The 57,671-nt window shown below is 71.2% G+C and carries 48 protein-coding genes and 1 pseudogene; 16 read left to right on the forward strand and 33 right to left on the reverse strand.

The genetic code is table 11. From position 1 onward, the window contains the following. Positions 1–177: 177 nt before the first annotated feature. The 6 genes from AB0C01_RS11585 to AB0C01_RS11610 all read right to left on the reverse strand — a co-directional run bounded on the left by AB0C01_RS11585 (position 178) and on the right by AB0C01_RS11610 (position 6,083). The gene (locus AB0C01_RS11585; protein WP_357249736.1) at positions 178–1,464 is read right to left on the reverse strand and encodes an ABC transporter substrate-binding protein; all 1,287 of its coding nucleotides are present in this window, start codon (positions 1,462–1,464) and stop codon (positions 178–180) included. Between the two features lie 84 nt (positions 1,465–1,548). Further along, positions 1,549–2,646 carry a branched-chain amino acid ABC transporter permease gene (locus AB0C01_RS11590; protein ID WP_357249739.1) on the reverse strand — a complete coding sequence of 366 codons (1,098 nt, stop codon included), beginning with the start codon at positions 2,644–2,646 and terminating at the stop codon, positions 1,549–1,551. Then, on the reverse strand, positions 2,643–3,521 hold the full coding sequence (locus AB0C01_RS11595; RefSeq protein ID WP_357249741.1) for a branched-chain amino acid ABC transporter permease: 879 nt from the start codon (positions 3,519–3,521) through the stop codon (positions 2,643–2,645). Before AB0C01_RS11595 ends, AB0C01_RS11590 begins: the two co-directional genes overlap by 4 nt. 30 nt (positions 3,522–3,551) lie before the next feature. Beyond that, on the reverse strand, positions 3,552–4,274 hold the full coding sequence (locus AB0C01_RS11600; RefSeq protein ID WP_357570974.1) for an ABC transporter ATP-binding protein: 723 nt from the start codon (positions 4,272–4,274) through the stop codon (positions 3,552–3,554). After that, positions 4,271–5,056: an ATP-binding cassette domain-containing protein gene (locus AB0C01_RS11605; RefSeq protein WP_357570975.1), complete on the reverse strand. Its 786-nt coding sequence runs from the start codon at positions 5,054–5,056 to the stop codon at positions 4,271–4,273. Before AB0C01_RS11605 ends, AB0C01_RS11600 begins: the two co-directional genes overlap by 4 nt. Before the next feature lie 136 nt (positions 5,057–5,192). Beyond that, positions 5,193–6,083, reverse strand: coding sequence for an alpha/beta hydrolase (locus tag AB0C01_RS11610; protein ID WP_357570976.1), 891 nt, complete (start codon positions 6,081–6,083; stop codon positions 5,193–5,195). Between the two features lie 184 nt (positions 6,084–6,267). Here AB0C01_RS11610 and AB0C01_RS11615 point away from each other — a divergent pair, with 184 nt between their 5' ends. Continuing rightward, positions 6,268–8,529 carry a catalase gene (locus AB0C01_RS11615; protein ID WP_357249753.1) on the forward strand — a complete coding sequence of 754 codons (2,262 nt, stop codon included), beginning with the start codon at positions 6,268–6,270 and terminating at the stop codon, positions 8,527–8,529. 69 nt (positions 8,530–8,598) lie between these two features. Here AB0C01_RS11615 and AB0C01_RS11620 read toward each other — a convergent pair whose 3' ends face one another. Both AB0C01_RS11620 and AB0C01_RS11625 read right to left on the reverse strand, forming a co-directional pair. Beyond that, positions 8,599–10,617, reverse strand: a complete 2,019-nt coding sequence (locus tag AB0C01_RS11620) for a serine/threonine protein kinase (protein ID WP_357571331.1) — start codon at positions 10,615–10,617, stop codon at positions 8,599–8,601. Between the two features lie 149 nt (positions 10,618–10,766). Beyond that, entirely contained in the window at positions 10,767–11,639 is an 873-nt protein-coding gene (locus AB0C01_RS11625; protein WP_357570977.1) for an LLM class F420-dependent oxidoreductase, read from the reverse strand. 126 nt (positions 11,640–11,765) lie between these two features. On the opposite strand from AB0C01_RS11625, the gene AB0C01_RS11630 reads away from it, so the two are divergent. Genes AB0C01_RS11630 through AB0C01_RS11640 form a run of 3 tightly spaced genes read left to right on the forward strand, consistent with a single transcriptional unit; the run spans position 11,766 to position 15,099 of the window. Beyond that, positions 11,766–12,914 carry an acyltransferase gene (locus AB0C01_RS11630; protein ID WP_357570978.1) on the forward strand — a complete coding sequence of 383 codons (1,149 nt, stop codon included), beginning with the start codon at positions 11,766–11,768 and terminating at the stop codon, positions 12,912–12,914. Further along, positions 12,911–14,053, forward strand: coding sequence for an alanine racemase (gene alr / locus AB0C01_RS11635; RefSeq protein ID WP_357570979.1), 1,143 nt, complete (start codon positions 12,911–12,913; stop codon positions 14,051–14,053). The genes AB0C01_RS11630 and alr overlap by 4 nt, the downstream gene beginning before the upstream one ends. After that, the gene (locus AB0C01_RS11640) at positions 14,050–15,099 is read left to right on the forward strand and encodes a D-alanine--D-alanine ligase family protein (protein ID WP_357249766.1); all 1,050 of its coding nucleotides are present in this window, start codon (positions 14,050–14,052) and stop codon (positions 15,097–15,099) included. The genes alr and AB0C01_RS11640 overlap by 4 nt, the downstream gene beginning before the upstream one ends. Here the strand turns inward: AB0C01_RS11640 and AB0C01_RS11645 are convergent. The 4 genes from AB0C01_RS11645 to AB0C01_RS11660 are packed head-to-tail and all read right to left on the reverse strand — an operon-like array spanning position 15,092 to position 18,717. After that, complete coding sequence (locus AB0C01_RS11645) at positions 15,092–15,586, reverse strand: hypothetical protein (protein WP_357570980.1); 495 nt, start codon at positions 15,584–15,586, stop codon at positions 15,092–15,094. The genes AB0C01_RS11640 and AB0C01_RS11645 overlap by 8 nt on opposite strands. Then, positions 15,583–17,037: a HAMP domain-containing sensor histidine kinase gene (locus AB0C01_RS11650; protein ID WP_357570981.1), complete on the reverse strand. Its 1,455-nt coding sequence runs from the start codon at positions 17,035–17,037 to the stop codon at positions 15,583–15,585. The genes AB0C01_RS11645 and AB0C01_RS11650 overlap by 4 nt, the downstream gene beginning before the upstream one ends. Next, a complete protein-coding gene (locus AB0C01_RS11655; RefSeq protein WP_357249775.1) occupies positions 17,034–17,729 on the reverse strand; it encodes a response regulator transcription factor in 696 nt (231 codons plus the stop codon). Before AB0C01_RS11655 ends, AB0C01_RS11650 begins: the two co-directional genes overlap by 4 nt. Positions 17,730–17,745: 16 nt before the next feature. Beyond that, positions 17,746–18,717 carry a phosphatase PAP2 family protein gene (locus AB0C01_RS11660; RefSeq protein WP_357249778.1) on the reverse strand — a complete coding sequence of 324 codons (972 nt, stop codon included), beginning with the start codon at positions 18,715–18,717 and terminating at the stop codon, positions 17,746–17,748. A gap of 251 nt (positions 18,718–18,968) precedes the next feature. Between AB0C01_RS11660 and AB0C01_RS11665 the strand changes: the two genes are divergently transcribed. After that, entirely contained in the window at positions 18,969–19,472 is a 504-nt protein-coding gene (locus tag AB0C01_RS11665; RefSeq protein WP_357249781.1) for a winged helix-turn-helix domain-containing protein, read from the forward strand. Between the two features lie 70 nt (positions 19,473–19,542). Here the strand turns inward: AB0C01_RS11665 and AB0C01_RS11670 are convergent, their stop codons facing one another. Continuing rightward, on the reverse strand, positions 19,543–23,946 hold the full coding sequence (locus AB0C01_RS11670; protein ID WP_357570982.1) for a S8 family serine peptidase: 4,404 nt from the start codon (positions 23,944–23,946) through the stop codon (positions 19,543–19,545). 241 nt (positions 23,947–24,187) lie between these two features. Between AB0C01_RS11670 and AB0C01_RS11675 the strand changes: the two genes are divergently transcribed. Both AB0C01_RS11675 and AB0C01_RS11680 read left to right on the forward strand, forming a co-directional pair. Next, positions 24,188–24,760: a winged helix-turn-helix domain-containing protein gene (locus tag AB0C01_RS11675; RefSeq protein WP_357570983.1), complete on the forward strand. Its 573-nt coding sequence runs from the start codon at positions 24,188–24,190 to the stop codon at positions 24,758–24,760. Positions 24,761–24,889: 129 nt separating this feature from the next. After that, the gene (locus tag AB0C01_RS11680) at positions 24,890–25,393 is read left to right on the forward strand and encodes a VOC family protein (protein ID WP_357570984.1); all 504 of its coding nucleotides are present in this window, start codon (positions 24,890–24,892) and stop codon (positions 25,391–25,393) included. Between the two features lie 120 nt (positions 25,394–25,513). On the opposite strand, the gene AB0C01_RS11685 is transcribed toward AB0C01_RS11680, so the two are convergent. From AB0C01_RS11685 to AB0C01_RS11720, 8 genes are all read right to left on the reverse strand, one after another. Then, positions 25,514–26,770 (reverse strand): OFA family MFS transporter, encoded by a 1,257-nt coding sequence (locus AB0C01_RS11685; RefSeq protein WP_357570985.1) that lies wholly within the window; start codon positions 26,768–26,770, stop codon positions 25,514–25,516. Positions 26,771–26,820: 50 nt separating this feature from the next. Further along, complete coding sequence (gene nrfD, locus AB0C01_RS11690; RefSeq protein WP_357570986.1) at positions 26,821–27,897, reverse strand: NrfD/PsrC family molybdoenzyme membrane anchor subunit; 1,077 nt, start codon at positions 27,895–27,897, stop codon at positions 26,821–26,823. Continuing rightward, positions 27,894–28,943: a 4Fe-4S dicluster domain-containing protein gene (locus AB0C01_RS11695; RefSeq protein ID WP_357570987.1), complete on the reverse strand. Its 1,050-nt coding sequence runs from the start codon at positions 28,941–28,943 to the stop codon at positions 27,894–27,896. The genes nrfD and AB0C01_RS11695 overlap by 4 nt, the downstream gene beginning before the upstream one ends. 3 nt (positions 28,944–28,946) lie before the next feature. After that, positions 28,947–32,222, reverse strand: a complete 3,276-nt coding sequence (gene fdh, locus AB0C01_RS11700) for a formate dehydrogenase (protein WP_357570988.1) — start codon at positions 32,220–32,222, stop codon at positions 28,947–28,949. Between the two features lie 148 nt (positions 32,223–32,370). After that, positions 32,371–33,168, reverse strand: coding sequence for a PrsW family intramembrane metalloprotease (locus AB0C01_RS11705; protein ID WP_357249805.1), 798 nt, complete (start codon positions 33,166–33,168; stop codon positions 32,371–32,373). Between the two features lie 51 nt (positions 33,169–33,219). Continuing rightward, complete coding sequence (locus AB0C01_RS11710) at positions 33,220–33,930, reverse strand: hypothetical protein (protein ID WP_357570989.1); 711 nt, start codon at positions 33,928–33,930, stop codon at positions 33,220–33,222. Then, positions 33,927–34,838: an ATP-binding cassette domain-containing protein gene (locus AB0C01_RS11715; protein ID WP_357570990.1), complete on the reverse strand. Its 912-nt coding sequence runs from the start codon at positions 34,836–34,838 to the stop codon at positions 33,927–33,929. The genes AB0C01_RS11710 and AB0C01_RS11715 overlap by 4 nt, the downstream gene beginning before the upstream one ends. Before the next feature lie 58 nt (positions 34,839–34,896). Further along, positions 34,897–35,793, reverse strand: coding sequence for a hypothetical protein (locus AB0C01_RS11720; RefSeq protein ID WP_357570991.1), 897 nt, complete (start codon positions 35,791–35,793; stop codon positions 34,897–34,899). 144 nt (positions 35,794–35,937) lie between these two features. Between AB0C01_RS11720 and AB0C01_RS11725 the strand changes: the two genes are divergently transcribed. The 3 genes from AB0C01_RS11725 to AB0C01_RS11735 are packed head-to-tail and all read left to right on the forward strand — an operon-like array spanning position 35,938 to position 38,529. Next, on the forward strand, positions 35,938–37,122 hold the full coding sequence (locus AB0C01_RS11725; RefSeq protein WP_357570992.1) for a histidine kinase: 1,185 nt from the start codon (positions 35,938–35,940) through the stop codon (positions 37,120–37,122). After that, positions 37,106–37,765 carry a response regulator transcription factor gene (locus tag AB0C01_RS11730; RefSeq protein ID WP_357570993.1) on the forward strand — a complete coding sequence of 220 codons (660 nt, stop codon included), beginning with the start codon at positions 37,106–37,108 and terminating at the stop codon, positions 37,763–37,765. Before AB0C01_RS11725 ends, AB0C01_RS11730 begins: the two co-directional genes overlap by 17 nt. A 59-nt stretch (positions 37,766–37,824) precedes the next feature. Then, a complete protein-coding gene (locus AB0C01_RS11735) occupies positions 37,825–38,529 on the forward strand; it encodes a permease-like cell division protein FtsX (protein ID WP_357249822.1) in 705 nt (234 codons plus the stop codon). 52 nt (positions 38,530–38,581) lie between these two features. Here the strand turns inward: AB0C01_RS11735 and AB0C01_RS11740 are convergent, their stop codons facing one another. The 8 genes and pseudogenes from AB0C01_RS11740 to AB0C01_RS11775 all read right to left on the reverse strand — a co-directional run bounded on the left by AB0C01_RS11740 (position 38,582) and on the right by AB0C01_RS11775 (position 46,824). Continuing rightward, a complete protein-coding gene (locus AB0C01_RS11740) occupies positions 38,582–39,103 on the reverse strand; it encodes a hypothetical protein (protein ID WP_357570994.1) in 522 nt (173 codons plus the stop codon). A gap of 84 nt (positions 39,104–39,187) precedes the next feature. Beyond that, positions 39,188–41,080 (reverse strand): hypothetical protein, encoded by a 1,893-nt coding sequence (locus tag AB0C01_RS11745; protein WP_357570995.1) that lies wholly within the window; start codon positions 41,078–41,080, stop codon positions 39,188–39,190. Next, positions 41,077–41,841, reverse strand: a complete 765-nt coding sequence (locus tag AB0C01_RS11750) for an ABC transporter ATP-binding protein (protein ID WP_357570996.1) — start codon at positions 41,839–41,841, stop codon at positions 41,077–41,079. Before AB0C01_RS11750 ends, AB0C01_RS11745 begins: the two co-directional genes overlap by 4 nt. A gap of 69 nt (positions 41,842–41,910) precedes the next feature. After that, complete coding sequence (locus AB0C01_RS11755) at positions 41,911–42,330, reverse strand: ASCH domain-containing protein (protein ID WP_357570997.1); 420 nt, start codon at positions 42,328–42,330, stop codon at positions 41,911–41,913. 126 nt (positions 42,331–42,456) lie between these two features. Next, positions 42,457–43,257, reverse strand: a complete 801-nt coding sequence (locus AB0C01_RS11760) for an FkbM family methyltransferase (protein ID WP_357570998.1) — start codon at positions 43,255–43,257, stop codon at positions 42,457–42,459. A gap of 41 nt (positions 43,258–43,298) precedes the next feature. After that, positions 43,299–44,960 carry a sulfatase-like hydrolase/transferase gene (locus AB0C01_RS11765; RefSeq protein WP_357249839.1) on the reverse strand — a complete coding sequence of 554 codons (1,662 nt, stop codon included), beginning with the start codon at positions 44,958–44,960 and terminating at the stop codon, positions 43,299–43,301. 211 nt (positions 44,961–45,171) lie between these two features. Continuing rightward, a pseudogene (locus AB0C01_RS11770) lies at positions 45,172–45,846 on the reverse strand (CDP-alcohol phosphatidyltransferase family protein); the annotation flags it as partial. Between the two features lie 159 nt (positions 45,847–46,005). Further along, entirely contained in the window at positions 46,006–46,824 is an 819-nt protein-coding gene (locus tag AB0C01_RS11775) for a helix-turn-helix transcriptional regulator (RefSeq protein ID WP_357570999.1), read from the reverse strand. Between the two features lie 121 nt (positions 46,825–46,945). Here AB0C01_RS11775 and AB0C01_RS11780 point away from each other — a divergent pair, with 121 nt between their 5' ends. Continuing rightward, positions 46,946–47,290 (forward strand): DUF1330 domain-containing protein, encoded by a 345-nt coding sequence (locus tag AB0C01_RS11780; protein WP_357249845.1) that lies wholly within the window; start codon positions 46,946–46,948, stop codon positions 47,288–47,290. Positions 47,291–47,390: 100 nt separating this feature from the next. Here the strand turns inward: AB0C01_RS11780 and AB0C01_RS11785 are convergent, their stop codons facing one another. After that, entirely contained in the window at positions 47,391–48,563 is a 1,173-nt protein-coding gene (locus AB0C01_RS11785; protein ID WP_357249848.1) for a beta-propeller fold lactonase family protein, read from the reverse strand. Positions 48,564–48,772: 209 nt separating this feature from the next. Here AB0C01_RS11785 and AB0C01_RS11790 point away from each other — a divergent pair, with 209 nt between their 5' ends. From AB0C01_RS11790 to AB0C01_RS11810, 5 genes are all read left to right on the forward strand, one after another. Beyond that, entirely contained in the window at positions 48,773–49,168 is a 396-nt protein-coding gene (locus AB0C01_RS11790; protein WP_357249851.1) for a hypothetical protein, read from the forward strand. Positions 49,169–49,342: 174 nt separating this feature from the next. Then, positions 49,343–50,269: a hypothetical protein gene (locus AB0C01_RS11795; RefSeq protein ID WP_357571000.1), complete on the forward strand. Its 927-nt coding sequence runs from the start codon at positions 49,343–49,345 to the stop codon at positions 50,267–50,269. Continuing rightward, positions 50,266–50,718: an ABA4-like family protein gene (locus AB0C01_RS11800; protein WP_357249857.1), complete on the forward strand. Its 453-nt coding sequence runs from the start codon at positions 50,266–50,268 to the stop codon at positions 50,716–50,718. The genes AB0C01_RS11795 and AB0C01_RS11800 overlap by 4 nt, the downstream gene beginning before the upstream one ends. Before the next feature lie 5 nt (positions 50,719–50,723). Continuing rightward, the gene (locus AB0C01_RS11805) at positions 50,724–51,962 is read left to right on the forward strand and encodes a histidine kinase (protein WP_357571001.1); all 1,239 of its coding nucleotides are present in this window, start codon (positions 50,724–50,726) and stop codon (positions 51,960–51,962) included. Next, the gene (locus AB0C01_RS11810) at positions 51,959–52,585 is read left to right on the forward strand and encodes a response regulator transcription factor (protein ID WP_357571002.1); all 627 of its coding nucleotides are present in this window, start codon (positions 51,959–51,961) and stop codon (positions 52,583–52,585) included. Before AB0C01_RS11805 ends, AB0C01_RS11810 begins: the two co-directional genes overlap by 4 nt. A gap of 8 nt (positions 52,586–52,593) precedes the next feature. On the opposite strand, the gene AB0C01_RS11815 is transcribed toward AB0C01_RS11810, so the two are convergent. From AB0C01_RS11815 to AB0C01_RS11825, 3 genes are all read right to left on the reverse strand, one after another. After that, positions 52,594–54,384, reverse strand: coding sequence for a gamma-glutamyltransferase family protein (locus AB0C01_RS11815; protein WP_357571003.1), 1,791 nt, complete (start codon positions 54,382–54,384; stop codon positions 52,594–52,596). 103 nt (positions 54,385–54,487) lie between these two features. Further along, entirely contained in the window at positions 54,488–55,705 is a 1,218-nt protein-coding gene (locus tag AB0C01_RS11820) for an MFS transporter (RefSeq protein ID WP_357571004.1), read from the reverse strand. 219 nt (positions 55,706–55,924) lie between these two features. Continuing rightward, positions 55,925–57,505: an alkaline phosphatase D family protein gene (locus AB0C01_RS11825; protein WP_357571005.1), complete on the reverse strand. Its 1,581-nt coding sequence runs from the start codon at positions 57,503–57,505 to the stop codon at positions 55,925–55,927. Positions 57,506–57,671 lie beyond the last annotated feature (166 nt).

Genomic DNA, 57,671 nt, shown 5'->3' on the forward strand with positions numbered 1-57,671 from the left:
CCCCGTGGGCGCGCTGCGGGCGCTGGGCCAGTGCTGTGCGCCCCGCGCCCCCCCCCCGGCCGGACGCTCCTAGCCCTCCGAACTCACGGTTTCGGTTGTCGACAGTGGTGGGATGCCCCCGTGCGCCGGGACCGAACGTGCACGATCGCGGAGCAGGAAGGCGAGGCTCGGCGGCGCTCAGGAGGCCGTGGGCACCCCGTTAGCCGGTGGCGCGGCCGGGGTGGCCGTGTACTCGTTGACCGGCCCGTCCGCCTCGTCGGTCTCGTACGCCGGCCCGAAGTAGCTCTGCACTCCCCCGGTCACCCGGCTCAGCCGCTGACCGCCGTACCCGGAGTGGTCCTTCGCGGAGAAGCGCAGCGGTACCAGCCCGGGACCCTGGAAGCCGCCCTTCTGCACGGCCTCCAGCACCTTCTCCCGGGTGAGGTCCTTGCCGGCGGCGAGCAACGTCTGCACGAAGAGGTAACCGACCGACATGCCGTAGACGGTGTTGCCGTCGAACGGCGCGTCCCCGTTGTGCTCCTTGTTGATCTTGGTGAAGAGCTGGATCCACGGGTTCGCGGTGTCGTTCTGCATCGGCAGGTAGTTGGTGCCGACCATGCCCTCCAGGATCGGGGCGGCCGCGCCGAGCTGCTTGGCCAGGGTCGGGTAGTCGGCGCCGACGTTGGAGACCAGCCACTGCGCCTTGAAGCCCAGCCGGGCGGCGGTGCCGACGGAGAGCGCGGTGAAGCCGGGCACGGTGGCGAGCACGACGACCTTGCACCCAGCCGCCTTGAACGCGCCGATCTGCGGCGCCACGTTGGTGTTGCTGGTGACGTAGGTCTGCTTGACCGCCACGGCACCGGCGCCGAGCACCTTCTCCACGCCGGCCAGGCTGTCCCGGCCGAAGTCGTCGTCCTGGCCGAGGAAGCAGACCTTCTGGCCGGCCAGGTTCGCCTTCGCGTAGTTGGCGAGGATCTTGCCCTCGACCGTGTAGTCCGGGTTGAACCCGAACGTGCCCGGATACTTGTCCGGCTGGTCCCAACTGCGGCTGCCCGAGGCGACGAAGAGGTCCGGCACCCGGTTGCTCTTCAGGAAGTCGAGCACGCCACTGTGCGTCGGCGTGCCGAGACCGTTGAGGACGGCGAAGACCTTGTCCTGCAGGACGAGCTGGCGTACGACCTGCTGGGTGTTCGCCGGGTTGTAGCCGTCGTCCATGATCTTGTAGGTGATCTTCCGACCGTGCACGCCGCCGTTGGCGTTGACGTAGTCGAAGTACGCCTTCGTCGCCGGGGCGATCTTCGAGTAGCCGGCCGAGGCCGGCCCGGTGAGCGGCATGTGGGTGCCGACGACGACCTCGGTGTCGGTGACGCCCGGCACCGATGCCCCGCCGGGACCGGAGCCGTCGTCACCGCTGCAACCAGCGGCGGCGGCCAACAGGGCGATGGTGCTGGCGATCGCGAGACCACGTTGTGCCAAACGGTGCATGGAGAACACCGACCTTTCTCGGTCCGGTTTGTGGGGAACGGTGTGGGTGGTGGAACGCCCGGCCGGGGCCGGGCACGGAGCAGCTCAGGAACGCCGGGTCCGCAGACGCCGACCAAGACGGGACAGCAGTCCCTGTACGCCACCGGGTGCCGCGATCATGACGACGATCAAGGTGAGGCCGAAGATCGCCAGCGGCAGGTTTCCCTCCAGCCGCTGCGCCACCGCGGGCGAGAGCGTGAGCAACTCGGTCGCGGAGTGGGTGAGGTCGGGCAGGGCGACCAGTAGGACGGCCCCCCACAACGCGCCGGTGAGGCGGCCGAGACCACCGATCACCACGGCCATCAGCAGGAACAGCGACAGGGTCAGCGAGAACGCCCCGGGCGAGACGCTCTGCGCGAGCACCGCCAGCAGCGCCCCGCCGAGCCCGGCGGTGGCGGCACTGACCACGAACGCGAGGACCTGGGTGCGGGCCACGTGGATGCCGGCCAGTCGGGCCGCCACCTCGTCGTCCCGAACCGCCCGGAAGGTGCGCCCGTACCGGCTGCGGATCAGGTTGGCCAGCAGCAGCAACGCCAGCAGGGTCGCCGCGCCGGTGAGCCAGAGCTGCCACCGCTCGTAGGGGAAGTACGGGCCGAGCGACATCGGCGGCGGCTCCACCGGCACCGACAGCCCCTGCTCGCCGTTGAAGACACCGTCGAAGGTGACGGCCAGCGCCGGCACGACGACGGCCACCGCGAGGGTCACCCCGGCCAGGTAGGGACCGCGCAGCCGGGCCGCCGCCACGCCGACCACCGCACCGACCGCGACCGTGCTGACGATCGCCGCGCCCAGCGAGAGCGGCAGCAGCCAGCCGCTCGTCATCCCCCGGTCGGCGAACGCGTTCTGGCACAGGGCCACGGTGTACGCCCCGGTGGCCATCAACGCGCCGTGCCCGAGCGACAGTTGACCGTTGAGTCCGGTGAGGACGGTCAGCCCGGCGGTCGCGCAGAGGTAGGCGGCCACGGTGGCGAGCTGGAAGTTGCGGAACGGCTCGACGGCGTAGCTGACCCCGACCAGCAGGAGCCCGACGACGAGCACGATCGCGAGGTGGCGCAGCAGGGTCGAGCCGCGTCGCCGGTCGACGGGGCGGTCCGCCTCGGCGGTCTGCTGAATCGGCGGCACTGCCGCCCTCGTGGCGCTCACACCCGCCTCGCCGCGACCGGGGCGAACAGCCCACCGGGTCGGACCAGCAGCACCGCCAACAGCAGGACCAGCACCGCGAGCGGCGTCAGGTCGCTCCCGGCGTATCCGCTCACGTAGGAGAGCAGCAGCCCCACCACCAGGCCGCCGACCACCGCCCCCGGTGGGCTGTCCAGCCCACCGACCACCGCCGCGGTGAACGCCGAGACGAACACCAGGTCCATCGCGTGCGGGTGCAGGCCCAGCTCGGTCGGCATCACCAGCATGGCGGCCAGCGCGCCCACCCCGGAGGCGAGCGCCCAGCCGAGGGTCAACATGCCACCGACGTTGACCCCGAGCAGCCGGGACACCTCGGGGGCGAAGGCCGCCGCGCGCATCCGCAACCCGACCGGGGTACGGGCGAACATCCAGGCCAGGCCGCTGACCGCCACCGCGATCGTGGCGAAGACGAACAGGTCGTACGGTGACAGTACGGCCACCCCGCCGACGGTGAGCGCGGACCGACTGAACGGCGCCTCGGCGGGACGGAACTCGTTGCCGTACACCATGCCCAGCACGGCCTGGATCAACAGCACCAGCCCGAGCGCGACGATCACGGGGTTGAGCGGCGAGGCGTGGTCGACGTGCCGCATCACGACGCGGTCCACAAGCGCGCCGAGCAGCAGGCCGGCGACGATCGCGACCAGGAAGCCCAGCCAGTAGGAGCCGGTCGCGGCGCTGACGGTGTAGGCGACGTACGCGGCGGCGACGGCCATCGCCCCCTGGGCGAAGTTGACGACCCGCGCCGCCCGCCAGATGAGCACCAGGGCCAGCGCGAACGCGGCGTACACCGCGCCCCGGGACAGGCCGTCGATGGTGAGGAAGACGAAGCGGTCCAACAGTCCTCCCTCCGGGGGACGAGGTGGTGGTCAGAATCCGAGGTACGCGTGGCGCAGGTCGACGTCGTCACGCAGCTTCGCCGCCGGGGCGGCGATCACCACCTGACCGAGGGACATCACGACGCCCTGGTCGGCGACGGCGAGCGCGCTGCGCACGTTCTGCTCGACCAGCAGGACGGTCAGGCCGGTACGGTCGCGTAGCTGGCGCAGCAGGGCCATGGTCCGGGCGACCACCCGGGGCGCCAGGCCGAGCGACGGCTCGTCGAGCAGGAGCAGGCGAGGTCGGCCGACAAGTGCCCGGCCGAGCGCGAGCATCTGCCGCTCACCGCCGGAGAGCTGGTGGCCGAGGTGTCGGCGGCGTCGGGCCAGCGGCTCGAAGAGTTCGTAGACCTCGTCGAGGGCACGCGCCGCGTCGGCCCGGTCGCGCCGCCACAACCCGCCGAGCCGCAGGTTCTCGTCGACGGTCAGCTCACTGATCACGCCCCGCCCCTCCGGCACGTGCGCCATGCCGCGCCGGACGAGCTGCTCCACCGGCGTGCCGCGCAGGTCCTCCCCGGCGAGGAGCACCTGGCCAGCGGCCGGGCGGATCATGCCGGAGAGCGCGCGCAGCAGGGTGGTCTTGCCGGCGCCGTTGGCGCCGACGACCGCGGCGATGGTGCCGGCCGGGACGCTGAGGTCGATGGCCCGCAACACGGGCGCGGCGCCATAACCGGCGACCAGCCCCCGCACCACGAGCAGATCGGTCGCGGTCATGGGGAGACCTCCTCGACGGTGGCGCCGAGGTAGGCGTCGGTGACCGCCGGGTCGTCGCGGATCTCGTCCGGGGTGCCGGCGGCGATGACCCGGCCGAAGTCGAGCACCACGAGCTCGTCGCAGACGGCCATCACCAGGTCCATGTGGTGCTCGACCAGCAGCACCGCACAGGGGTCGTCGTCGCGCCGGGGCAGGTGCCGGACCAGCTCGGCCAGTTCGGCGATGTCGTCGGCGCCGAGGCCACCGGCGGGCTCGTCGAGCAGCAGCAGCCGGGGACGGGCGGCGAGCGCGCGGGCCAGGGCGACCCGCTGTCGTACGGCGAAGGGCAGTGTGGTGGGCGCGGCCTCGGCGTGCCCGGCGATCCCCAGGTCGTCGAGGATGGCCAGGGCGTGCTGACGGAGCCGGCGCTCGTCGCGGTCGCTGGCCGGCAGCCCGAGCAGGGCCGGGACGAAGCCCGAACGGGCGGTGTGGGAGGCGCCGGTCATCACGTTCTCCAGCACGGTCAGACCGGCGAAGAGGCCGGTCCCCTGCAGGGTCCGGGCGATGCCGAGCCGGGTCAGCCGGTGCGGACGTGGCCGCAGCGGTCGACCGTCGAGGGTGAGCGAGCCGGTCTCCGGCGCGACGAACCCGCAGATCACGTTGAACAGCGTGGTCTTGCCGGCGCCGTTGGGCCCGATCACGCCCACCACCCGGTTGGGCGGCACCCGCAGGGAGACGTCGTCGAGGGCGGTGAGGCCGCCGAAACGGACGCCGATGTGGTGCAGTTCGAGGCCGCGCTCCATCACCCATCCCTCTGTCGTGGCGGGTGTTTATTTACACTCGCAGTGTACGTTTCTCGGGTATCGCGTCAAGACCTTCAATGGCCCTGCGTGCACGCCGAAGGGGCGGCCGCCACCGGCGACCGCCCCGCGACCACGCTCAGGAACTGGGACAGGTGTTGCGATACTCCTCGATCTGCGATCCGCTCGGCCCGGGGCAGAGGAACTGCTCGTAGCGGGTGTCGTCGTCGACGAACCGCTTCAACCAGGCCACCATCTGCCGGGCGGTCGGCGTGTTCGTCGTCTGCGGGAAGAAGTGGCTCGCCCCGTTCAGCTCCAGGTACGCCTTCTCGGCGGAGGCCGGGATGCTGTTGTAGAACGGCACCGAGTGCGACGCGACGGGCGCGACGCTGTCGCTCTCGCCACCGATGATCAGCGTGGGCACCCGCAGCTCGGACCAGCTCTTGTCCAGGTTCCACGGCGCGAGCGGCACCGCGGCCTGCAACGACGGCCGCGACGAGGCCGCCTCCAGGCTGCCCCCGCCACCCATCGAGTGCCCGGCCACCGCGAGTCGACTGCTGTCGATCCGGGTGCGGACCGAGCTGCGCTGGGTGAGGTAGTCGAGCGCGGCCAGCAACTGGCGACCCCGGCTGTCCGGCTGGTCCAGCCGGCTGTTGGTCTCGATGCCGATCACCACGAAGCCGTGCGAGGCGATCCGCGGTCCGAGCCAGCTGATGCTGGACCAGGCGGCGGTGTAACCGGGCGAGATGGCGATGGCGCCGAAGGTGCCCTCGCTGGTGCTGGTCGGGTAGTAGATGACGCCGCCGCCGAAGCCGGTGACGCTCAGCGACGACACGCTCTGCGACGCCGTGGCGAACGGGCCGCGACTGGCCTCCAGGATCGAGGTGCTCGGTGCCGGGCCGCGCTCGTACGGGCCGGCGGCCTGCGCGGCACCGGTCGGGCCGGAGAGGACGCCACCGGCGACCAGGACGGCGGCCACCGCGAGTCGGGCTACGACGGAACGGGGACGGGTGGTGGTTGGTGAGGACACGTCGGGCACTCCCTAGGGTCGAGGGATATCGACGTACGTCAGTTTTGGCCGGTCCGCCGGTCCGCGCATCGGCGAAATCACCAGTTCCGACGCAGGTTGCCGGGATCGGTCGTGTTTCGACCCTCTGACCAGGGGTAGCAGGGCTCTCGCCTGCCCACACACGCTCCATGGAGGGGTTCGTCAAGTGGAAACGAGCAAGCCCGCCGAGGCGGTCAAGAACGCCGTGAAGACGGCCTCCGGAAAGATCGCCGACGCCCTGACCCCGGATGTCCCCGGCGCACCGGGTAGCGCGCCACCAAGCGTCGAGGAGCCGACGACGCCGCACGACCCGCTGCCGCCGAAGGCGGAACAGGGGGCACCGCAGACGCGTACGCCGACCGGCGCGGAGACCGGCGCACCGACGACCGCGAACGGTCAGCAGGGCGCCTACCTCACGACCGCGAACGGGGCGCGGCTGCGTGACACGGACCACTCGCTCAAGGCCGGCCCGCGCGGCCCGGTGCTCCTGCAGGACCACCACCTACGCGAGAAGATCACGCACTTCGATCACGAGCGCATCCCGGAGCGCGTGGTGCACGCCCGGGGCGCCGGTGCGCACGGCGTGTTCACCGCGTACGGCACCGCCGAGGCGGTCACCAGGGCCGGCTTCCTCAAGAAGGGACGCGAGACCGACGTCTTCGTGCGGTTCTCCACCGTGCTCGGCTCGCGCGGTTCGGCCGACACGGTCCGCGACACCCGCGGCTTCGCGACCAAGTTCTACACCGACGAGGGCACCTTCGACCTGGTCGGCAACAACATCCCGGTGTTCTTCATCCAGGACGCGATCAAGTTCCCGGACATCATCCACGCCGGCAAGCCGCACCCGGACCGGGAGATCCCGCAGGCGCAGAGCGCCCACGACACCTTCTGGGACTTCGTCTCGCTGCACACCGAGGCGCAGCACCACACCATCTGGAACATGTCCGACCGGGGCATCCCGCGGTCGTACCGGACGATGGAGGGCTTCGGTGTGCACACCTTCCGCCTCGTCAACGAGGCCGGGGAGACGGTGCTGGCCAAGTTCCACTGGAAGCCCAAGCTCGGTGTGCACTCCCTGACCTGGGAGGAGGCACAGCTGATCGGGGGCATCGACCCGGACTTCCACCGGCGCGACCTCTACGACGCGATCGAGGCCGGCGCGTACCCCGAGTGGGAGCTGGGCATCCAGGTCTTCCCGGACACCCCGGAGGAGACCTTCGCCGGCATCGACCTGCTGGACCCGACGAAGATCGTGCCGGAGGAGCTGGCCGAGGTGCAGCCCATCGGGCGGCTGGTGCTCAACCGGACGCCGACGAACTTCTTCGCCGAGACCGAGCAGGTCGCCTTCCACCTGGGCCACCTGCCGCCCGGCATCGACGTGACGAACGACCCGCTGTTGCAGGGCCGGCTCTTCTCGTACGTCGACACGCAGCTCACCCGGCTGGGCGGTCCCAACTTCACGCAGATCCCGATCAACCGCCCGCACGCCGCCGTGAACGACATGCTGCGCGACGGCTTCCACCAGCACGCCGTGCACGCGGGCGTCGCACCGTACCGGCCGAACTCGCTCGACGGCGGCAACCCGTTCCCCGCAGGCGACGCCGAGCACGCGTTCGTCGACGTGCCGGTCACGGTGGCGCAGGCGCCGAAGGTACGCGCCAACCCGGCGTCGTTCGACGACCACTACAGCCAGGTACGCCTCTTCTGGTCGAGCATGTCGCCGGTCGAGAAGGAGCACATCATCCGGGCGTACACCTTCGAGCTGGGCAAGTGCTACCACCAGGCGATCAAGGAGCGTCAGCTCCAGTGCCTCGCCAACGTCGACCCGGTGCTCTGCGAGCAGGTCGCCACGGGGCTGGGCCTGCCCGCCCCGCAGCCGACCGTGCCGCTGCCCGACGTCACGCCCAGCCCGGCGCTGTCGCAGGTCGGCCGGGAGTGGCCGAGTGACGGCCGGATGGTCGGCATCGTCGTCGACCCCGACGGCGACCTGGACGACGTCGACGAGGTCCGGCGGGCCGTTTTCGCGGCCGGCATGGTGCCGCTGCTGATCGCCCCGCACGGTGGCACGGTGGGCGGCATGGCGGTGCAGCGCACCTTCGCCACCGGCCGGTCCGTCGAATTCGACGCGGTCCTGCTGGCCGGAGCGCCGGTGCCCGCGCCGGATGCCGTCCCGGCCCGCGATGCCAAGGCGGGCAGGCCGGGACCGGCCGCCGTCGATCCGCGCGTGCTGCTGCTCGTCGAGGAGAGCTGGCGGCACGCCAAGGCCGTCGGCGCCTGGGGTGCCGGCGTCACCGTGCTGGAGCAGGCCGGGGTGGCCGGCACGCCCGGCGTCGTGACGGCGGACTCCGGTGCCGAGGCGCTAGCGGCCGTGCAGCAGTTGATGGCCGCGCACCGGGTGTGGGAGAGGTTCCCCGCCACGGTCGCCTGACCCGCACACCGAGGGGCTGCCCTCCCCCGCACGGGGAGGACAGCCCCTCGGGCTGTCCCGGGGCAGCCGTCAACTCCGGGTCCAGCGCAGGTCGTTCGTCCCGGCGCCGCAGCCGCGCTGTTCGACGAGCGCGCCGTCCGCGGTGCTCTGGTCGACCGCGCCCAGGCACAGTTGGCTGTGCGCGTTGACCAGGTGGCGGTCCGCGTCGAGGGTGAACCGCTGCGCCGGTGTCGTGTTGCAGGTGGTGAGCTGGATTGCCGCACCGGCGTCGCTGGAGGCGCCGAGCACGTCCAGGCACCGGCCACCGAGCCGCACGCTGCCGTCCGGTCCCGTCGTCCAGAGCTGGTTGGCGGCGCGGTCGTCGCGGCAGTCCCAGAGTCGGAGCCGGACCGGGTCGGGCGACTGCGGCGTCGCGATGTCCAGGCACCGCTTGCTCGCGGTCCCGACGAGCCGGTAGCCCGACCGGGCCGGTGACGTGCTCGGCGTCGGTGATCCGCTGCTCGGAGGTGTGCCGGTCGGTGTGCTGCCGACCCCCGCCGACGCGGGCCGGAACCCCGAGGTGACCTTCCGGAACGCGTCGACACCCCAGGCGGTCTCGGGCGTGAACCAGGCGAGGCTGTAGCCCTTGCGGTCCGCCGTCCGGAAGGTCCGCTGACGGGCGTGCATCGCCGTGCCACCGTCGCCGGTGTAGAGCCACTCCAGGTCGGCGGCCCTGAGCTGGTAGTTGACGGCGAGCAGTTCGACCTGGCGATAGTCGCGATACCGCTCGCTGACCGCCGAGCCGTCCAGCTCGGCCAGCGGGTCGGTGCGCGGCGTGTCGGTCTGGCTGACCACGAGCATCCGTTCGCCGTCCGGCTCGTGGAACTCGACCCGCTGGCCCCGCCGGACGATCTGCCAGTCGCGCGGCGCCGGCACCACGAAGCCACTGCCGTCCCGGTAGGCCGACCAGGCGATCGGCCCGGGAGCGGCGACGCTCGGTGGGCCGCCGGGCGTCGGCGTCGTACCCGGCGCGGCGGCCCCCACCAGCTCGGCACCGTCGCCATTCGGACGCGGCGTGGATCGGATGGCCAGCGGAATGCCGATCACCAGGCCGAGCGCCAGCGCGACCGCGACACCACCGAGCAGCCAGGTCCGCCGACGGCGGCCCGTCGCGGGGCCGTCACCGTCCAACCGGGAGCCAGGCCCGGTCGGGGGTACGTCGTCGGTGCCGGATTCGGCCGCCACCGCCAGGGCGGGGGTCCCCGGTGGACGCGTTCCCGCCGTGGGCAGCGCGGTGCCGTCGAGGGCCGCGCGCAGCAGCCGCTCGGCGGTGTCGGCGTCCATCCGCTCGGCCGGGTCCTTGCGCAGCAGGCCGGCCAACACCGGGGCGAGCGGTCCCGCGTTCCGTGCGGCGGGTGGTGGTTCGGTGACCAGCGCGGTGAGGCTCATCAGACTGGACGGCCGGGCGTACGGCGACTGACCCTCGACCGCCGCGTACAGGGTCGCGCCGAGTGACCACAGGTCGCCCTCGGGGCCGACGGTGCCGCGCATGGCGCGCTCCGGGGAGACGTACGCGGGCGAGCCGAGCACCACACCGCTGAGCGTCAGGTTCACATCTTCGACGGCGGTGGCCAGGCCGAAGTCGGTGAGCACGATCCGGCCGTCCGCGCCGACGAGGATGTTCGCGGGTTTGACGTCGCGGTGCATGATGCCGGCGCGGTGGGCGGCGCGGAGCGCGCCGAGCACGGCCAGCCCGATGGCGGCCGCCCGCACCGGTGGGATCGGGCCGTCGGTGGTGATGGCGTCGTGCAGTGACCGGGACGGCACGTACTCCATCACGATCTGCGGATCACCGTCGGCGCCCACCAACACGTCGAAGACCCGGACGACGTTGACGTGGTCGAGCTGCGCGATCGCCCGAGCCTCCCGAAGCGACCGGATCCGCAATTCCTGGCGCGCCTCATTGGTCAGACCGGGCGGTGGAACGATTTCCTTGACGGCGACGTCCCGCTGCAGCATTCGGTCGTGGGCTTTCCACACTCGGCCCATTCCGCCCTGGCCGAGGAGTTCCACGACGTCATACCGATCGGTAACAAGAAGCGGCAACATCTGCGACACGCGGAGAGGCTACCTGGGACACCGCGCGAGCAATTTTCGGGCAGTCGGAACGGCCGCTTACGTGATCCGTCTCATTACCGCCGCGAAATTGGTCCTCTGTACACGGTGGCTCCGTTTTCCGCGACCGCGTCGCGGCGAAGTCAGCCGATGTCCGCCAGTCGGGGCAGCACCTCGTCGCCGAGCCGCTCGGCGAACTCGACCGGGTGCCGGTCCGGGGTCACCTGCACCTCGCTCACACCGAGCGCGGCGTAGTCGGACACCTCGGCGAGGAACGCGTCGGTGTCGTCCAGCGGCGACCGGGAGGCGACCACCGTCTTCTCGATGGTGTCGTAGTCGCGGCCCTCGGCGGCGCAGTGCCCGCGCAGCACGTCCAGCTTGCGCGCCACGTCGTCGGCGCCCGCACGGCCGAACAGGTTGCAGGCGTCGGCATAGCGCGCCACCAGCAACAGCGTCTTCTTCTCGCCCCCGCCACCGATCATGATGGGCGGGTGCGGTCGGCGCAGCGGCTGCGGCGAGTTGATGGTCTCGGCGAGCTGGTAGTGGCGTCCGTCGAACGGGCCGTCGTCGGCACTCCACATCTGCAGGCAGATGCGCAGCGTCTCCTCCAGCCGCTCGAACCGCTCGGCCACCGGTACCACCGGCACGCCCAGCCCGAGCTGCTCCCGCTCGTACCAGGAGGCGCCGATGCCGAGGCGGGCCCGGCCGCCGGAGAGCACGTCGAGGGTCGTCACGGTCTTGGCCAGCAACCCCGGGTACCGGTACATCACACCGGTTACCAGCACGCCCAACGTCATCCGCTGGGTCTTCGCCGCGACGTAGCCCAGCGTCGTGTACGCCTCCAGCATCGGCTCCTCGGCGGCGAACACCGCGTCCATCTGGAAGAAGTGGTCCATCACCGTGAACGACGCGACGCCGGCCTGCTCGGCGGTGGTGGCCGCCTGCGCCAGGGTGGGCGCGATCGCGGTCGGATCGGCCGGGGTCGAGTAGTTCCAGTAGTGCAGCCCGAGCTTCATGTTCGGCACCTCCGCACCGAGCCTAGGGGACGTCTCGCGACCTGTCTCGTGGGCTGGTCGCGTCCATTACCGGTTCATGACAATTCGTGGACCACGCGCGGATATCCGGCTGGCAGCTTCTGCTGAGTGATCCAACAGTTGTCTCCCACCGAGTCCCAGCCCGTCGAAACGCAACCGGAGGCGACGCGCGTCCGGTTTCGCCACCGGTACTGGACCGGGACCGTCTCCAGCGGGCGGCAGACACACCGGGCGCAGTGGGCCGACGCGGCGAAGGGCGTCTGCATCATCCTCGTCGTCCTGTGGCACGTCGTGGTGAAGGACTACCTGCAGATCGACTGGCACGTCGGCGTACCGGTGCCGGGCCTGTGGGGAACGCTCGGTGAGCAGTTCCTGCCGCTACGGATGCCGCTGTTCTTCACCATCTCGGGCGTCTTCGCGGCGAACGCCGCGCAGCGGCCGTGGCGGGTCGTCGCCCGCAGCCGGATCGGCGGGTTCCTCTACCTGTACGTCGTGTGGCTGCTGATCCACACCGCGGTCCTCGCCACCGCCCCACAGTTGCCGACCGACCGCGCCACCTCCGTCCTCGGCCTGCTGGAGCAGCTCACCATCACGCCGTCCAACCTCTGGTACCTGTACGCGCTGGCGCTGTACTTCACAGTCGCCAAGGCGACCCGCCGGGCGCCCCGGGCGCTGGTCCTCGTACCTGCCGCGGCGTTGTCCGCGATCGCCGCCGCCGGCCTGCTCGACACCCCGGGCAACCGGGCCGGCCTCTACCAGAACCTGGTCTTCTTCCTCGCCGGCCTGTCCCTGCGACCGCAGGTCGAGCGGTGGGCGGACACCGCCAGCGGACGCCGCCTCGTGCTGACCTCGGGCGCCTACGCGCTCGCGCTCGCCGCGATGGCGGCGGCCGGCGCCCAGCAGTGGTTCGGCGTATGGACGGCGGTGTCCGTGCTGGCAGTGATCTTCGGCATAACCGCCGCTGCCCGGCTGGCCCGGTGGTCGGCGCTCAGCACTCCGCTGGCTAGGCTCGGCCGCATCACACTGCCGATCTACGTCATTCACATGCCGGTCCTGGCCCTGCTGCACCGGCTGTTACTCGTACCGGTTTCCGGCCTGGACCGGTCCGCCCAGGGCCTGATCGTGCTCGGTTATCCGATTCTGCTGAGCGGGCTGGTGATCGTCCTGAGCCTGGCCGTCCACCGCGGGCTGTTGGCGGTGCACGCGCGTTGGCTGTTCGCGCTCCCCGGCCCCCACCGGGCGGAGGCGGCCGGATGAGCGCCCTGGCCGAGGCGGTGGTCGACCTCGGGGCGATCGCCGACAACGTGCGCGCCATCACGTCGCTCACCGGCACCGACCTGATGGCGGTGGTGAAGGCGGACGGGTTCGGCCACGGCGCGGTGCAGGTGGCCCGTGCCGCGCTGCGCGCCGGCGCCCGTTGGCTGGGGGTGACCTCGACGGCCGAGGCGCTGGCCCTGCGTACGGCGGGTGTGACCGCCCCCACGCTGAGCTGGCTGCACCGGCCGAACGACGACTTCGGGGCGTTGATCACGGCGGGCGTCGACATCGGGGTGTCCACCACGACGCACCTGCATGCCGTCGTCGACGCGGTCCACCTGCTCGGCGTACCGGCGATGGTGCACCTCAAGGCGGACACCGGTCTGTCCCGCAACGGGGCCGCCGGGGACGACTGGCCGGAGTTGGTGGGTTGGGCCCGCAAGTACGAGCGGGAGGGCGCGGTCCGGGTACGCGGGGTGTGGTCCCACCTCGTCGACGCGGACCTGCCGGGCGCTCCCGAGCTGAATCGGCAGGTGGCGACCTTCGAGGAGGCGTTGCGGGTGACCCGCGCCGCCGGCCTCGACCCGGACCTGGTTCACCTGGCCAACTCGGCCGCCGCGCTGTCCGCACCGCGGACCCGCTACGACCTCTGCCGGATCGGGATCGCGCTGTACGGCGTGGACCCGTTCGGGGCGAGCGGTCCGGGCGAGTTCGGGTTGACCGCGGCGATGACGTTGCGCACGAGTGTGGTCAACGTCAAGCGGGTGCCCGCCGGCACGAGCGTCTCCTACGGTCCCGACCACGTCACCGCCGCGCCGACCACGCTGGCGCTGCTGCCGCTCGGCTACGCCGACGGGTTGCCCCGCGCCACCGGCGGTCGCGCCGAGGTGTGGCTCGGCGGCCGACGCTGCCCCATCGTCGGGCGCGTCGCCATGGACCAGTGCGTGGTCGACGCCGGGGACCTTCCGGTGACGATCGGCGACCCGGTCGTGGTCTTCGGTCCCACCGAGGGTGACCAGGCCCCACCGACGGTCGTCGAGTGGGCCCGCTGGGCCGACACCAACCCGCACGAGATCTTGACCGGGATCGGGCCGCGGGTGGCCCGTGACCATCTCCACGAAAGGGCACGGAATTCATGACGACCCGACTGGCAGTGCTGTACGGCGGGCAGAGCGGCGAGCACGAGGTGTCCTGCCGCTCGGCGCAGAGCATCCTCGCCAACCTGGACCGGGAGCGGTACGAGGTCACCGAGGTACTCATCGACCGTGCCGGCGGGTGGCACGTCGGCGGTCGCCCGACGACACTCCCCCAGGCGCTGCGCGTGCTGCGTACACAGGATGTGGTGTTCCCGGCCCTGCACGGCCCGTACGGCGAGGACGGCACGGTGGCGTCGCTGCTGGAGTGGCTCGGCGTGCCGTATGTCGGAAACGGTGTCTTCGCCAGCGCCGCCGGCATGGACAAGGGTGTCACCAAGCGGCTCCTCGCGGCGGAGGGCCTGCGGGTCAGCCCGGGGGTGACCCTGCGCCCCGGCGAGGAGTTGTCGCCCACCGACCGGCAACGGCTGGACCTGCCGGTCTTCGTCAAGCCGGCCCGGGCTGGTTCCAGCCTGGGCGTGGTCAAGGTGGACGAGTGGGCGGGTGTGCCCGCCGCGCTGGAGCAGGCCCGTGCGGTCGACCCGAAGGTGCTTGTCGAGCAGGGGGCGCGCGGGCGGGAGATCGACGTGGCGGTCCTCCAGCACCCGGACGGGCGGGTGCAGGCCGGCCCGCCGCTGGAGATCCGGGTGACCGGTCCCGGCTTCTTCGACTACGACGCGAAGTACGACGGCGGGGCGGCGTTCCAGATCCCCGCCCCGCTCGACGCGGAGACCACCGAGGTGCTCCAGGACCGGGCGATCCGCGCCTTCCGCGCCCTGGACTGCCGTGGCCTGCTCCGGGTCGACTTCTTCCTGCCCGCCGAGGGGTCACCCGAGCCCATCGTGAACGAGGTCAACACGTTCCCGGGTTTCACCGCCGCGTCGCAGTTCCCGCAGATCTGGGCGCAGGCCGGTCTCGGCTTCGCCGCGCTGATCGACATCCTGATCGCCGGCGCGCTCGTCGATGAGGACCGGGGTCGCCACACCGGGCTGCCCCGGCAGGCGCGACCCGTCGACCTGGCGCGCAGCGGCGGTCGGCACGCGGTCACCTGAGCGGGCACGGCCGGGGTGGCCGGGCGCCGTCGGACCCGACGATGGTGACCGGCGTGGAATTCTCCGCCAGGCCGGACTGGGCCGCGGCGTCGGCCACCGTGCAGATGATCTGGTCGGCCGCCCTCGACGACAGCGACCGCGCCGCGCCGGCCGTCCGCACCGTGAGGTCGTCGGACCGGTTGGTTCCGGACGTCAGCGTGACCGGGTCGAGCCCGGCGGGCACCTCGCTGGTGAAGCCCTGCTTGCGTTCGTTCTCGTCGGGGCCGGCAGCGAGCAGGGTGAGCGCGTTGGCGGGCGAGGCGTCCGCCGACGCCGGGCGGAGGGCCAGCACGAGTTCACCCTGCGCGAGCAGGTAGAGCCCGACGCCCCGGGAGGGTCCGCTGACCGCGGGCCGGCCGGTGATGACCCCACTGGGCCGGACCCCGCAGCCGCCGGTGGCGAGCAGCGTGAGCACAACGCCACCGGCGAGCAGCGCGCGCCTGGTCACCGGGCACCTCCGGCGTCCGCCGGGTCGCGGGGCAGGCGGAGGGTGAACACCGCTCCGCCGCCGGGGGCGTTGCCCGCGACGAGGCTCCCCCGCCGGTCGCCGTGGTGGTGCAGGCGCGCGTTCTCCCAGGAGATGGCGAGGCCGAGGCCGCTGCCCTCGGAACGGGTCCGCGCGGTGTCGGCCTTGTAGAAGCGGTCGAACACGTGCGGCAGGACCGTCGGGTCCAGCCCCGGCCCCTGGTCGGCGACCTCGATGGTGACCCAGTCCGCGTCCGCGCGCAGGCGTACGGACACCGGCTCGGTGCCGTGCCGGAAGGCGTTGCCCACCAGGTTGGCGACGATGACGTCGAGCCGGCGGGGATCCAGCCGGGCCACGACTCCGGGCGGCAGGTCGGCGCGTACCCGGTCGAGCCAACCCCGGATCCGCAGGGTCGCGGTCACCGCCGCGGCCACGTCCACGTCGTCCAGGGCGAGCCGTGCGGTGCCGGAGTCGAACCTGCTGACCTCGATGAGGTCGTTGACCAGCTGGGTGAGGTTCTGCGTCTCCCGGCTGACCAGCCGGGCGGCCCGGCCCGCGTCACCGGGCAGGTGCTCCGCCTCCTCGTCGAGCACGTCGGTGACCGCCGTCATCGCCGCCAGTGGCGTACACAGTTCGTGCGAGACGTCGGCCACGAAGCGGCGGGCGTCGGACTCCATCCTCCGCAGCTCTCCGACCTGCCGTTCCAGCGTCCCGGCGGTGTCGTTGAAGGTTCGCGCCACATCGGCCAGCTCGTCGGCGCCCCGGACGGTCAGCCGGGTGCTCAGGTCGCCCTCGCCGAGGCGGCGTGCCGCCCGGCCCAGGTCGCGGACGGGTCGCAGCACACCGCGGGCGGCGAGCAGGGCCAGCAGGACGGCGAGGAGCAGGGACAGCCCGCCGGTCTGCCACGCCCGGGTGGCGAGCCGGTCGATGCTCTGCTGCTCGGGCACGAGGTTGCGCACCGAGTAGACCTCCAGCCCGGACGGCCGGGACGTGCCGTCGGACACCTCGAGGGCCAGCTGGGTGCCGATGAGCAGCCAGGGCTGTCCGTCGCGCGAGATCCGCTGCCAGGCGATCCGTCCGTCGTCGACCTCCCGGCGCAGCTCGGGGGTGAGCGGGTCGGCGATCTCCGCGCCGCCCGGTGACCGCATGTCCCGGTAGACGACCACCGCGAAGCTCTGCCGGTCGGAGAGCCGCTGGGCCAGCAGGTCGAGGTCAGCCTGGGTCGGCGGGAGCTGGGCGATCGGGTAGACCGTGGTGAGTTGGTCGGTCAGCGACAGCACGGCGGCGTCCTGCGCCTGTTGCAGGATGACGGTGCGGGCCTGGACGTAGCTGCCACTGGCCACGGCCGCCGTCGTGGTCACGCCCAGCAGCGCGAAGGTCAGCAGCAGCCGGACCCGCAGGCCCAGGACCCGGGCACTGGCCCAGCGGGTCACAGCGGCCCGAAACGGTAGCCGAAGCCGCGCACGGTCTGGATGAAGACCGGCGCCGACGAGTCGACCTCGATCTTGGCACGCAGCCGCTGGACGCACGCGTCCACGAGTCGCGAGTCCCCGAGATACCCGTGCTCCCACACGGCCTCCAGCAGTTGCTGGCGGCTGAGCACCTGGCCCGGGGTGTGCGAGAGTTCGAGCAGCAGGCGCAGCTCGGTCGGCGCCAGGCCGACCGGCGTCCCGTCCTTGCTGACCACGAGCGCGGCCCGGTCGATGGTCAGCGGGCCGTACTGTTCCACCGCGGCGCGCTCGCCGGCGGGACGCCGCGACTCGCCACCGGTGCGGCGGAGCACCGCGCGGATGCGCGCCTCGAGCACCCGGGCCTGCACGGGCTTGACCACGTAGTCGTCCGCGCCGGCCTCCAGGCCCGCCACCACGTCCATGTCGTCGTTGCGGGCGGTGAGCATGATGATCGGCAGGTCGCCGAGCTGCCGAATCCGGCGGCACACCTCGAACCCGTCCATCCCGGGCAGCATCAGGTCGAGGACCACCACGTCGGACGAGGTCGTGCGCAGCCGGTCCAACCCCTGCTCACCGGTCCCGACGGCGTGCACGGTGTGGCCCTGTCGGGTGAGCGCCAGTTGCAGCCCGTCCCGCACCGTCTGGTGGTCTTCGATCAGCAGCACCTGGGACATGTCGTCAAGTATCCCATCATGAGATCTTTTGGGATCCGGTCGATGACCGCGACCGCGCGGGAGGCGGGCCCGCGAAGTCGGAGGTCCGCACCAGGAACACCACCGAACCCACCAGGACCATCGTCACCGCGCCGACCCCCACGATGGCGACGAGCGCCCCGCGCGGCACCGACGCGGCCAGCCCGGGCACGACCACCACCAGCGCCCACACCAGCACGACCAGGCCGGCCGCCGCCGCGGCCAGGCCGCGCCACCGGCCGCCGCCCTCCGGTCGGCCGTCCGCGCCCTGGTCACCGCGCCAGGCCACCAGCGCCGCCGCGGCCAGGCAGAACAACGCCACCCCCAGCAGTACGCCGCCGAGCGCGTCACTGAACCGGTGCCAGCCCGCGATCATCGTGGCCGAGGCGATGACCGCCACACCGGCCGCGCCCGGCACCACCAACCACCGCCGGGCCCAACCGGGCAGGACCAGCATGAACGCCAGCAGCAGCGCCGTCGCCGCCGCGACGTGGCCGCTGGGAAAACTGTTGTGGGTGGTCGAACTCTCGATCTGGAGATCCGGGCGGGGCAGCGCCGACTTCACCACGCCGGCCACCACCACCGCGCACAGGACCAGGCCCACGCCGACCACGCCCGCCGCCAGCCGGCGGCGGAGCGCACCCACCACCAGCACCGCGCCGAGCAGGGCGGCGAGGAGTGTCGGGCTGCCGAACGCGGCCAGGACGCTCTTGGCCGGACCCACCAGGACGGTCTGCTGCTCGTACCCGCCGCCCCGCTCGGCGCGCGGCAGGAGCGCGCCGTCCCACCACTGACCGGGGTACGTGCGCACGAAGACGGCCGCCGTGAGGGTCAGGGCGAGCAGGCCGCACAGCGACGCCGCGAGCAGCCGGAGACCCGGCGGCACCGCCGCGCGGGCGTGTGGCAGCGGCCGCGCCGGCTGCGGGCCGGGCGTCGACCGCCCGACGGGGTACGACGATCCGATGGACATGGCGACCATGCTCGCGCCGACAGGTCCGTGCGCCGTACGCGGAATGTCTTGGTTCTGTCACAACTGCTGTCGGACCGCCCGCGGCCCCGCTGGCGCCCCCGCGACGTGGTCAAATTCATCTGCTTACATGCAACGATGTTTAACCCGCCCGAGATCAGCCGCCACTAGGGTCAGGGCGCCGATCGATGTGTGCGTCGACGGTGCGAAAAATCCATCCGGAGTGAGTTGGGGAACCGGAAGGGGTTGGGGGAATGCAGGAAACTCCAGTTGCCAGCCTGGTCATCGGCATCGCGTCGTCGCCGGCCGAACGCCGACAGCTGGCCCGGCTGCTCGGCGGAAGCGACGCCTTCCTGATCGTCTCGACAGTCGACCAGGCGCGGGAGTTCCTCGGGGTGATCGAGACGCCTCCCCTTCCGACTCCCCCGGTCACGGACGTGCTCGCCGAGGGGGCGCCGAGCCCACCGCCGCCGTCGGAGCTGACCGTCGACTCCGACCGGCGGGTGCTGCGGTGGCGCGACCAGGAGATCGACCTGACCCGTCTGGAGCACGACGTCCTGCTCTGCCTGGTGCACGCGCCCGGGCAGATCTGGACCTACGAGCGCCTGCACCTTGAGGTCTGGGGCAACCGGCACCTCGGGCGCGGCTCCGACATGCACTCGGTGGTCCGCCGGGTACGCGGCAAGCTCGCCCGGCTGAACGCCGCGGCGACGATCCACTCGGTACGCGGGGTCGGTTTCCGGCTCGTCCCGGTCTGATCTGCCGGACCCGGTCCGGCCCGCCTGGTCTGCGACCAGGCGGGCCGGACTTGTCGCTACCGCTGGGGTGTCAGCACCGGATCGGCGCCAACGCGAAGTCCTCCACCGTGGGAGTGGTGACGTTGATCTTCGTCTGACGGGTCTGCGGCTTCCAACCGTCCTTGGCGACGATCATCGTGATCGGGTTGTTGCGGCGGTCCACCCAGTAGGCGTACTTGCCCTCGGCGTCGGTCGCGAAGGTCCACGACGACGCCCACGAGTCGACCTGCACGACCGCGCCGGTGAGCGGCGAGGTCGCACCCTGGCAACTGGTGCCGGTGACCGTGCCCATGAGCTTGCCCCACGTCTTCGGGGGGTTCACGGTCATGGTCACCGCGACCGGCGCGACCGAGTACGGCGTGTTCTCCGCGATCGCGACCGCACCGGAGTAGGTGCCCGGCTGGTCCACGTTCGCCGTCATCGTGACGGTGACCGTGACCTTCGCACCCGGCGCGAGGGTGGCCGCCGTCTTGTCGATCGCCAGCCAGCTGACATCGGCCGCCGACTCGGCGCAGCCCTCGAAGCCGGGCAGCACCTCGCTGTCCGGGGCCGCGTTGAAGCTGCCGGACGAGCCGCCGATCTTGTAGAAGCCACACGCCGCCCCGCCGCGGTAACGCGGGGTGTTGGCGTTCGGCAGGTTCGACCACGAACCGGCGCCCGGGTCGAAGGCGAAGCCCGCGTTGCTGATGGCACCACCCTGCGAACCACCGACGACGAGGAGCTTGCCGTTGGCGACGGCGTACGAGCTGGCCCAGTTGTCGCTCGGCGCGTCGGCGATCGTGGTCCAGGTGTTGGCACCCGGGTCGTAGGCGTAGCTGGACTTCTGCGCCGCGGCCCCGTCGTTGCCGCCGGTGCAGTAGATCATGCCGTCGATGCCGCCGCAGGAGGCGAAGGCCACCGACTTCGGGTAGTTGGCAAGCGTCGTCCAGGTGTCACTGCCCGGGTCGTACCGGACCACACTGTTCGACATCGGCGTGCAGGCGGCGGTGGTGCAGCCGCCGATGGCGTACAGCTTGCCGTCGACGACGGCCTGACCGGCCGCCGATCGCGGCGCCGGGTTGTCGGCCAGCTCCGTCCAGGTGTTGGCCCCCGGGTCGTACGACCAGGTGGCCGAGTCCGGCCCCGAGTCACCCCAGCCGCCGCTGACGATGATCTTCCCCTCCACGACGCCCGCGGTCAGGGCGGTGCGGGCACCGGGAAGGTCGGCGATTGCCGTCCAGGTCTGCGCGACCGGGTCGTAGGCGTAGTTCTTCGTGGTGGAGGCGCTCCCGTCGCCACCGCCGAGCGAGTAGACCTTGCCGCCCAGGTTGACCACCCGGTTGTCCATGATGGTGGACGGGTAGTCGGCGATGTCGGTCCACGGCGCCGCCTGCGCGCCGACCCCGGCGGTGGTCGCCTTGGCCTGCTTGCCGGACGCCTTCGCGGCGAAGGACGTCGGGGCGGTGATCCGCTGCTCCGGCGCACCGGAGCCACCGAGCACCTGCTGGCGGGTGACCGTGGACCCGTCCGCCCGGAGGAGTTCGAATCCGTTGTCCCGCTCGGCGAACTTGACCTCGACCGGCGCGCCACCGGTGTTGGTCACCGTGAACGTCTTGCTGGCCTTGCCGCTGGGCATCTGGAGCGTGGCGCTCAACTGCGTCGGCGTCACCGACAGCCGACCGGCCGCGAGCTGGAAGTTCGCGACGGTCGCCCAGTCGGCCTCCACGTCGACCTGCTTGGTCTGGCTGACGTAGTTACCGGCGCTCGCGGTGAACGGGTGCGTGCCGGTGAGCGTCGAGTAGATCCAGTAGAAGCCGTCGGCCAACTCCGGGTCGTCCGGGGTCGCCACGGTGACCGCCTTCTCGGCCGGCCTGTCCTTGCTGGTGACGGTCGCGCCGTTGACGTAGCTGTTGTCGTTCTTGTCGCGGACGTTGCCGACGACCAGCCCGCCGTCGACCGGCACGCAGGTGATCTGGCTGCCGATCAGGACGTTGTCGACCTCCCACCACCACTCGTAGCTCGCGTCGTAGTAGTGGAACCGCACCTGCACCTGCGCCTGACCGGCCGCCTGCGGGATCGCGATCTCGGTCACCTTCGGGCCCCGGACGTCGGTCTCCTGGCGGAGCACGTTTGTCCAGGTGGCACCACCGTCGATGCTCAGATCCACGTCGGCGGTGTCGTCGTTGAGCTGGTTGAAGTCCTGGTTGAACCGGATGACCGGGGCCGTGACGGCGGTCAGGTCGACCACCGGGCTGACCAGGGAGGTGTCCTGGCTGGTGCCCGCACCGTAGTTGTCACTGTCGATCATCGCGAAGTTGCCGCTGCCGCCGGTCAGGTTGCCCCGGTCGCCGTCGTCGGTGAACGTCCAGACCTGACCGCTGCCCGCGTTGTCCACGACCGTCCAGCCGGGCGGCGCGGTCGTGCCGTCGAAGGACTCGTACTCACCGTCGGAGCCGAACGTGTAGCCGGGCGCGGTGGTGCAGGTGGTGGTGTCCACCGGCACCGCGACGTTGGCGGTGGTGTTGCCCGAGCCGACCACGACCTGCTTGGTGACGGTCTGGTAGCCCGGGTACTGCGACTCGTACGTCAGGGTGTAGGTCTGCCCGGCCGGCAGCTTGAGGCTGTATCGGCCGTTCGACGGCGTGGTGTAGTCGTAGACACCGGCCACGCCGGTCACGGTCACCTTCGCGTACAGCGGCCAGCCGTGGCCGGAGCCGTCGGTGACCGCCCCGGTGACGTTCACACTCGGCACCGGCGTCAGCGCGACATTGAGCGTGGTGGTCGTGGCCTTGGTGACCGTCGCCGACTTCGTGGTGCTGGCGTAACCGAAGGCCGCCACGGCGACCTGGTAGTCGCCGGTGGGGAGTTGGGTCGAGTACGTGCCGTTGGCGCCGGTGGTCACCTCACGCGCGGTCGGGCCGGTGAGCGTCAGGGTCGCGCCGGCGATCGGGGCGCCGGTGGCCGTGTCGGTGACCGTGCCGGCCAGGGTGCCGATGTCGCCCGTCGGCGCGGCGGTGAGCAACGCGAGGGCGTCCAGCCGGCCTTCGCCGTAGACGTTGTTGTCGGCCGCGGTGCCGCCGCACTGGGCGTCGGCCTTGTCGATCGCGGTGCCGTTGAGCAGCGCACGGGTCGCGTCGACGTCACCGATGAGCGACGGGGCCGCCGAGTACAGCAGCGCGATCGCGCCCGCGAGGTGCGGCGCTGCCATCGAGGTGCCGCTGGCGCTGCCGTAGGCGTTGCCCGGGATGCTCGACCGGACGTTCACACCGGGGGCGGAGATGTTGGGCTTGATCTCGCCGTTCTGCCCGGCACCACGGGCGGAGAAGCCGGCGATGTTGTTGTTGGCGTCGTACGCGCCGGTGGAGTAGTTGCTGGCGAGGCTGCCGGGTGAGCCGCTGGTCTGGCAGGCCGGCCCGCTGTTGCCGTTGGACCAGACGCCGAAGATCCCGGACGCGGCCCAGGCGTCCGTCACGTCCTCCATGAAGGGCTCGTTGGACGGGTCAATCGTGCCCCACGAGTTGTTGATGACGTTCGGTCGCTTGCTCGCGTCCGCGTTCTGGCCGTTGAGGTCGAGCGGTTCGAGCATCCACTGACCCGACTCGATCAGGGCGGCGTCGGTGGGGCAGCAACCGTTGGCCGCGATCCACTTGACCCCGGGGGCGACACCGATCTGGTTCGCGCCGTCGGAGCCGGCCATGGTGCCCATCGTGTGCGTACCGTGGCCGTCGTCGTCGCAGGGGCCGGTCGCGCAGGCGTCGGCGGCGTCGAACCAGTTGTAGTTGTGGTCGAACGTCCCGTCGCCGTTATTGCCGCGGTAGGAGTTCACCAGCGCCGGGTGGTCGAACTGGACCCCGCTGTCGATGCTCGCGACGGTGATGCCCTCGCCCTTGACCCCGAACTGGGACCAGACGTCGTCGGCGTTGATGTTGGCGATGCCCCATTCCAGGGCGTTCACGGTCTTCTCGTCGGTGCCCTTGATCGTCTCGGGCAGCTTGTAGGCGACCGGGGCGTAGAGGCCCTCGACCTCGGCGTGGCCGGCGAACTTCTGCGCCATCGCGAGGGAGCCGCTGTTCACCTTGATCGCGTTGGTGACCCAGAAGGTCTGGTACTTCGCGCCCGCGCTGTCGAGGTCGGCCCGGATCTTGCCCTGGCTCGCCGCGGCGGTCTTGCGCAGAGCGTCCGCGACCGCCGTGCCGCGCTTCGACCAGTCCTTGATGGCGCTGGCCTTGCTCAGGTCCGCCCGGTCCTTGAACCGGATCCAGAAGTCCCCTTCACTCTTGGCCTGGAGCTGCTTCGCGAGCTCCGGTCGGATCTTGTCTCCCGCCCCCATCGCGCCGCCCGGCGCGGCCTGCGCGCCGGATCCGATGGTGACCAAGCAGGTTGCGGCGAGGATCGTCGCCGCCCCGGCGCTGACCAGTGATCTGGCCGCGCGCCCCCATTGTGGACGTCTGAACATTGGTGCTGCCTCCCTCAGAACGACCCAGGGTGTCAATGGGCCATGGTGAGGGTGCGGGAGGATCGTCTCGGCGGGCCGAGCGATCGAACCCCCCATGCCTCCCCATGCACCGCGCGGGTCACGCCGGTTGCCCGACTGGACACTATGATCGAGATGAACGGGCGATCAAGAACTTGCCGTGAGCAACTTGTCGCTAAGAGTTGCCCTGCTGGCGACGCGCTTGCCAATCATTGTCAGGACCATGACGATAGCTGGGCAGGGATGCCCATCGATCCCGGGCGGTGCTGTGGCCGAGGACGACGACGAGGCGACGTGGAATCGGGGTGATCCGGCCGACGAGCCGTTCCCGCTGCTGATCGCGGTGACCTCGTCCCCGGCCGAACGGATCCGGCTCGCGGAACGCCTCGACGGCATCGCGCCACTGCTGTTGGTGGCCGACCTCGACGAGCTACGCCGACTGATCGCCGTGCCGCAGCAGCCGGCCAGCACGACGCCCACCGCGAACTCCGCGCTGGTGATCGACTCCGCCCGGTCCGTCGCCCGCTACCGGGACCGCGAGGTCGACCTCACCCGGCTGGAGCACGACCTGCTGATCTGCCTGACCACCGAGCCGGTCCGGGTCTGGAGCTACGCCGACCTGCACCGGTCGGTCTGGCGGGACGAGGGTCGGGAGCGCAGGGCGGACGTGCAGTCCCTGGTGAAGCGGCTGCGGCGCAAGCTGCACGAGCTCGACACCGGAGCCAGCATCGAAGCGGTACGAGGCGTCGGGCTGCGGCTGACCGATCGTCGGCATCCGCGCATCGAACGAGCGTGACGCCTGCCTGATGTGGGCAGGCGGCGTGTATGCGGCCGGACACGTCTTCGCATGATCCGGCGCGAAGGGGGTACGACACCAAGATCAGCAACGACAAGGCGACGAAGAACGCTGGTAAGGAGAGTCAGCATGGCATTCCCGAACCCCCCGACGGTGTCCATCGGCCTCACCTCGGCCGCGCACGTCGGGATCGCGGTGAGTGACCTTGACCGCTCGGTCGCGTTCTACCAGGCCCTGCTCGGCGCGGAGCCGGTCGTACGGGACGAGAACATGCACGGAGCCGGGTTCGCGCAGGCGCAGGGGCTGCCGACCACGAAGCTGCGGTACGCCACGTTCAACCTCGACAACCTCGGCATCGACCTGATCCAGTTCCAGGAGCCGGTCGGCGACGCCGCCCAGGTCGCCGCCAACCGGCCCGGCTCGATGCACCTGTGCTTCCAGGTCGACGACGTGCGGGCGGTCTTCGACCGGATGAGCGCGGCCGGGATCGAGTTCCTCGGGCAGCCGTACACCTTCGCCGACGGCGAGGTGAACCCGCCGGCCGCCGTCGGCACCGAGGTCGCGTACTTCAACGACCCCGACGGCACCAACCTCGAAATCATCACCCCCAAGGGCGGGTTCTCCCGCGAGTGATGTCGACGCCCCCGCCCCGGTCGATCATGGACTTGTGGTGCCTGATGTGATGCACGACGAGTGGTCTGTCCCCCACCACAACTCCATGATCGACGGGGCAGCGGCGCGGTGGGCGGGCTGTTAGGGGTTGGGCTCGGACGGCATCCGGGTGATCGGCGGCAGGATCAGCGCGATGAGGGCGACGATCGCGATGACCGTGAACGGCAGCGTGTAGCTCTTGCCGCTCGCCTCGTAGAGCAGCGACGTGACAAGTGGTCCGACCACGCCGCCGATGCTCCAGGCCACGATCATCGCGCCGTAGATGGCACCGCCGTTGGGCGTGCCGAAGTAGTCGGCCGCGGTGGCGGGCATCGTGCCGAATCCGCCGCCGTACGCCAGGTAGACCAGGGCGGCCAGGACCGCGAAGAGCGCCAGCGACGCGGCGTGCGGCAGGATGAAGAAGCAGATCGCCTGGAGCAGCAGCATCCCCAGGAACGCCGGCATCCGCCCGGTGCGGTCGGACAACCACGCCCAGGCCACCCGCCCGGCCCCGTTGAACAGACCGAGCACACCGACCAGGGTGGCGGCCGCCGCCGCACTGGCCCCGGTGATCACCTGGGCGGCATCGGAAGCCTGGGAGATCAGCGCGATGCCACAGGTGACGTTGAGCGCCAGGATGCCGGTGAGCAGGTACCACTGCCGGGTGCGCAGAGCCTCGCGCAGGGTGTAGACCCGGGTGCCGGCGATGGCCCGACCGGCGGTCTTCGGCGTGAACCCGGGCACCTGGTAACCCGCCGGCGGGTTACGGAAGAACGACGCCCCGAGCAGGATCGCGATCAGGTACGCGACGCCCAGTGGGAAGAACACGTGGGTGGGATCGTCGGTGCCGTTGAGCAGCCCCTTCGCCACCGGCGCGACGATCACGGCGCCGAAGCCGAACCCGGCGACCGCGATGCCGGTGATCAGGCCGCGCCGGTCCGGGAACCACTTGGCGAGCATCGCGATCGGGGTGATGTACGCGGCCCCCAGGCCGATTCCCCCCAGCACCCCGTAGGTGAGCACCAGCAACCACAGGTCGTCCTCCGACGACGTGAGCGAGGCCAGCATGTTGCCGACCGCGTAGAGCACCCCACCGCCGAGCGCGACCGGTCGCGGGCCACGTCGGTCCTGGATGCGACCGCCGATCAGGCTGCCGATGAAGATCGTGCCGATCGCCACCTCGAACGGCAGCACGGCCTCCCACTTGGCCCAGCCGAATTCGTCCTGCAACGGCTTGTTGAACACGCTCCACGCGTACACCGCGCCGAGCGCGAGTTGGACGAGCACCGCGGCGACGACGAGACCCCATCGGCCCCGCGTCGGCGCGGATCTTCCTTGGTCGGTTGCGGAGTGTGCCATGAGCTGAGTCCCCCGTCTGCTGGCTCATTGGCTGGCGCCTGCTGGTCGAGCTATGTCCCCTTCTCGGCCGGCGACCGGCCCTCCCTGCGGTCGCGCCGCTCCCGTTGCGGCACGACCGTGTACTTCGGGTCGCGCGCCGACGCCATGCCCGCCTCGAAGACGCCGAACCGGGTGGCCACCGACGATGCGACAAGCGCGGCGCCGGCGAGCGCGGACAGGATCCGGCTCCGCCGGCTGAACAACGCGGCGACGGTGCCCACACCGAGAAGCACCCGGCCCGCCCGGACCAGTTGGCCGCTGCGACCGTGCGTGTAGGGCTCGCCGGTCAGGCCCATCCGCTCCAGCCGGCGACCGCCGATCAACTCGGTGCTCGCGGCGGCGAGGACGAGTCGCCGCAGCGGGGTGGTCTCCGCGGCGGGCGCCGCGATCAGTCCGACCCCGGACGCGGCGGCGAGCGCGCTGCCGGCGAACACGAACGGCAACGACGGGTACGCGTCGTGCCAGGACGGTACGGCGGTGTCGGCGAGCAGCACCCCGGTGTAGGTGGCCAGCGCCGGGGCGGTGGCCGCGGCGGCCAGGCCGGCGGCGTTGCCGACCGGGGGTGCCAGCCGGCGGGCGAGGCCGAGCACACCGTGTTGCGGCAGCCGCGGCGCCAGTTCGGCGATCGCGGCGACACCGGCCAGTGGCCCGAAGACGGTGAGGATCCAGGTGCCGACCGACATCGGCGAGGTCAGCTTGGCGACCCGGAGCATGTGGTGGAACCGGGCGGGCCGCCCGAGGTCGTGCACCAGCAGGTACGCGCTGGCGGTGACGCCGCCGAGCGCGGTCCACCTCCCCACCTGACGCAGGCCGGGCCGGCCGGTCAGTTGGGCGCCCGCGCCGATCAACGCGCCCCCGGCGGCGAGGCCCCCGGTGAACAGGTAACCGGCGATGTCGTGCTTCCACACCGGCGGTTTGAGGACCGGCCGGCCGTAGTAGGAGGTGAAGTCGGCCACCGGCACGGTCAGTTGCTCGCCGTCGTGACCGCGACCCCGGCCGCGCTGGCGCTGCCCGACGGCCTGGTCGACGCGGTCCTGGAACTCGCGGAACCGGGCGCCGGCCGGCTCGTTCGCTGGCCGGTCGGTCATGACCGACCTCCGAGGAACGCGAACACGGTGGCAGCCGCCATGGTGAGGGCGGCGAGCCCGGCGCGCTTCCACATCTTCGGCAGGTCACGGGTCGTCACGACCGGATCCGGCGGCAACCCGTACACCTCGGGCTCGTCCAACAACAGGAAGAACGCCCCGTCACCACCCACACCATCATGCGGATCGTGCCCGTACAGGCGAGCCTCCGGCACCCCCCGCCCCCGCAACGTCGCGACCCGCGTGGCCGCCCGCTCCCGCAACTCCTCCAGGGGCCCGTACTGGATCGACTCCGTCGGACACGCCTGCGCACACGCCGGCGTCATCCCCGCACCCAACCGGTCATAACACAGCGTGCACTTCCACGCCCGACCGTCATCCTTACGCTGATCGATCACCCCATACGGACACGCCGAAATGCAGTACCCACACCCGTTGCAGATGTCCTCCTGCACCACCACCGTCCCGAACTCCGTCCGGAACAACGAACCCGTCGGACACACATCCAAACAAGCCGCATGCGTGCAGTGCTTACAGACGTCCGACATCATCAACCACCGGAAATCGGTACGCTCCTCGACGCCCGTCCCCCGGCCCGGCGGCTGCGCCCCCGGCATCCCCAGGAACTCCGGTTGCGGCCCGGCCGACATGCGCGTCGCCGCCGCGGGCGACCCGGTGGGCAACCCCGGGTTGGTCCCGGTGTCGACGCTTGTCAGCGCGCCGAGCGCCGCCGTCGCCGGGCTGATCGCCGGCCCGTCCGGGTTCTGCTCGAACGCGGGGGTCGCCAGGCCGGCCCGGCGGGGCTGCTCGACGAACGCGACGTGTCGCCACGAGTTCGCGGTCAGCGCGCCGGTGTTGTCGTACGACATGCCGAGCAGGTCCAGGCCACTCTCCGGGACGCCGTTCCACTCCTTGCAGGCCACCTCGCAGGCCTTGCAACCGATGCAGACGCTGGTGTCGGTGAAGAACCCCATCCGCGGCGGCGCGTTCTCGTAACCGGCGTCCGGGGCCGGATCCAGCGGGCCGTACAGGGCGTTGGCGTGGGGCATGGGTCAGACCTCCTGGTCCGGGCCGCCGTCGGTGGAGTCGGTCGTGACCTGCGGTGGGTAGTGCGGGTTGAGGTCCCCGGAGCGCCGCCGGTAGTCGACGACGAGTTCCTGGAGCTGGAGTCCCCGCGGGCGTCGCCCCGGCTGGATGTCGCAGGTGCCGACCTTGCTCTCCTGGATCAGGACGTTCGGATCCAGACTGATCCCGAACAGGTCGTTGGCCGAGTCGCCGGTCACCAGACCCTCGAAACCGAAGTGGTACGGCAACCACACCTGGTGGATGATCCGACCGTCCACCCGCAGCGGGGTGAGCCGGTCGGTCACCAACACCTTCGCCTCGATGGCGGCGCGGGCGGTCACCAGGTGCGCCCACCCCAGGTGGGTGAGCCCGCGCTCGACCGCCAACTCCGGTGACACCTCCACGAACATCTCCGGTTGCAGCTCGGCAAGCGTCCGGACGGTCCGACTCATCCCACCAGCGGTGTGGTGCTCGGTGAGCCGGCTGACCGTGAACACGTACGGGAACACCTGGCTGTGTGGTTCCGGTGGGCTCGGGTTGAGCGTGTTGATCGGGTGCGTGTAGACCTTGCGGGTCGGGTTGGCCTGCTGCCGGTAGAGCGGGTTACGCACCGGCGACTCCACCGGCTCGTAGTGCGTGGGCATGGGTCCGTCGAGCACGCCGGTGGGCGCGTACAGCCAGCCCTTGCCGTCACCTTGGAGGATGAACGGGTCGTCGCCGGCGATGCCCGCCACGCCCGAGGCGTCCTTGGCCGGTCGGTACGACGGCGGTTTGGTCTTCTCGAAGTCCGGCACGTCGTAACCGGTCCACTCGCCCTTCTCCGCGTCCCACCACACGTAGCGTTTGCGCTCACTCCACGGGTTGCCGTCCGGGTCGGCGGACGCACGGTTGTAGAGGATGCGCCGGTTCGCCGGCCACGCCCACCCCCACTCCGGGGCCACCAGGGACTGTTCCGCGCCTGGTTTGCGGCGGGCGGCCTGGTTGACGCCGTCGGCGTACACCCCGGTGTAGATCCAGCAACCGCCCGCGGTGGAGCCGTCGTCCTTCATCTCGGTGAAGGACGACAGGGGCCGGCCGGTCGCCACGTCGTACCCGTTGATCTCGTAGAGCACCGACTCGGCGCTCGGCTCCGCGTGCGGACCGTGCGTGGGGTAGTTCCAGTTGAGGTCGAGCAGGGCACGGTCGCGCGGCTTCGTCGACGTCGCCAGCCGTTCCCGGACGATCCGCCCGAGGTGGTAGAAGAACCACAGCTCGGAGCGGGCGTCGCCCGGCGGCTCGACGGCCTTCTCCCGCCACTGCAACAGCCGCTGCGTCTGGGTGAACGTGCCCTCCTTCTCCACGTGCGAGGCGGCGGGCAGGAAGAACACCTCGGTCCGGCACTCCCCCGTCATGATCTCGCCGGTCTCGATCTCCGGAGCGTTCTTCCAGAACGTGGCGCTCTCGATCTCGAACAGGTCCCGGACCACCAACCAGTCCAGGTTAGCCATGCCGAGGCGCTGCGCGCGACCGTGCGCCGAGCCGACCGCCGGGTTCTGACCCAGCAGGAAGTACCCCTTGATCTTCCCGTCGATCATGTCGAGCACCTGCTGGTACGTGCCGTGGTCGCCGGTCATCCGCGGCAGGTAGCCGTAGCAGTAGTCGTTGTCGGCGGTGGCCGCGTCACCCCAGTACGCCTTGAGCAGGTTGACGCCGTAGGTGCGGGCGTTGCCCCAGAAGCCCTTCTGCCCGGGGTGCGCGATGCTGTCCACCCACTTGGCCAGGGTCGGGTGGTTGGCGTGGTGCGGCATCGGCAGGTATCCGGGCAGCAGGTTGAACAGCGTCGGAATGTCCGTCGAGCCCTGAATGCTGGCGTGCCCCCGCAGCGCCATCACCCCGCCACCCGGACGGCCCACGTTGCCGAGCAGCAGCTGGATGATCGCGCCGGTGCGGATGTACTGCACACCCACGCTGTGCTGCGTCCACCCGACGGAGTAGACGAGCATGCCGGTGCGGTCGCGGCCGGAGTTCTCCGTCCACGCCTGGGCCAGTTCGAGGAACTTGTCCTGCGGGATGCCGCAGACCCGTTCCACCATCTCCGGGGTGTAGCGGGAGTAGTGCCGCTTGAGGATCTGGTAGACGCAGCGCGGGTCCTGCAACGTCTCGTCGCGTTCGGTCTGCCCACCGACCGGTGCGCCGTGCGACTCGTTCTCCAGCCCGGCCGCGGTCTCCCGCTGCGTCTCGCTGTCGCGGGTCGTCTGGGTCTGACGGTGTCCCTCGTACCGCCAACTGGCCTGGTCGTAGGTGGCGTTGTCGTCGTTGAAGCCGGAGAAGAGCCCGTGCATGTCCTCGGTGTCGGCGAACTCGTCGGTCACGATCGTCGCCGCGTTGGTGTAGGCGACGACGTACTCCCGGAAGTCCAGCTCGTTGTCGAGAATGTAGCGGATCACCCCGCCGAGCAGGGCGATGTCGGTGCCGGCCCGGATCGGCAGGTACGAGTCAGCCAGCGCGCTGGTACGGGTGAACCGTGGGTCGACGTGGAACACCTTCGCGCCCCGACGCTTGGCCTCCATCACCCACTGGAAGCCCACCGGGTGCGCCTCGGCCATGTTCGAACCCTGGATGACGATCACGTCGGAGTTCGACAGGTCCTGCTGGAACTGGGTGGCGCCGCCGCGACCGAAGCTGGTCCCCAGACCGGGGACGGTGGCGGAGTGTCAAATACGGGCCTGGTTCTCGATCTGGAGAGCCCCCATCGCGGTGAACAACTTCTTGATGAGGTAGTTCTCCTCGTTGTCCAGCGTCGCCCCACCCAGGCTGGAGAACCCCAGCGTCCGGTTCAGCGGCCGACCCTCGACGTCGACGTCCTCCCAGGTCTCGTCCCGGGCGGCCAGGACCCGATCGGCGATCATGTTCATCGCCGTGTCAAGGTCGAGGTCCTCCCACTCGGTGCCGTACGGCCGGCGGTAGCGGACCGTCGTCTGCCGCAGCGGGCTGGTCACCAGGCTCCTGCTGGCCGAGCCCTTCGGGCAGAGCCGACCCCGCGAGATCGGGCTGTCCGGATCGCCCTCGATCTGGCTGACCTGGCCGTCCTTGACGTACACCCGCTGGCCGCAGCCGACGGCGCAGTACGGGCAGACGGACCGGGCCATCGAGTCGGCGGTGTCGGTGCGGGCGGTGAGCGCCCGGGATCCGTCGGACTCGGCCGCCGTACCCCGGCCGAGCGGGTCGGTGCCGGTGAGCTGGCGGTAGACCGGCCAGCCCTCGATCCAGGTCCGCACCCCCATCGCCACACCTTCCCGACTAATCACACCAAATGTGAACAGCCTGACAGTAGACGAGGCACCAACCCGATCGCAGCGAGATCACCAACAGTCATGCCTTCCCCGGCCCTCGCAAGCAGGCCGGGAAAGGCATGGTGGTGTACGGCGAGGGTCAGTTCGGCTGGAGCTGCCCAACCCGGTGGTCACCGAAGGCCCGGTAGCGGCGCAGCTCCCAGAGCAGCCAGCCGATGCTGATGATCGCCAGCACGACGAAGACCAGTGAACCGGAGAACGTGTCCCACAGGGTGTGCAGAACGACGACACCCAGGAACGTGCCGAGGAAGCCGAAGAGCCGGCCGACGCTCGGGCTGGCCAACAGCGCCCACAGCGCGCCGGCGGTCAGCCCGGTCCACGCGGTGTGCCCGGCGGGCGCGGTCAGGCCACGGATGAACAGGGTCTGCTCCACCGCGCCGATGTTGCCCTGCGAACTCAGCAGCGCGGTGAAGGCGTACCCCATCGTCTCCAGCGCGGCGAAACCCATGCCGGCGGCGATACCGATGATCAACCCGTCCGAGGGCACCCGACGCCGATGCTGGGCCACCACCGTGAACAGCAGCACCACCGGGACGATCAGCTTCGCCGACTCCTCGATCAACGCCACGAACAGCATGGGCAGGGCGCCGAGGCCGCGCAGGGTGTCGTACTCCAGCGTGCCGGCGACCACCGTGCCGATCACCCCGCCGAAGAACGCCGACGTCACCAGCACCGACGCCGGCACCTGCCACCGACCGGTACGCGCCTGCGCGAACGTCAGGAACGTCAACGGCACAAGCGTCGCGCCGAGCAGGATGAGCGCCGGGACGAAGTTCGGATTCTTGGTGCTGACCAGCGTCCGCAGCACCGCCAGGTAGAGAACCAGCCCGACGACGAGCACCCCGACCCACGCCCACCGACGCCAACGATCTCCCATACCGCGCAGTCTGGCGGATCCAGGTTACGAAACGCCAACTCCGTGCTCGGTTCAGGTGAGGTCGCGGCGCCTCGCGACGAGCAGGGCGACGCCCACGGCGCTCGCGGCGTACAGGAACAGGAGTCCGAACGCCACCGGCAACGCCACCGTGCCGCCCAGATGGGCGACTGTCTCGACGAGGCCGATCGGCAGGTAGTGGCCGATACCGAAGGCAAACCCGAGGAGCATCTCGACGAACTGCCATCCGATGACTGCCCCGACGGCGATGGCCGGCTGGGGCACCAGCACCCCGATGGCGGCGCCGAGCGCGCCCAGCACGCTGATCGCCGCCGTCACGGCCAGGATGCGAAGGACGGCCTCGCCCGGTCCGTCGAGCACGACGTCCCGACCCATGGCGATCGGTGTGACGACAGCGGTCGCCAGCAGCGTGGACAGCAGCCCGAGGACGGCGCCGACGCAGGCGAACGCCGACACCTTGGCGCCGAGCACGGGGAAGCGCCGCGGCACTGCCAGGTAGTGGAGGCCCACCGTCCGGCGGACGAACTCACTGCCGACCACGGCCGCGGCCAGGGCGGCCACGACCACGCCCACCACGACGAGCGAGACGTCCATGAAGTCGACGACGCTCGTGTTGTCCTCCACCTGGTCCAGTGCGACATCCAGCAGGCTGATGAAGGCCACGACCGGAAGGACGAGGAGCACCGCCCAGGTCGACCGCACGGTACGGAGTTTCATCAGCTCGGCGCGGGTCAGTGCGATCATCGGATCGATTCCTTTCCACGGGTGAGGCGGAAGTAGGCCTCCTCCAATGAGGGCTCAGTAACGAGAAGGCGGTCCACGCCGATGCCGTTGTCGAAGGCGACCCGGCCGACGGCGCGCGGGTCGTTTCCGGCGACGGTGAGGGTGGTCCCGGTGCGTTCGAGCACCTGGTGGCCCCGTGCGGCCAGCAGACCGGCGAGACGGTCCGGCTCGGGGACACTGATCCGCACCGTCGGGTCGCCGGCGAGCTTTCTCAGCCCGGCCAGCGTCTCCTGGGCGATGAGCTGGCCGTGCCCGACCACGACCGCCTTGTCGACCATCAGCGCGAGCTCGGCCAGCCCGTGACTGGACACCAGCACGGCACGGCCCTCGGCGGCGAGGCCACGGAGGAACTCGCGCAGCCAGCGGACGCCCTCGGGGTCCAGCCCGTTGGCGGGCTCGTCGACTATCAGGATCGCCGGGTCGCCGAGCAGGGCCGCTGCCAGGGCGAGCCGCTGACGCATGCCGAGCGAGTAGCCGCCCGCCCGGCGGCCGGCAGCGCTCTCCAACCCGACGTCGTCGATGACCTCCTCGACCCGCCGCTTGGAGAGCCCGGCCTGGCGGGCCAGGATCCGCAAATGGTTGCGGCCGCTGCGGCCCGGGTGCACGGCGCCGGCCTCCAGGACGGTGCCGACGGTGCCCAACGGGTCGGCCAACTCCCGGTAGGGGCGTCCGGCGACGTGTGCCCGGCCGCTGTCCGGCCGGATGTGCCCGACGAGCGAGCGCATGGTGGTGGTCTTGCCCGCGCCGTTGGGGCCGATGAAGCCGACCACGCTGCCGTACTCGGCGGTGAAGCTCAGGCCGTCGACGGCTCTGAGCGTGCCGAACGTCTTCGTCAGCGCCGCAACCTCGATGGCGTACGAACTGGTCATGGACTTTCTTCTCCTTCTGGGACGTGTTCCGTTCGCACGCGTCGAGGACGAATCCGGGTCATCGGGAGGACGGGGCAACGGTGCTGGCCGCGACCGGACGCGCGGCATCGGCGTTCGGGGCGGGCCGGCGCTCCTCCGTGCGGCGGCCCCACCGGGTACGCCCGCCGGGCTTGACGACGGAGAGGATCGTCGCGGTCCACAGCAGGACGGTGAACAGCCCCATGGCGCCGACGAGCAGCATCCCCGTGGTGCCGGGCTCGATCAGTCCCGCTGCGCCGCGGGCCTCAAGCTCCTCGATCCAGGGGCCCTCGACGCCCGCCAGGAGAGGTATGGCGAGGGCGATGACCAGCTTGGCCAGCACCCACTTGTGCTTGCGCAGGCCCCACGGGGTGCCGAGCGAAACCACGACACCGATGATGATCGTCAGCAATGCACTCGGAATCGCCAGGAAGACATCGAACTTGCTCAGCAACAGGTAGGCCCCGTGCTGCATCTCGTGGCTGTCGGCCGTCGCCCCGATGATCGCCAGCAGCAGCATGCCCGTCGCGATGCCCAGCCAGCCGACCCCGATGCCGACGTGCAGCGTCAGCCACACCTTCCGCGCCATCCGACCCAGCCGGGGAAAGCGCGGCTTCAGACCACCCACGATCGCCGAGGACAGCGCCATGCCGAGCCACGGCGAGTCGTGGGCGAACAGGAACAGGAACTGCGCCGGTACGAAGAGCAGGTGGAAGACGATCAGCACCTGGCGGGTACGGGCGGCGAGTGCGGGGCGCCCGAGCGCGAGCCAGCCGCCGAACGACAGCACCGCGGCAAGCGCGTAACCGTACGTCCCCGCGGTCGTGAAGTGCGGGTGCGGTGGGTCGGTACGCAGCGCGATCAAGGCACCCGCGGTGACCGCGAAGACACCGAAGACGAGCTGCGTTGTTCGCGGATTGAGACGTGGTCTGGCCATGCCCCCACCCTCGCCGGGGCGGGCAGGTCGGGGCGTCGGCGGATCTGATGGAACGGGTCAGTCCATCGGCGATGATCAACGGGGGTGGTGTACAACTTTCGACCGACGCCTGCGCCGGTCGATCGGCCCTACGCTGGCACCATCATGACGTCGCGTCTCCTGGACCAGGTGGTGCGCTGGTCCCGCCACCAGCCGCTGATCGACGCGTTGGCGGCGTGCGCCATCGCGGTGCTCGTGGCGACCGGGGAGTTCGGGACAGATTTCTTCGGCCCCACCATCGCCGGCTTCGGGCCCCGCTATCCTCCGCTGTGGCTCGGCATCCCCCTCGGCCTCGCGGTCGGGCTGCTGACCTGGCGGCGGCGCCAGACCCCGGTGCTGTTGCTGGCCTGCTCCCTGGGTGCGACCTTTCTCGTGTCGGCCCACGTGACGGTCCTGCTCGCGCTCTACACGCTGGCCGAGCGCACCACGGCATGGCCGAAGGTCGCCGCCAGCGTCCTCGTCTCGGTGGTCCTGGTCGGCACCCCGATCTGGCGGTACTCCGGTGCCGATGGGGCGATCCCGCTCAGCGTTGCCATCTGCGTCGCGCCAGCGTTGCTCGGCCTCTACGTCGGGACCCGGCGGGAGCTGATCGAGCGGATGCGGGAACGGGCCGAGCGGCTCGAACGCGAGCAGCACCAGCGGGTGATCCAGGCCCGCAGCGACGAACGCGCCAACATCGCCCGTGACATGCACGACGTCGTCGCCCACCGGGTGGCGCTCATCGTGCTTCAGGCCACCGCACTGGAGTCGGCCAGGGGCCGGGACGCGGTGGCCCGGGGACGGCAGATCGCGGCGATTGGGCGGGAGGCGCTTGCCGAACTGCGCGCCCTGGTGGGAATCCTGCGCGGTGCTGACGCCGCGCCACTCGCCCCGCAGCCCGGCCTGGCCGAGCTGGATGCGCTTGTCGAGGATTCCCGCCGGCTCGGCGTACCGGTCACCCTGGAGATGGGGAACGTGACCGGGGAACGCCTACCGCTGCTCATCGAGCATGCCGCCTACCGCATCGTGCAGGAGTCCCTGACCAACGTGCACAAGCACGCGCCAGGCGCCCGAACCCGGATATGCATCCGGCAGACACAGCAGTCGCTGCGGGTGACGATCAGGAATGGGCGCGGACGGCCGGCCACCGCCCCTCCCCTGCCGGTCGGCGGCCACGGGCTCCTCGGCCTCGCCGAGCGCGTCCACCTGATCGGCGGGAAGCTGACCTCGGATCCGACCCCCGACGGCGGATTCAGCCTGGTCGCCGAGATACCCATCGCAGCCGGGAAGGATCATGACCGCACCGACTAGGACGTTGATCGTCGACGACGAGTGGATGGTGCGCTCGACGCTGCGCACCATCCTCGACGCGGCCCCGGACATCACGGTCGTGGGAGAGGCGTCCGACGGGTCCCAGGCGGTCGAGCTGGCACGGACGCTGCGGCCCGACGTCGTCCTCATGGACATCCGCATGCCGCGGACCGACGGGCTCACCGCGACCGAGCGGATCTCCCGGCTCGACCGGCCGCCCCACGTCGTGGTGCTCACCACGTTCGATCTCGACGAGTACGTGCACACGGCGCTTCGCTCCGGCGCCGTCGGTTTCCTGCTGAAGGACGCCACCGCCGAAGACATGATCAACGCGGTGCGGAGCGCGGCGCGCGGCGACGCGATGATCTCCCCACGGGTCACCCGCAGACTGCTCCGCCAGTTCTCCGGCCCGACCCCCGATCGACGCAGCAACGCCGAACAACGACTCACGGTGCTCACCGAGCGGGAACGAGAGGTCCTGGTCGCCGTCGGCGGCGGCCTGTCCAACACCGCTATCGCGGCCGGGCTCTACCTGAGCGAGGCGACGGTGAAGACCCACATCAGCCGGATCCTGGCGAAGCTGGGCCTGACCAACCGCGTCCAGGCGGCGATCCTCGCCCACCAGGCCGGAGTGCTCGACTGAGTCCCTGACCACGTCGCGTGGGCGCCTGTGGCGCTTCACGATCACCTACCATCGGCCCCATGCGTCGCGTGGCACGGTCCCTGGCACTAACCCTCCTCCTGGTCCTGTCGACCTGCACCGGAAAGCCCGACGACTCCGGGGACGTCGCGTTGACCGTCTTCCTGGACAACGACGCGACGGCGACACAGAGAGACGCCGTGCAGCAGCGACTCCGGTCGATGCCGAGCGTGCAGGGCGTGGCTCTCGAAACCCGCGACCAGGTGTACGAGCGGTCCAAGGCCGATTTCCAGGACCAGCCCGACCTGCTGGCGGATCTCAAGCCGGAGTACGCGCCCGAGCTGGTGCACGCCACCGTCACCGACTCTCTGATCGCCGAGGCGATCGAGTTGGTGATGGCCGAGGCCGACGGTGTCGACGGGGTGTCGTTCCGGATGGCGGACGCCGATCCTCGGCCCTCCCGGATCGGGGTCATCGTCCGGTTGAAGACCTCGGCGACAAGCGACCAACGAGCCACCATCCACGACGCCGTCCGGGCACTGCCACACGCGACGTCGGTCGGGTTCGAGGACCGTTCCGCCGCGTACGAGCGCCTGCGCAAGCGGTGCCAGGGCAAGGGTGACCTGACCACGCAGCTCAAGGCGCTGATACCGCACGAGTCGTGGCGGTTCGCGCATCCCCTGAATGGCAAGGGCTCCGGGGTATCACACCTGATGACACTCGACGGGGTCGACGGCCTCAATCTGGTCCCCGTCGAAATGCTGTAGTCGCACTCCCCTAGAGACACATCAGCTCACGCCGGGCGGGTCGCGCTCGGAGTCACCTGTTGCGAGATCCGGCGTGGGTGGCGAGCCAGTTCGGCGGCAAGGGAATGGTGTGGAACCACTCCCGCGATATCTGGCCGTAGAACGGCGCCTTGAGCACCGGCGTTCCCCCGCCGAACCGAGCAGCGGCCGCGGAGGCGCGCCGGACGTTCAGCCACCAGCCGCCCCTCCCCCGGGAGGCGACGATTCTGCCACCCTGGACGATGCCCACGTGACGGGTCATGGGTGGCAGATTACGGGTCGTCCACACCCGGCCGTGGAAGTAGACGATCGCGTCGATGTTGGACCACTTCTCGCGCATCGCCGGCCGGCCGAAGTCATCCGGACCCAGATAGACGCCCTGCTCGTCAATGGCGAAGAGCAGCTCCCGCCGCATCGCGCTCCGCACGCGACGAAGCCCCATGCTGACGAAGATGACCTCGAACAGCACGCCGAGGATGACGAACAGAAAGCGGACGCGCAGGTCCTGCAGGCCGACCACGATGGCCGTGACCGGTAACAGGCTGTACAGCGCCAACGTCAGTCCGGTCCGGAGCCGGCTCCGCCGGACCACGTACGCCGAGGCGGCATCCATTCTCATGACTAGAAGATACGGTGGCGATCACGAGCGGCCCGGCCGCGGCCGGCGGTCCCACAGCACCAGGCCGGTGAGCAGCATCGCGACGCCCAGCCCGACCATCGCCAACCCCGCCGCCGTGTGCGCGCTCCCGCTGAGGTGACCGGCCACGATCCACCCGCTGTCGATCCCGAACGCCAACGGCATCACCCCCTGCGGGATCACCGGGATCCACCCCACCGTGAGCAGTCCGAGTGCCCACGCGGTCGCGGTGTTCTCCCGGTACCACTGCGCGTCCCAGGTCAGCGGGAGCACCGTCTCCGCGGGTCGGCTCCGCTGGCCGGCCGCGGCGAGCACGTCGGTTCCGCGCTGGGTGAGGCGTTCGTCGGCCAACCAGATGCCGCCCCACCAGGCCGCGGCGCCGCCGAGCAGCCCGACCAGGGGCAGCAGCGGCGCCACCTCCGGCGGACCCCAGATCACCAGGGCGAGCACCGGCGCGGCGGCCACCATCCCGGACCCGGTGGCGACCAGCACGCTGACGATGTCGGTGGGGTTGTCGGCCGAGGTGGGGTGCCGTGGGTCGGCTACCGGCCGCACCCGCAGCAGCGACACCCACACCGGCACCGATGCGCCCGCGCCGAGCAGAGCCGGCAGGGTGGAGAGCGCGGCCAGCGGGTCGACGTCGGGCGCGAGGAGCACACCGACGACGGCGAGCAGCACCCCGATCGGGGTGATCAGCATCAGCCAGGCCAGGGCCCGACCGCGGACCTCGGCCCGTTCGCCGCCAGGTGTGGTGAGCGGCAGCCACAACGCGGTGCCGTCCAGTCCGACCAGTCCCGCCGACATCGCCGCCGCGCCGAGCACGGCGAGCGACCCGGCCCACGGCAGCAGCAGGTACACGTCGGACAGCAGCGGCAGCCCGGCGAGCAGCGCGCCGTACACCACCGCGAACGCCAGATACTGCAACCGCAGCGGATGCCGCATCCAGGCCCGTACCTCACGGCCCACGACCGCCCGCGTCGCGGCCGGCACCCACGCCCGCCAGCCGCGCCCGGGACGCCCGTCTCCGGCCGGTGACGCCGCCGTGGTCGCGCGCCGCGCGGCCGGCTCACCGCCGTCGCGCCGCACGGGCGGGAACGCGGTGGTCCCGCGCGGCCGGAACGGCACGCCCGTGGTGATCACCCTTCGCACGAGCAGGAGGTACGCGGCGGCGCAGAGCGCCACGATGCCCACCAGGGTCGCCATCAGGCGCACCCCCTGCCCGGTTGGTCCGGAAGCGGCGGCGACCGGCCAGGCACTCGGCACATACCCCATGGCCCGGACGACCTCGTCCGGCGCCCGGACGAGCAGGACCGACACCCAGGGGAAGACCGCCCAGAGCGACCCGGCGACACCCATCGCCGTGCCGGTGAGGACGCCGGTGAGCAGCGCCCCGGCCGGACCGCCGGCGTGGCCGACGATCTCCAGTGCGATCGCCGAACCGATCAGCCCGAGCAACCAGAGCAGCACCGCGCCGACGGCGGCGACGAGGACCGCGACGAGGCCGTGCCGAGCGGCGTGCACCGGCAGCGCGGCGAGCGCCACGAGTGAGACGGCCGGGCCGATGCCGATCGCCGACGCGGCGAGCAGACCGGTGGCGGCCGGGAGGCCACCGATCGGCTCCAACCGTAGGTGAGCTGGGCGGACCCGGCCGCGCCCGCCGCCGAGCAGCAGCGGCAGCACGATCCAGCCGAGCACCCACGCCCCGACGAGCAGGGCGAGGGTGTGCTGGTCACCGCGCAGCGCGTACCGGATCAGCCAGACGGCGGCGAGCAGACCCGCCAGGCCGGCCACCGTGGGTCCCGGATGCTCGCGCAGCGAGCGACGCAGCATGGCCGCGCGCATCCGGGCCGGCACCGCGATCGTGTGCAGGGCGCCGGCGTGCGGTTGCGCGCTCATCGTGCCTCGGTCAGCCAGTCCAGGCCGGCGCTGCCGGAGGCGTCGGCGCCGACCAACTCGACGAACCGTTCCTCCAGGCTGCCGCCGGCGGCGACCTCGGCGACCGGCCCAGCGGCGGCGACCCGGCCCTGATGGATCACGGTGACCTCGTCGCACATCTGCTCGACCAGCAGCATCGAGTGGGTGGACAGCACGCAGGTGCCGCCGCCGCCCACGAACCGGCGCAGCACCCGGCGGATGGTGGCCGCGGAGACCGGGTCGACCGCCTCGAACGGTTCGTCGAGCACGAGCAGCCGGGGGGCGTGCAGCAGCGCCTGGGCGAGGCCGAGCTTCTTGCGGGTGCCGGTCGAGCAGTCGGCGAGTGGTGTGCCGGCGCCCTTGGCCAGACCGAGCACCTCGATCAGCTCGGCGGCGCGTTCGGTGGCCGCGACGCGGTGCAGCCCCCGCAGGCCGGCGCTGTAGCGCAGCAGTTCGGCGCCGGTGAGGCGTTCCGGGAAGTCGAGGCTGTCGGGCAACACCCCGGTCAGCGCCCGGGTCAGGCCGCGGTCGCGCAGCGCGTCGTGCCCGAGGATGCGGATCTCACCGGCGTCCGGAGTGACCAGCCCGACGGCCATTCCGATGGTGGTGGACTTGCCCGCACCGTTGGGACCGACGATGCCGTGGAACGTGCCCGAGTGGACCGTCAGGTCGATGTCGTCCACCGCGCGATGCGCCCCGAAGGTCTTCACCAGGCCGCGAATCTCCAGTGCCGGGGAAATCACGCGCCGAGCATAGGTGACCTTGCACGACGGTGTGGTCCGCTACCGACGGTCCACGGTGGGCATTGGTGCTCAGACGACGCGCACCAGCCGGAAACGCTCGGTCACGACCAGGGTGTCGTCGTCGACCGTGAAGTCGGGATTGCCCAGTTCCTCGCGCACCTCCGCGCTGTGCCAGAACGTCTCGTGCCCCGCCCGCCACTGCGCCACCGACTCGTCGCCCTCGCCCTCGCCCAGGGCGTGTGCCAGGTCGACGTCCGCGAGCCGAACCACCCGTACGTCGGTCAACTCGATGACCGCGACCCGCCGCCCGGCGGAGTCCACCACGGCGGACAGTTGGCCCACCTCGGGCAGCGGCTCGTTCGCGCACTCGTAACCGACCAGCAGGCCGGTCGTCGAGGTCTTCGCGCCAGTGAGGATCGCGGCGACCAGCGTGTCCCGGAGCGGCCCCGGAAACGCGAACTCGGCGAGTGGAAGATCATCGAGGTCCATCCGCGGAGGGTACGCGATCTGGTGCGCGCCGGAAGAACCGTCGTCGACAAACCCTCGGCGGCGCGGCACGGTCTGGTGATGGGGTCTCCGCCGCTGGCCCTACGCGTAATGTGGCGTCGCGCTCGGCTACGGCGTGGCGATGGTCTTCCTGCCGGGGGATACGCAGTAGACGTCGCCGGAGTTCGCGGAATGCGGCAGCGCGGCGAGGTGCGCGGCCATGTCGTACGCGCTTACCCAGCTCTGGAAAGTCATCGACTTGTCGTCGCCCAGCGCGACGTCGAAGCCGTCGAAGCCGAGCACGGTCAGGCGATCGAGACACCGACCGGCGACCGCGCGCGCGATGGTGGTGAATTCGAACGAGAGCGCCGGCAGTGGCCCAGTCAGGCCGGCCAGCACCTCGTCCTCGAAACCCTCCACGTCGATCTTGGTGAAGCGTGGCGTGCCGTACTCGTCGATCAGGGCGTCGACGGTGACCACCGGGACCTCGATGACCGAGTCCCACACCTCGCCCTCCCACCCGCCCGCGCCCCGGGCCGCCCGCACGAACTCGGGCGAGGCGGTCGACACGGTGGGGTTGGTGGAGTTCAGGTGCAACCGGGTACGGCCGGGGGCCGCGCCACACGCGGCGTCGACGAGCCTCACCTGATCGTCGTCGGCGTAGATCGCCCGCAGGGCGCGCAGGCACAGCGGCTGCGGCTCCACGGCGACGACCCGGGCTCCGAGTCGGCGGAAGCTGCCGATGTGGTCACCCACGTGGGAGCCGATGTCGAAGACGAGATCCCCACCGGTGACGAACCGGGAGTAGAAGGCGTCCATCCGCGCGTCGCGTTCGGGATCGCCGTAGTAGACGTCCAGCGAGCGGTGCAGCGGGGACATCGCCGGATCGCTCCGGAGCGCGGCGATCCTGGTGTCGGTGGTAGCCGTCATGCGTCTGGGTCCAGTCCGTTGGTGGGGTGCGACGGGCCGGGTCACGGTCCGAAGGCGGTCAGGAACCGGTCCCGGAAGGTGTCCATCCGCCAGACCGGCGCCTGCGGTCCCGGCTTGAGGCCGTCCTGCCAACCCCACCCGGAGATCCGGTCCAGCACGGCCCGGTCCTTCGTGATGATCGTGATCGGGACGTCGTGGCTGGCGTCCTCACCGGTGACGACCGCGGCGGGCTGGTGGTCGCCGAGGAAGACGAACACGAGGTCGTCGTCTCCGTAGGTCTGCACGTAGGAGATGAGCGTGCTCAGCGTGTACTCGATGGACGTGCGGTAGTCCGCCCGGATCTGGGTGGTGTTCCGGCGCCGGTCGTCGTCCGACCCGTCCGCGCCGGCGGCGCGGTAGACCGACCCGTCGCCGACGGCGGCCCAGTCGAGCATCGGCGGAACGGGGGTCCAGGGCGCGTGGCTCGACACCAGCGCCAGCTCCGTCATCACGTTGCCGTCCGGCTTCGCCTGCTCCAGGCGCTGCCAACTGGCCAGGGTGTACTGGTCCGGCATCGTGCCGAAGCTGAACTTCGGGCCACGGTACGCGAGCGCCTTGGCGTCGTAGAACCGCTGGTAGCCGAAGAACGACCCCTCCGGCCACGCCCTGCTGACGGCGGGCATCACTCCCACGGTCTGCCAACTCGCCCGCCGGAAGGCGCCGTTGAGGGTCATCCGGTCACTCGCCAGCAGGGTGCGGTGACGCTGGTCGTTGTCGATCCAGAGGCCGGAGAGCAACGTGTCGTGCGCGAGCCAACTGCCGCCACCGAACGTCGGCGAGGTGAGGAAGCCACTCCGCGCGGCGAAGCCGGCGGCGCCCAGCCGGCTGGTGCCGCCGTCGAGGACGGCACCGACCTGCGGCGCGAACTCCGGGTCCTCGACGGCGTCGCGGCCGTAGCTCTCCACGAACGCGACCACCACGTTCTTGCCCCGCAGCGCGGTCAACAGCTGGTCGCCCGGGGTGTCGCGGAACGGGTCGGCCTCGATCAGCGAGGAGAACGTCTTCCGGTCGTCCAGACGCAGGCGTACCTGGAAGCCGTGGCCGTTGGCCAGGGTCGTCGCGGACGTGTCGGCGACCGGCACGGCCGGCGTCACCCGCACATCGAACGCGGCGCAGGCCACCCAGATGACCACGAGCGCGGCCACCACCCGGGTGGTGCCGGTGCGGTGCCCGACCACCAGCCGTCGCAGTCGCCGCACCGAGAGCGTCACCAGGACGGGCAGTCCCACGAGCACCACCGCCAGGAGGGCGGCGACGCCGATCGCGGCGGGCCGGCCGTACGACTCGCTGAGGAAGGCGAACCCCTCGTCGAGCAACGCCCAGTCGAGCACCGGGTCGAACGCCCGACTGAGCGCGGCCGTGAACCCCAGGTCGAGCAACTTCAGCAGGCCCAGCAGCCCGAGGGCCACCCCGGCGAGGGTGGCGACCAGTCGGCTGCCCCGCTGCGGCAGGGCGAGCAGGAGGGCCACGACCAGAAGCGCCTCCAGGGGGATCCGGACGAACGCGGCAGGGGTGAGACGGCCGAAGTCGTACGGCATGGTGAGGACGACCAGCACGAGCAGCGTGGCGAGGACGGCCGTCAGCCCGGCGGCGACGGAACGCCTCGCTCGACCCGCGCCCGCGGTGCCATCGTCGGCGGTGCCACCCGGGACCCCGTCCCGCATCGCTCGTCTCTGGCTCGGCAGCTCACGTACTCGCGTCAAGAGCGACAACCCGGGCATCCTTCCATGGTCGGTGCGGTGTACGGGCGGCTCAGACGCGGGCGATGTCACCGCGGGTCGCGGTAACCGTCGGGCGGTGGCTGCTCACCTGGACCATCGTGGCCGGTACGCCCAGGATGCTGTGGAGCGGGGTGCGGCGACGGTGCCGGGTCACCCACAACCACCTGACGTCGCGGCCGAACGACTCGATCAGCAGCGCCAGCGACGCCATCAACACCACTGTCGTCAGCAGTCCGGGCAGCGCGTCCGCCAGGGCCACCAGCAGCACCACGCCCTGGATCGCCGCGACGACCTTGCGCCAGTAGCGCGGCGGCAGGGACCCGCGCATCCAGCCCAGCACCCAGCTCGCGGCGACGAAGACGTAGCGCATCGCGCCGATCGCGAGCACCCAGCCGCCGACCGCCGGAGCGACGTGGAGGCAGAGCACCAGCACCAGGAACGAGTCGATCTCCATGTCGAAGCGCGCGCCCAGCTCACTCGTGGTCCCGGTGCGTCGGGCCGTGTACCCGTCCACCGCGTCGAGGGCCAGCGCCACGGCGGTCAGGGCGACCATCAACGCGATCGGCGCCGGCCGGGTGAGCGCGTCCGCGGCCAGGGCCGTCACGCCGCCGACGAGGATCGCCCGGCTCAGGGTCACCCGGTCCGCCGGGCTCAGACCACGCGCGGCCGACCGGGACATCCCCCGGCCGAGCAGGACGCACAGGCCCACCCCGTACGCCAGGCCGGCCACCCATCCCGCAGCGCCGAGACCGACCGTGCCGGAAAGCACCGCCAGCAGAGCGATCTGCACGATCAGTCCGAGGACCGGACCGGTTCGAACCGTTGACATCGTGCCTCCGCGACTCTGGTGGGGTGACCTCACCGGGAACACGGAAAATATGACCGATAGGTTCATTCTGAAACGCCCGCGGCACGGCCGGCATGGCGGACGCGGGAGGAGTCGCCCCGGCCGACGTGTGCCGACAGGACACCCCGACACGCGTCGAGGTCAGCGCGTGCCGGCTCCGGGCGTGCCGAGGGCGTGCAGCGCGGCGGCGGTCACCGGATCGGCGGGGAAGAATGCCTCGACGGCCAGTCCGGCGACGGTGACGTCCAGCGGGGTGCCGAAGAGGGTGGTGGTGCTGATGAAGGACAGCTCCCGCTCGCCGTGGCGGTACCGCAGTGGTATGACGACACGCGACCGTTCGTCGCTGGTGGGCGCCACGACGTCGTCGCCACTGGGGTAGCCGCGAAGTTCTTCGAGCAGGTCGGACAGGACCGGGTCGGTGGTCATCGCGGCCTGCTGACGCAGGCGGGCGAGCAGGTGGGCCCGCCACTCGGGCAGGTTGATGATTCTTGACGCCATCCCGTCGGGGTGCAGGCTGAGCCGCAGCACGTTGATCGGTGGGGTCAGCAGGTGAGGTGCCGCGCCGTCGGTGAACAGGGCGACGGCGGGGTTGGCCTCGACGAGCTGCCAGTGCCGGTCGACGAGTACCGCGGGGTACGGGCTGTGCCCGTCGAGCATCTGCCGTACGGCGGCCCGTAGCGGGGCGAGTTCCGGGTCGCTCAGCTCCTGGCTGGGATAGGCGGGGGCGTATCCGCCGGCGAGCAGCACCGTGTTGCGCTCCGCCAGTGGCATGTTGAGCTGCTCCGCCAGCCGCAGGATCAGGTCCGGGCTTGGCCGGGACCGTCCAGTCTCCACGAAGCTCAGATGCCGGGCCGACACTCCCGCCCCGATCGACAGGTCGAGCTGACTCAACCCACGGGCTCGACGCCAGTCGCGCAGCAGCTCCCCCACCGCCCGGCCCGGCCTGGTCCTGGTCGTCACTCCCTGACCCTAGTGACCACAACGGGTTACGCCCTATTACCTGCGACGTAATCGACAGCGAGCGCCGGCACTCGCGATCATTTCCGGAAAGGCCACGACCCGTCCGCAACGAAGGAGAATCATGACCGCGTACGCGCTTGCTCATCTGCGCCGGGCACCCGTCCATGCCGAGGTGCTGGAATACCTGGAGCGCATCGATGCCACTCTGGTGCCCTTCGGTGGCCGGTTCATCGTCCACGGTGGGTCTGTCGAGGTGCTCGAAGGTGGGTGGTCGGGCGACCTGGTCATCGTCGAGTTTCCCGATTCGGCCAGTGCCCGATCCTGGTACCACTCGCCCGCGTACCAGGAGATCAAACCCCTGCGGACGAGGCATCTCGAGGGCGAGTTGATCCTCGTCGAGGGAGTCGAGGCCGACCACCGCTCAGCGGAGTTGGCTGCCGTGCTCCGACGGGCCGTCGGTTCCTGACGTCGGGGCCAGGTCCTCGGCGGGGCGCGGCCCTCGGGTGCGGGCACCACACGGAACTGGTCCCGGTCGGCGAGCGACCGGGACCAGTGGATGACGCCGTTCAGGAGGCGGCGATGCCCTCCATGCCGATGCCGTTCTCGAACTTCGGCAGGCCCTCCACGGTGGTGACGAGCTTCAGCGAGCCGTCCTCGTTCACCTCGTAGCCCTGCACGTTGCCGGCGGTGGCGTTCTGGACGTACAGGAAGCCGTCGCTGGTGGTCATGTCGATCGACCCGCCGTTGGTGTCGGCGGCGACGTTCTTGACGATTTCGAGCTTGCCGTCGTCGTTGACCCGGTAGGAGCTGATGGTGGAGCTGCCGGCGTTGGCGACGAAGAAGTAGTCGCCGACGCGTTGGATCCAGCACGGCGCCAGCTGACCGTTGGGCACCGACGGTCCGACCTGGTCGAGCGTGCCGTCGTCCTCCAGCTCGAACCGGCTGACCGCGTTGGCACCCGACTCGGTGACCAGCAGCGAGTCCTCGCTGTCGAAGGTGAAGCCGAACGGGGTGTTCCCCGCGTCGCTGATGACGGGGTTCGAGGCCAGCTCGCCGTGGCGACCGATCTCGTAGCTGAACATGACGTTGGCGCCCTTCGTCGACACTAGGACGAACTCGCTGTCCGGGTCGATCTTGACCTGCGCCGGGGCGGTGCCGAACGCGGGCGGGTTGCCGTTGTGCAGCCCGAGCGACCGGTTGGCGTCCTCGATCTGCGACAGGCGGCCCTTGTGCAGCTCGAAGCCCTGCACCGAGCCCTCGCCACCGGCGTTGAGGACGTAGACGAGGTCGCCGCGGGCCGCGATGCTGACCGGCAGCAGGCCCCCGGACCAGATGACCTGGAGCTTGTGCAGCTTGGTGCCCTCGACACCGAAGACGGTCACGGTGTTGCTGCCGGCGTTGACGGCGAAGAGCAACCCCTTGTGGTAGATCAGGGAGCCCTGCGAGGCCAGCGCGTCGAGCGGCGCGCCGATGGTGAAGCCGCCCAGCCCGCCGGTCTCGTACTCGCCCGCCTTGGTGAGACGGCCGTCCTCGTCGCGGTCGTACACCTTGATGGTGTTGCCCTCGGCCTTGTTGGTCTGGACGAAGACCGCGCCCTCGTCGCCGTGGTGGTGTTCACCCCCCTTGCGGTCGTCGTGGTATCCGGGGCCACCACCGTCGGCGAGAGCGGTCCCGGGGGCTGATCCGACGCTGGTCAGACCCGCCAGGAGGGCTGCCGCGAGCGCAACGCTGCGCTTCATCACTGAACTCCTTTACGCACACGAAGGGAGGAATACGAGTTTTCCTCTACTTCGAAAGCTATCGGAGGATGTAGTCATGAAGGGCGGTCTTACCCTAAAGCGGTAATTTCATACCGTTACGTGAAACGAGCAGACGTACGTGCCCGGATGGCATATCGCAAAGCGGACGGTGATGGCGTGCACGGGCCACCGGATGGGATGCTGCACGGGTGATTCGCCGACACGCCGTCCGGCTCGGGCTGGCGATCGCGCTACTCGCCGGCTGCTCCGAGGCGGCGTACCCGCTGCCGGATCGAAACTCGGCTGACGTTCAGGCTGAGGAGAAGCGGCTCGCGACGCTCCTGCCCGGCGAGCTGCTGGGCGGACCAGGCACCTGCAAGGTCCGACTACTCGGGCGCGACGGCTCTTCCTCGTTTGCGTGGGCGCACTGCGATGCGGCCCCGGGGTCCGAGGGCGGTTGGAGCGTCTCCGTGCCGGTGCGAGTGGACGGCGATCGCGTAACGCAGCCCGGCGACGGCAGCGAATACTCCGCGAGTGTGCGCCGCATGTTCCCCGAGCGGCTGGCAAGAGTTGTTCTCGACGACGACGGCAAGCTGCGGCCCTGACGGACTCGGATGGCGACGACATCACTGCCGTTTCGCGGATCTGGGCGCGGCGCGGGGAGGTTCGAGGCCCGTTTTCGCCTCCTACCCAGGGAGGAGGCCCGCTCCGACCGCCGGCCGCAACCGGGGCTCGCGGTCGGACGCTTTCGACCGCACCGGCCGCGAGCATCTACAGACATGACTACCGTGCTGCGTCGGGCGACGCACTGGAACCGCCCACTGATGGTCCTGGTCTCCGTGATGGCGGTGCTCACCGTCATCGCCGCGGTCGGCGTTCTCGCCGACTCGCGCGTCCTCATCGGGGCTCCGATCTGGCTCAAGCCGTTCAAGTTCGGGGTGTCCTTCGTGCTGTACGGCGCGACGCTCGCCTGGATGCTCTCCCTGCTGCCCCGACGCAGCCGGGCCACCGAGAGGGCGGCCGTCGTCATCGTCGCGGTGGCGGTCGTCGAGAACGCGTGGATCGTCGTTCAGATGCTCCGCGGGGAGGCCAGCCACTACAACGTCACCACCCCCCTGAACACGGTGCTGACCGCGTCGACGGGCCTGGCGATCATGTTTCTGTTCTTCGCGCACCTCGTCATCGGGGTCGTCGTCCTGATCCAGCGGATCCCCGACCGGGCCGCCGCGACCGCCGTCCGGTGGGGGCTCGGCCTGTCCCTGCTGGGCATGCTCGCGGCGGTACCGATGATCCTGCCGATGCAGGACCCGGGCATCGAAGGGATCGGCGGGGCGCACAGCGTCGGCGTGCCCGACGGCGGGCCGGGGTTGCCGATCGTCGGTTGGAGCACCACCGGCGGTGACCTGCGGATCGGGCACTTCGTGGGGCTGCACGCCCTCCAGGCGCTGCCGATCCTGGCGATGCTGCTGACCCGGTTCGCCACGCGGCTGGACCAACGCACCCACGTCCGCCTGCTGGTCGTCGCGGGCAGCGCCTACGGCGTACTCACCGTGTTGTTGACCTGGCAGGCGCTGCGCGGACAGCCGCTGCTGCGCCCGGACGCCAGCACGCTGGCCGCGGTCGCGGTCCTGGTGCTCGCGACGGCGGCCGCCAGCGGGCTGGTGCTGGCCGGCCGACGCCGCCCGGAACTGGCGTTGGTCGCATGACCGAGACGCTGTTCTCCCTGACGTTCACGGTGGCCGCGCCGTTCTGGGCGCTGATGATCCTGCTGCCGCGCTGGTCGTGGACCGCCCGGATCATCGCCTCGCCGCTGATCGTGCTGCCGGTCGTGGTGATCTACGCCCTGCTGGTGATCCCGGCGATGGGCGACGTGCTGACGGCCGTGGGGTCGCCGACCCTGGACGGGGTGCGTGACCTGCTCGGCACCTCCACCGGGGCGGCGGCGGGCTGGGCGCACATGATCGCGTTCGACCTGTTCGTCGGCCGCTGGGCGTGGTTGGACAGCAGGGAACGGGGGGTGCCGGCGCTGGTGATGGCTCCGGTGCTGCTGCTGACCATCCTGCTCGGACCGCTGGGCCTGGCCGCGTACCTCGCGGTCCGGCCCCGGTGGCGGCGGCCGGCGGCTGCCGCCACCGACCCACAGCACCTAGGCTGACCACCGTGGGATGGCCGGCGCGACTGTTCGACATGCGCGACACGCTCGTGCGGATGGTGCTGCTCGACCTCAGCGGGCTGGGTTTCCTGCTCCTCGTCCCCTACGGCCGCGCCGCCAGCACAACACAGTGGATCCTCGCGGCGCTCGCGTTCGCGGTGGCCCTGGCGACACACCGTCGACCGGTGGTCAACCTGGTGATCCAGACCGTCCTGCTGGCGGTCGCGCTCAGCCTGGTCGAGGACTTCACCATCAACCAGGTTGGTGCCAGTTGGGCGCTGCTCGAGGTCACCATGCGGGCGCACCGCCCCCGGGTCATCTGGCTGTCCGCCGCGTTGCTCGTCGCGGTCGACCTGACCGACTCGATCGGCGCCCCGGTCAACCGGGTCGCCTCCGGCGTCGTCGGACTGGCCCTGGAGGTTGGCGTGCCGGTGCTGCTCGGCCTCGTCATCCGCGCCAACCGCCAGTTGAGTCGACAGGCCGTCGAGCGCGCCGTGGCCGAGCAGCGCCAGCACGCGTCGGAGACCCGCGCGGCCCGCGCCGACGAACGCACCGCCATCGCCCGCGAGCTGCACGACGTCGTCGCCCACCACGTGGCGTCGATGGTCCTGCGGGTCGGCGTGGCCCGGCACGTGCTCACCGACCTGGACCCCCGGGTCGGCGAGGTGTTCGACGACGTGCACGGCACCGGCACCGCGGCCCTGGCGGAGCTGCGCCGGCTGGTCGCGGTGCTGCGCAACCCCGACGGAGTACGCGGTGACGCGGCGCTGACCGCGATCGAACCCTCCGCGCTGCCGGCGGCGATCGGCACGTCCATCGACCGGGCCCGGCAGGCCGGCATCACCGTGGACGCCGACCTGGACCCGGCGATCGGTTCGCTCGACGCGGTCCGCGGCATGGCGGTCCTGCGACTGACCCAGGAGGCGCTGACAAACGTGGCCAAACACGCGGGGACGTCCGCGCTCGCGCACCTCGTGGTCGCCGTTCGCGACGGTGCCGTGCACTGGGAGGTGACCGACAACGGACACGGTGGGACGCCGGTGGGCGCTCCGACAGGTGGCGGGCACGGCATCACCGGGATGCGCGAGCGCGTCGAGGTCCTCGGCGGTCGGCTGGAGGCCGGCCCGACCCCGACGGGGTGGCGGGTGCGTACCGTGCTCCCGTCCTCCGGCGTCCAGCCGCCCGCCCCCACGGTGCCCCGGGACCGCACGTCCCCCGCCGGTGCGCCCGCGCCGGAGCCGGCGTGATCCGGGTGCTGCTGGTCGACGACCAGCACCTCATCCGCGCCGGGCTGCGGATGCTCTGCGACGCCCAACCCGACATCGAGGTCGTCGGCGAGGCCGACAACGGCCGGGAGGCGATCCCGCTGGCCGGGCGGCTGCTGCCCGACGTCGTCGTCATGGACCTGCGGATGCCCGGTGTCGACGGGATCACCGCGACCAGCCGGATCCTCGCCGACCGCCCCAGCACCCGCATCCTGGTGCTGACCACGTTCGGCGACGACGACCACCTCTACCCGGCCCTGACCGCCGGAGCCTGCGGGTTCCTGCTCAAGGACGCGCCCCCGACCGAACTGCTCGACGGCATCCGGCGGGCCGCCGTCGGTGACAGCCCGTTCAGCCCGGAGGTGCTGCGGCGTCTCGTCCAGCGCGCGGTGCACGCCCGGCCCGAGACACCACGGCAGGCGCAGGGTCTGACCGCCCGCGAACACGACGTGCTGGACCTGGTCGCCGAGGGCCTGTCCAACACCGAGATCGCCGACCGGCTGCACATCGGTGTCACCACGGTCAAGACCCACATCACCAGCCTGATGACCAAGACGGACAGCCCCAACCGGGTACGCCTCGCCCTGTTCGCGCGCGGCGTCTGACCCATGCCCTAACGGCCGCAGGCGTAGCCCTGCATCCCCCGGGGGTTCGCGCCGGCGGACAGCACACCCGTCGCCGGATCGCGGGTCACCGCGCAGAGCCGACCCAGGCTCCACCCGTCGGTGACCCGCACCTCGTGCCCGTACGCCCGCAGCGCCGCCCGCACGCGCTCGTCGCACCGGTCCTCCACCACCAGGACGCCGGGCGCCATCTCGCGGGGATAGAACGACTCCGGCAGGCTCAGCGTGTGCCACGCCGGCGCGTCGATCGCCTCCTGAAGCGGCTGGCCGGCGACGAGATGCCGCAGCAGGAACGGCACCTGCCACTGGTCCTGCTGGTCACCGCCGGGGGTCCCGCAGGCCAGCACCGGCTCGCCGTCGCGGTGCACCATCGTCGGGCTCAACGTCGTACGCGGTCGACGGCCCGGCGCCAACGAGGACGCGAGCCCCTCCTCCAGCCAGCACATCTGCAACCGGCTGCCCAGCGGGAAGCCGAGTTCCGGAATGGTCGGCGAACTCTGCAACCAGCCACCACTGGGGGTCGCGGAGATCATGTTGCCCCAGCGGTCGACGACGTCCACGTGGCAGGTGTCGCCACGGGTCACCCCGTCCGCCTGCACGGTCGGCTCCCCGGTCGTGGGATCCGTCGCGGGTGCTCGCCGTACGGTGTCGGGTCGGACGTGGGCCGGCAGGCGTGGCCGCGAACCGTCCGGTCGCCCCGGCCGCAACTCCGCCGACGCGCGAGCACCGATCAGCGCCGCCCGCTCGCGCGCGTACTCCCGGGAGAGCAGCGCCGCGCCGGGCACGTCGACGCCGTCGCCGTACCAGGCCTCCCGGTCGGCGAAGGCGAGCTTGAGCGCCTCGACCTGGGCGTGCACCCCCGCCGCGGTCGCCGGGTCGTACGCGCCGGGATCGTCGAGCGCGTCCAGGGTGGCCAGCGTCTCCAGCAACACCGGACCCTGGCCCCAGAAACCGGTCTTCGCCACCGAGTAGCCGTGCCAGTCCAGGGTGACGGGCGCCTCCCAGGTCGCCGAGTACGCGGCCAGGTCGTCGCCGGTGACCAGCCCGGCGTGCGGCCGTCCACTGGAGTCCTGGAACGGCCGCCGGCTGAACGCGTCGATCGCCGCGGCCACGAAACCCGTGCTCCAGGCCCGGCGCGCGGCCTCGATCTGCGCCTCCCGGTCCCCGCCGGCCGCCTGTCCCGCCTCGACCAGCCGGCGCAGGGTGTCCGCGTACGCCGGGTTGGTGACCAGCTCCCCCGCCGCCGGCGGCCGGCCGCCGCGCAGCCAGAGGGCGGCGGAGGTGGGCCAGTGCTCCTCGAACAGTGACCGGACGGCCGCCACGGTGGCACCGACCCGACCCACCAGCGGGTGTCCGGCGGCGGCGTAGCCGATGGCCGGCTCCAGCACCTCGGCGAGGGTACGTGTGCCGTGCTCGCGCAGCAGCAGGAGCCAGGCGTCCACGGCGCCGGGTACGGCCGCCGCGAGCGGCCCGGCCCCCGGGACGAGGTCCATCCCGAGGGACCGGAAGTGCGCGATCGTGGCGCCGGCCGGCGCGGGACCCTGCCCGCACAGCACCTTCGGCCTGGGGTCCTGCGCGGTGGCCACGATGGCCGGCACCTCGCCGCCCGGTCCGTTGAGGTGCGGTTCGACCACGTGCAGGACGAATCCGGCGGCGACCGCCGCGTCGAAGGCGTTGCCGCCGCGTTCCAGGATGCCCATCGCCGACTGGCTGGCGAGCCAGTGCGTCGAGGAGACCATGCCGAAGGTGCCCCGCAGCGTGGGCCGGGTGGTGAACGTCATGATCACACCTCACTCGGATCCACGGTGCGAACGCAAGACCTCCGGGTCTACCCGCGCACCGCCCCGCCCGGTGCTCAGTGCGCGGGCTCAGGCCCGGCGGTGCTCAGTGCGCGGGCCGGGTCCGGTCGCCGCGGAAGAGGCTGAGCAGGACTACCAGGGCGAGCACCGCCACCACCGCGCTGAAGATCTCGGCGGCGGGACGCAGACCGGTGCCCTGGATCAGCAGGCCCACCCCGACGGCGGGCACGCCGAGCATGGCGAACAGGATCGCGAAGAAGGTCGACACCGCCTCGGCCCGGTGCTGCGGTTCGGTCTTCATCGTGATCGTCGCGATCCCGTCGCCGACCGCCACCCCGGACGCGACCCCGATGATCGCCGCGCTGACGACGAGCGTCCCCAGCAGCGCCATCCACATGCTGAACGCGAGCAGGCCCGCCCCCACGATCAGACCGACGCAGGCGCCGGCCAGCGCGGCGCGCGAGGACAGGACGCGGGTCAGCAGCTGCCCGAACGCCGCACCGGCGAACGCCACGAAGACCACGAGCGCGGCCAGGGTGTGCGAGGTCTCGTGCAGGACCATGCCGAGGAACAGCCCGCTCACCGACGTGAGCACCCCGAGCGCGGCGAACCCGGCGCCAGCGGTGATCGCCGAGCGGACGAAGGCGCCCCGGATGTTCGCCGGCACGTGCAACCGTTGCACCCGCAGCGTCACCGGCGAGCGCTCCCGCACCGTCTCCGGTACGCCGCGCAACGCGACGATCGCGGCGACCGCCAGGAGCAGCACGATCACCCAGGGCAGCCGGAGCGGGTCGGGCGCCACGTCCGCCACGATCCCGGACAGCAGGGTGCCGGTGGCGAGGCCGCCCAGGTTCGCGAAGATCGAAACGGTCGCGGCGCGCTTCGGGTGCCGAGGGCTGATCAACTCGGCCAGCGCCGCGGTCGCCGCGCCGATGATCAGCGCGGCGGAGAGACCGGCCAGGATCCGACCCACAATGATCATCGCCAGGTCCACGGCGGCCAGGAACACGGCGTCCGCGGCGACCGAGAGCAGCAACGCGACGAGGATGACCGGGCGTCGGCCGATCTGGTCGGAGAGCCGACCGAAGACCAGCAAGCCGACGACCACGCCCAACGCGTACAGGGCGTAGACCACTGTCACGGTGAGCGAGGCGAAGCCGAACTCCATCTCGTAGAGCGGGTAGAGCGGAGTCGGCACGGTGGTGCCCACCAGCGTGATCCAGAAGGCGAACGTGACCCGCACGGCGCCGGACGTGGAACCCGACCGTGTCGTTGCGCCATCGGCACGGCTGGCGTTGGACATGATCGGTCCCTTCGGGCTCGGACGCCCCTGCTGCGGGCCATCGCGGCTCCTGTCCCCCGTGCAGCATGGGTCCTGGCCCACCGCGCGGGTGTGACAACAGCCCGAAAAGCCCTCATCAGGTGGCACCCCTCCGGGGGTGCACGGCCCGTCCCGCGCCCGGCGGTTGGACACCGACGCCGCGGACCCGGCTCGGTGGCCAACCACCAGGCGCACCCCGTCCTAGGCCGACACGTGCGCCACCCCGGGCCGGCCGCTCTGCACGTAGACACTGGCCCGCGTCGCGATCGGGGCGCCCGGCACGTCGACGTACGGCACGACGCGGTAGTCGGTGCGCATCTCGCGACGGCCGAGGTGGACCACCTGATATCCGCGCTGGGAGTTGTGGAACTTCATGTGCGGGTTCTCGGCCAGCCAGGTCACCCCGAGCGCGTCCATGTCCGTGCCGTTGCCGCCCGAGCTGATCGACGTGCCGAGGAACTCGGTGCCGATCGTGCGGGAGGCCGGGTCGGCGAAGTTCAGCTTGAGGTCGGCGGCCACGCTGCGGTGCGCGTCGCCGGTGACGACGAGGAAGTTCTCGACGTTCCGCTTCGCCAGACCGTCGAAGAGCCGCTGCCGCGCCGCCGCGTACCCGTCCCAGGTGTCCATGCCGAACGTCTCGGTCGGGCCGCCGGTGTGGTCGGCCTCCATCGCGAAGACCTGGTTACCGAGGACGTTCCAGCGTGCGCGCGACGCGCCGAGGCCCGCCAGCAGCCAGGCTTCCTGCTTGGCGCCGAGGATCTGCCGGTTCGGGTCCCAGCGCAACGACTGGTCGGTGAGTTGCTGGTCGCGGAAGCGCCGGGTGTCGAGCACGTCGAGCTGGAGCAGGTCGCCGAACGTCAGGCGTCGGTAGACCTGCATCTCCGGACCCCTGGGCATGGACGAGCGGCGCAGCGGCAGGTTCTCGTAGTACGCCTGGTAGGCGGCGGCCCGGCGCAGCCGGAACACGGCGGGGTCCTGGTCCGGCTCGGTGTCCGGCTGCGAGTGGTCACCGGCCCAGTTGTTCTCCACGTCGTGATCGTCCGGGGCGACCACCCAGGGCGCCGCCCGGTGCGCCGCCTGGAGTGCCGGGTCGAGTTTGTACTGCGAGTAGCGGATCCGGTAGTCGGTCAGCGCGAACGTCTCCGCCGCCGGGATGTGCGGGCGGCCGATCGTGCCGGCGCCGGCACCCTCGTAGATGTAGTCGCCGAGGTGGACCACCAGGTCCAGGTCCTCCCGGGCCATGTGCTCGTAGGCGGTGAAGAAGCCGTCGGTGTACGCCTGGCAGCTCGCGAACGCGAAGCTCATCGATTGAAGAGCGGCACCCGGCCGCGGGGCCGTGCGTGTGCGACCGACCGGGCTGACCTGGCCCGCGACACGGAACCGGTACCAGTACACGCGATCCGGCCGCAGGCCGTGCACCTCGGCGTGCACCGAGTGCGCCCAGTCGCCGGTGGCCCGCTCCACGCCGTGCCGCACCACCCGGCGGAACCTCTCGTCCTCGGCCACCTCCCACCGCACGTTCACGGCGCGGTCGGGCATGCCCCCGAGGCCGTCCAGGGCGAGCGGGTCCGGTGCCAGTCGGGTCCAGAGCACGACGCCGTCGGGTGACGGGTCGCCAGAGGCGACACCGAGCGTGAACGCATAGCCGGGCAGCGTGCGGTGGTCGCCCGAGGCGCCGGGGTTCGCCGAGGCGGGCTCGGCCGCCAGGATCGTCGCGCCGGCGGCGACACCTCCCAGGGCGAGGAAGTGACGACGCGGCAGCGTCCGGGGTGACTGCGACATGGAGGGGTACCTTCCGGAGGGCAGACGGTGTTGCGTGTGCTCCCTTGATCCCAACTGTCCGACATGACGCCCGCCGGAACACCCAGTGAACAGGGCCGGGGCATTCCACTGACGACGGTGACACCGCCGGGTCACGGGGAAGCGGCCCGCGCGGCGCCGCTTCCCC

The sequence above is a fragment of the Micromonospora sp. NPDC048905 genome (genome assembly GCF_040649655.1).
Taxonomy (GTDB): domain Bacteria; phylum Actinomycetota; class Actinomycetes; order Mycobacteriales; family Micromonosporaceae; genus Micromonospora.

What these genes read in the sequence shown, in the direction of transcription:
- AB0C01_RS11745 (WP_357570995.1), bottom strand. Translation starts at nt 41,080, where the DNA reads ATGAGCGCGCAACCGCACGCCGGCGCCCTGCACACGATCGCGGTGCCG.
- AB0C01_RS11665 (WP_357249781.1), top strand. Translation starts at nt 18,969, where the DNA reads ATGCAGGAAACTCCAGTTGCCAGCCTGGTCATCGGCATCGCGTCGTCG.
- AB0C01_RS11800 (WP_357249857.1), top strand. Translation starts at nt 50,266, where the DNA reads ATGACCGAGACGCTGTTCTCCCTGACGTTCACGGTGGCCGCGCCGTTC.
- AB0C01_RS11675 (WP_357570983.1), top strand. Translation starts at nt 24,188, where the DNA reads ATGACGATAGCTGGGCAGGGATGCCCATCGATCCCGGGCGGTGCTGTG.
- AB0C01_RS11760 (WP_357570998.1), bottom strand. Translation starts at nt 43,257, where the DNA reads ATGACGGCTACCACCGACACCAGGATCGCCGCGCTCCGGAGCGATCCG.
- AB0C01_RS11720 (WP_357570991.1), bottom strand. Translation starts at nt 35,793, where the DNA reads ATGGCCAGACCACGTCTCAATCCGCGAACAACGCAGCTCGTCTTCGGT.
- nrfD (WP_357570986.1), bottom strand. Translation starts at nt 27,897, where the DNA reads ATGACCGACCGGCCAGCGAACGAGCCGGCCGGCGCCCGGTTCCGCGAG.
- AB0C01_RS11655 (WP_357249775.1), bottom strand. Translation starts at nt 17,729, where the DNA reads ATGTCCCAGGTGCTGCTGATCGAAGACCACCAGACGGTGCGGGACGGG.
- AB0C01_RS11680 (WP_357570984.1), top strand. Translation starts at nt 24,890, where the DNA reads ATGGCATTCCCGAACCCCCCGACGGTGTCCATCGGCCTCACCTCGGCC.
- AB0C01_RS11670 (WP_357570982.1), bottom strand. Translation starts at nt 23,946, where the DNA reads ATGTTCAGACGTCCACAATGGGGGCGCGCGGCCAGATCACTGGTCAGC.
- AB0C01_RS11640 (WP_357249766.1), top strand. Translation starts at nt 14,050, where the DNA reads ATGACGACCCGACTGGCAGTGCTGTACGGCGGGCAGAGCGGCGAGCAC.
- AB0C01_RS11625 (WP_357570977.1), bottom strand. Translation starts at nt 11,639, where the DNA reads ATGAAGCTCGGGCTGCACTACTGGAACTACTCGACCCCGGCCGATCCG.
- AB0C01_RS11695 (WP_357570987.1), bottom strand. Translation starts at nt 28,943, where the DNA reads ATGCCCCACGCCAACGCCCTGTACGGCCCGCTGGATCCGGCCCCGGAC.
- AB0C01_RS11765 (WP_357249839.1), bottom strand. Translation starts at nt 44,960, where the DNA reads ATGCGGGACGGGGTCCCGGGTGGCACCGCCGACGATGGCACCGCGGGC.
- AB0C01_RS11685 (WP_357570985.1), bottom strand. Translation starts at nt 26,770, where the DNA reads ATGGCACACTCCGCAACCGACCAAGGAAGATCCGCGCCGACGCGGGGC.
- AB0C01_RS11795 (WP_357571000.1), top strand. Translation starts at nt 49,343, where the DNA reads ATGACTACCGTGCTGCGTCGGGCGACGCACTGGAACCGCCCACTGATG.
- AB0C01_RS11785 (WP_357249848.1), bottom strand. Translation starts at nt 48,563, where the DNA reads ATGAAGCGCAGCGTTGCGCTCGCGGCAGCCCTCCTGGCGGGTCTGACC.
- AB0C01_RS11730 (WP_357570993.1), top strand. Translation starts at nt 37,106, where the DNA reads ATGACCGCACCGACTAGGACGTTGATCGTCGACGACGAGTGGATGGTG.
- AB0C01_RS11600 (WP_357570974.1), bottom strand. Translation starts at nt 4,274, where the DNA reads ATGACCGCGACCGATCTGCTCGTGGTGCGGGGGCTGGTCGCCGGTTAT.
- AB0C01_RS11605 (WP_357570975.1), bottom strand. Translation starts at nt 5,056, where the DNA reads ATGGAGCGCGGCCTCGAACTGCACCACATCGGCGTCCGTTTCGGCGGC.
- AB0C01_RS11755 (WP_357570997.1), bottom strand. Translation starts at nt 42,330, where the DNA reads ATGGACCTCGATGATCTTCCACTCGCCGAGTTCGCGTTTCCGGGGCCG.
- AB0C01_RS11735 (WP_357249822.1), top strand. Translation starts at nt 37,825, where the DNA reads ATGCGTCGCGTGGCACGGTCCCTGGCACTAACCCTCCTCCTGGTCCTG.
- AB0C01_RS11780 (WP_357249845.1), top strand. Translation starts at nt 46,946, where the DNA reads ATGACCGCGTACGCGCTTGCTCATCTGCGCCGGGCACCCGTCCATGCC.
- alr (WP_357570979.1), top strand. Translation starts at nt 12,911, where the DNA reads ATGAGCGCCCTGGCCGAGGCGGTGGTCGACCTCGGGGCGATCGCCGAC.
- AB0C01_RS11585 (WP_357249736.1), bottom strand. Translation starts at nt 1,464, where the DNA reads ATGCACCGTTTGGCACAACGTGGTCTCGCGATCGCCAGCACCATCGCC.
- AB0C01_RS11660 (WP_357249778.1), bottom strand. Translation starts at nt 18,717, where the DNA reads ATGTCCATCGGATCGTCGTACCCCGTCGGGCGGTCGACGCCCGGCCCG.
- AB0C01_RS11815 (WP_357571003.1), bottom strand. Translation starts at nt 54,384, where the DNA reads ATGACGTTCACCACCCGGCCCACGCTGCGGGGCACCTTCGGCATGGTC.
- AB0C01_RS11820 (WP_357571004.1), bottom strand. Translation starts at nt 55,705, where the DNA reads ATGTCCAACGCCAGCCGTGCCGATGGCGCAACGACACGGTCGGGTTCC.
- AB0C01_RS11825 (WP_357571005.1), bottom strand. Translation starts at nt 57,505, where the DNA reads ATGTCGCAGTCACCCCGGACGCTGCCGCGTCGTCACTTCCTCGCCCTG.
- AB0C01_RS11725 (WP_357570992.1), top strand. Translation starts at nt 35,938, where the DNA reads ATGACGTCGCGTCTCCTGGACCAGGTGGTGCGCTGGTCCCGCCACCAG.
- AB0C01_RS11620 (WP_357571331.1), bottom strand. Translation starts at nt 10,617, where the DNA reads ATGTTGCCGCTTCTTGTTACCGATCGGTATGACGTCGTGGAACTCCTC.
- AB0C01_RS11710 (WP_357570989.1), bottom strand. Translation starts at nt 33,930, where the DNA reads ATGATCGCACTGACCCGCGCCGAGCTGATGAAACTCCGTACCGTGCGG.
- AB0C01_RS11715 (WP_357570990.1), bottom strand. Translation starts at nt 34,838, where the DNA reads ATGACCAGTTCGTACGCCATCGAGGTTGCGGCGCTGACGAAGACGTTC.
- AB0C01_RS11705 (WP_357249805.1), bottom strand. Translation starts at nt 33,168, where the DNA reads ATGGGAGATCGTTGGCGTCGGTGGGCGTGGGTCGGGGTGCTCGTCGTC.